Below are 54,903 nucleotides of genomic sequence, written 5' to 3' on the forward strand. Positions count from 1 at the left end.
AGGCTTATTTTTTTTGAAAAAAAATACCATAACATCAATACTAGCTTGATATTTCGGTATTTTTGTCAACAATCTGAAAAATACAGAATTTTAATTAAAAAATTCTGTATTTTTGTTCTTTAATATTTAATTATATTCTTAAGTTATAATAATAATTTTTCAATAACAGCCTTTTTCTTAACCTATTAATGCCGCTATTCAATAATAACCCACGTCAATTATTAAAATTTAAACTAAACTATTTCAAGATCTTCCCTATCTCTAACCATATATTTTTTAAATAATGTACTAGCTATATAGTATAATACTGCACCAAGGATAGCAGTAAATCCGCTTCCTGTTGTAAATAAAAATATATTACTTTTTATTGAACCATTATATGGGTTATATACAAATAACATTGTTACTACACATGAGATAAGTATACATAATAATCCAATAATATTATATCCATTACTGTATTTATACGCATCATGCCCTTTTAAATTATAAGCTGATTTTAACGATAGTTTTCTTTTTCTAATAATAAAATAGTCTACTAATATCATACCTATAATCGGACCTTGTACATATGCTGCAAGTGAGATGAAAGCACCAAAATACTTCTCTACGCCTCCCCATACAGTAAGAACACTTACATAAATCATAGCTATTATAACAAGCAACTTATAACTAACTTTAGGTAATCCACTCTTCACAATCATACAGTTTACATACGACCCAGTCCCTTGAGTTCCTATATTAGCAAATGCTACTAGTAGTAAACTTAAAAGACCTAATGTTGGAGTCGCTAATACTGATAACATTGTTGTAGGATCACTTTCATAAGCACCTGTTTTTACAAACATTGCTAAAGTCATAACTCCACCTGTTGCAACAAAGAATGGCGCTACAACACCATAAGAAAGAGTTGTTCCCCAATATCCGCTTCTTTCTGTTTTAGCTAATCTAGGCATAACTAACGCTTGCGTTGACCAAGAGAATGCAAAAGCAACATTTCCTTCAGCTGACATCATAAAACGTTCTAGCGCGCTAATTCCTTCTTGATTAACAGGTTTTACAGCTAGTATTTCTGAGAACGGAACAGAAGTTATACTGATGAAAAATACTATTACTCCTACCACCAATAATGCTCCTACTAGGAATCTATTAGTCCATTTTATTACTTCTGGTCCCCCTATAGCTATCAGTGTCCCTAAAACAACACATAACACACCTAATATAGGATTCCATAAATCTTCATTTAATACTATTCCAAAATTCTTCATTAGATTAATCATTGAAGAAGAAAATAAATTAGCAGCAACTGCATACCATCCAAAATTTGCCAAACTAATAACAATTGATAATATAGCAACTCCTTTATTTCCTAATACAGCCCTTAACCATATCCATAAATCTATACCATATCTTACTGCAAAGAAAATTGGTAAGCAACTCACTAATACCCAGATTAAGTTAAAAGCAAAAATATTAATTAACATTTGCTTAAATCCTAAAAATTGTGCTACATATGCTCCTTGTGTATAACACCATGTTGCAATAGCAAATCCACTTGTTGATAAAAATAAATCCATAAAAGAATATTTTCTTTCATTACTTAAAACTGGCACTACTCCAGTAATTGTTTCTCTTTCGATATAACTATTCTGCATTACTTAATTACCTCACTCATACATAATATTATTAACACCAAACTTATTATTATTATTATGCTTATTATAATATAACTATCTACCTTAGTGATTCTTTTAGGAAATTTATATTCCTTACTTTCCATTATATCTAGTCTTCTCTCTGTTTCTTCATATATTAATTCTTCTAGATTTTTACTCATTACTATTGACTCCTTTTTATTCTAATGCTTCTTTTGCATATAATTTCGTATACTTATACCATATGTATAAATATTTACCTACATTTTTTCCTAAGCTGTCTTGATGTAGAGCCCATAAAAACCAGTAAAACGATATAATTGCAGTATATCCTAAATAGGTTTTTAATTTATCAGGTGTATAACTCTCTCCTAGGTATTCTTTAATAACCTCAATAGCTTCTTCTACCTTATAATCTGAACAAGCAATAAACGTTCCTAAATCAACTGCTGGATGCGCCATACCTGAGTACTCCCAATCAATTAAATACATATTATTTTCTTTATCTATTAAAAAGTTAGGGTCATAACTATCACAATGACACAAACAATATTCTTGATCATCTGATAATTCATTCTTCAGTTTCTCCACCAAGTCTACTAAGTCACTCATATCTTCAAAATCATCTCTATTATTTTCTGCTAGTAGGTGGCGGAATCCATCGATCTGTTTCCAAATATCAAATTTATACTCTGTTTTTTCACCGCTATTATGTAATAACTTTAGATATTTTAAAGCTTGAGAAACATCTTCCTTATTATGATAATCTAAATTTCTAGCATTATCTATATAGTGAGAAATCTTCCAACCTTTCTCATCGATATAAATGTGAGTATTATCTATCCCTAATTTCTTAGCCACCTCCATTGAAGCAGCTTCACTTTTCCTATTAATATACTCTTCTGTACCTTTACCAGGATGTCTATAAACATATTGTTTCCCCGAAACAGTAAATTTAAACGACGTATTCGTTAACCCTGCTTTTATTGGACTTATTTGTTCGATTTCTTCTTCTTTGCATTCCAATATATTTGAAATGTTATTTAAAATTCTAGAATTAGTATTTTTTAGATAATCCTTATCAAACTCTCTTAATTCTTCTAAAGAATCAAACTCTCTTATAACATCCTTACTATATCTTCTTATACGTAAATCTAATTCTGATATAAACTTAATATATAAGTCCTCCCACAGCCCTTCTTTTACTGCTTGTTTTTTATACTCTTCTCTAAGAATTGAAGAAAACTTATTACTAAATTCTCTATCAAAATATACATGGCCTAACATTACCCAAGTGTCAGATCCGCCTATTTTCGCATCAATTATTCTATCTTTTTTATCAACAGTTATACAATATTCATCAGTTTCACCTTCTTCATATACAGATGAATAATACCCTTTATAAACATACTTTTCAAATGGGGTTTTTTCAAAGTAATTATCAGATGAACAAATGTATGTATTTGATAATTTATCTGCTACTAGAAGCATAGAAGATGTATTGTTATATCTATAATAGTCTTCATTTACAACAATTTCCACTCCATATTTCTCTTCTAGATAAAACATCTTTTCTTTCATATAACCAACTACTAATGTTATATCTTTTATACCTACAGAATGTAATTGTTTAATTTGTCTTTCTATTAAAACTTCTCCCTTTACATTAAGTAATCCTTTAGGTTTTTCATACGATAACGGAGCAAATCTAGTACTCATACCAGCTGCTAATATTACTGCATTATTAACTTTATATGGTTCTAGAGAATCTATTCCATTTTTGGTAATTTTATTATTTTTATCTATTAATCCTTTATCTTTTAATTCTGCAATTACTGAATTAACTTTCCCTAATGAAATATTTAAATCCTCAGCTATTTCTCTTTGTGTTTTATTTGAATTTTGTAATAATTTCATTAAAACTTCGAATTCTGATAATTTAATCATAAAGCACCTCTCTTTTTGTTCATTTCTTTCGCTTATAATTATTTTTTTGAACACGGCGGTAAAAAACTGAGATTTAATTTAATAATTAAATCTCAACCTTAATCATTTTAACATACTTATAAAAAAAAGTCTAATTTATATTAGCTGATTTCCAATACCTTTATCTTAATTTAGTTCACAATTGATAAATTAAACTTTTTACTTCACCATAACTTTCTTTATTCCAAAATTAATAAGTTTCGCAAGTATTATACTAACAACCAATACTATTACTGTAAATATAACATCATTTACTTTTGACGAAAGATAATATCTTCCAAAATACTGTATTACTAACCCATGAATCATATACAACTCAAAGGAGATTCCCCCTAGGGCAGTTAAATATTTATTTTCAAAATTTATATTTCTTATCAATAATATAAAGTAAAGTGTAAAAATGAGATTATCCATATTTGCTGCTAAAGCATACATGTAACTACTTGTAAAACCAAGTTTAATTAATACAATATCATAATTATGAAATACAAACATAAGAAGTGTAGTACTAATCATAATTGTGAATAAATTATTATCTATTACTTCATCTATTTTATCTTTATTTTTTGCCCATACTAGCCCTAAAATAAATGTTAAAATACTATTATACCACCAAAATGAATAATGTAATTTAATAGCTATAATAATATAAATAATAATAAACATACTATTAATAATAATAGCTACTCTTTTATTTTCCACAAATTTGAATGATAAATAAAAGAATAAATATATAAGAATTATGACATCTATAAACCAACCATTATATATAACTGTTTTTCCAACTGTGAACAGCTTAATAAAATAATCGAAATTAATTGATTCTTTATTCATACCTATTCTATATATCAAATAAATCATCCATATGCTTATAAATGGAACTAAAATTTTCAATAATCTTTTTCTAAAAAAATTATCTAAATATGTTTTACTTTTGCTATTTTGAACATATAATCCATATCCTGATAAAAAGAAGAAAATAGACACTATATAACTTCCCATATAAGCAAAGTTAGTGAAAACATCCCCTGTAGTAACCTCTTGTGATAAATGATGTAGTATTATACCTACAGCTAAAATCCCTTTTAAACCATTAGTTGAAGCTGGATTTAAATAATCTCTTGAATTTTTTGGTAACAAATAAGCAAATCCAGAAATTATCAATAAAACAAAAATATCCATTCTACACTTCCCACTTAAATACTGTTTTAAATGCTGTATTTAAATCGGTTGCAAAAACTCTATGAATATCATTAATATTTTTCACAGGAGCTTCTAAATAAATAATATTTTTAAATCTTCTTTCAAATTTTTTATTACTTAGCATTTCTACTGCTTTTTCAAAGTCAACTCTACCAGAACGAGATGAACCTAATAGTGTTAGACCTTTTTCCAATACATCACGAGTATTAATATTAACATTATATTCACTAACACCCATAAGTACTAAACTACCTTGTGGTTTTATATATTTAATAATATCATTAATAGCATAACCACTACCATCTCCACCACAACATTCTACACCATGATCAAAACTTAAATCAGCTGGAATATCATCAGTAATATATCGTTCTTTCGCAAAACTAAATAATTCTAATTTTTCCCAGTGACGACCTATAACGATAATTTCACAGTTAGGCAAAGTATAGTTGATTATATTAGCCATAACATATGCTAAACTACCATCACCTATTATAGCGATTCTATCCTTTTTACTATGAGAGTTTTTCATAAATCTATCCATAGCATGCATACCAACACTAATAAACTCTGTAATAGCTGCGACACTATCTTCTACACCATCATATGCTACTACTCTATCTTTTGGTAAAGCTACAAATTCTCTCATAAAACCATCATATCCACTAGATAAGAAATGTGTTCCACTCATATAATTTTCATAGAATTCTTCATCACTAGCTCTTGGTGGCTGGTTAGGAATCATCACTACTTTTTGTCCTACTTTATATGTACCAGTAGGGTCAGATATCACAATACCTACACATTCATGAATAAGTGCCATAGGTAATTTTTTAGCTAAAATTTTTGGATCTCTTTTCCCTTGATAGTATCTTTGATCCGCATGACAAAGAGCCATATAGTTAGGTCTAATAACTATTTTATCTTTATCATTTAAATTTTCTTCATTATATTTTACATTAATAAATTTCGGTTTTATCAATTGATATATTTGATTAATCATATTATTCTTCCTCTAACATACTCTTAGCAATTTTAAGATCCGTTACAGTAGTCACTTTAAGATTTGAGTATTCTCCACGAGCTAGCGCTACTTTTTTCCCTTTAATAACAAATATTTTACATGCATCTGTTAATATTTTTTTCTCTTCTGCATCTAGTGATGTATATAAGTCTAGGAAGTCTTTACAACGGAAACTTTGTGGAGTTTGTCCTTGATAATAGTGTGCTCTATTTGGAATATTAGTAATATACTCCCCATTTGTACTTTCAACTATTGTATCTACCGCTTCTACTACTGTATCTACTGCATCACTTTCTTTAGCTAATCTAATATTATCTTTAATTATTCTAAGTGTAATAAATGGACGAACAGAATCATGTGTAACTACGATATCTTCATCTGTTAGCTCTTTATATTCATTTATTCTTTTAATAATATTTTCAATTGTAGTATTTCTATCTACACCACCTGGTGTAATGATTATTCTATCACTAAAAGTAGGAACATATTGTTCAACTAAATCTTCTGCATGTGAAACCCAGTCTTCATGCACTCCTACTACTATTCTTTCTATTTCAGGCTCTAATAGAAACTTCTCGATAGTATGAATAATTATCGGTTTATTACCTAAATCTAGAAATTGTTTTGGCATGTTACTAATTCCCATTCTAGTTCCTGTTCCACCAGCTAATATCCCTGCGTAAATCATGTTTTTCTCCTTAATTATTTATTTTCTATTTTAGTTTATATTTCATCTATCCTATTATATCATATATTAAGATATTCAACAAAAAACTTTACAATTTTTAGATATTTTGAGTCGTTATCTTGAAAATATGATATAATGTTTAATAGAATTTCTAAGAAAGGATTTTTTCTTATATGAAGAGCATAAAAATGAACGCCTTAGCCTTCATGGGTATACGAATTCTTAATATAATTTTCCCCATCCTAACTGGAACTTATGTCGCGCGGGTGCTTGATAAGACTTACTACGGGTATTTTAACTCTGTAGATACAATCCTATCATTTTTCTTACCATTTGCTACTTTTGGAGTTTACACCTATGGCTTAAGAGCTATAAGTAATGTTCGAGATAATAAAAATAAAACTAATAAGGTATTCTCACAACTATTTTACCTTTGTATGTTTTGTACAATTGTAACTACTGCTATTTACTTTGCAACTTATAATTTATTCTTTGAGAATAATCCTACTCTAAAAAAAATATATTTAGTAATGGGTGTACAATTAGTCGCTCAAATATTTTCTATAGAATGGGTAAATGAAGCATTAGAAAACTATAGTTTTCTATTTTATAAGACTGCTGTCATTAGAGTATTAATGCTAATATCTATTTTTGCATTTGTAAGAGATGAACATGACATCATAATATATACACTTATAATGAGCCTATCCACTGCTTTAAATTATGTAATAAGTTATTTTTGGATAAAAAAAGATGTTAAGTTTGTTAGAATTAAAATCAGAGACTTAAAGCCTTTAATTTTACCACTACTAGCTATGCTATTATTTGCGAATGCAAATATGCTTTATACATTTTTAGACAGAATATTTCTTGTTAAAGCTGGAGAATCGATATACGTTACTTACTATACAATGTCACAAAGATTAGTTACTGTCTTAGCTGGTGTAATAACAGGGGCTATAGGTGTAAGTTTACCTCGTCTGGGTTATTACTTAGGTAATAATGATCGAGAATCATATACATACTTAGTAAATAAAGGTAGCCGAGTATTCAATTTCTTTATTATACCTCTAAGTTTCGGTCTAACACTTTTAGGACCACATGCTATCCTACTTTATGGTAGTGAAAAATATGTAGCTGCAGGTACTCTTACATCATTATTTGCATTCAGAACAATAATATCAGCATTAGATACCATTTTAGGTTCTCAAATTTTATTTGTAAATGGCTTCGAAAAAAGAATAACATTATATACCCTATGCACGGGGATACTAAATTTTATAATGAACTTTTTATTATTTCATAATAATATTTTTAAACCTGAATTTTATTTAATTACCACTATAATATCAGAAATAGTTTTACTTATTATATACATTACTTTTATTAATAAGAAAAAATTATTTAATCTTAAAAACATATTTAAATATACGCTGAAATATTCATTATTTAGCTCTACTTTTTTACTTGTGTATTTTATAGTAAACTATATTTATCCAGCTGAGTTAGTAATTAATCTACGATTTTTAATCAATACAGCTAGTATTATTTTATTATCGATATGCTCATACATAATACTACTAGTTATCAATAAAGACAGTGTATTTTTAGAACTATATAACAATTTGTTATCACTGAAAAATAAATTTACTACAAATAGGAGGTCTTAAAGCAGATGAAGAAACTTACTTTAGATGAAGTAAAAAAAATACAACTTGAAATACTTGCTTATATAGACTCATTTTGCAAAAAAAATAATATTTCATATTTCATTAATTATGGTACACTTCTTGGAGCTGTAAGGCATAAAGGATTTATACCTTGGGATGATGACATAGATATTTCAATGGATAGAGAACATTACAATATGTTCATAGAAAAATTTAACGAAGATTCTTCTAAATATAAAATTTTGTCCCTAGATACCGACAAAACTTATTTCAACAATTTTATAAAAGTCGTTGATACCACTACTAAAATAGTTGATAATAGAAATTATAAAACTTTTTCTTGTGGAGTCTTTGTTGATATTTTCCCTATGGATAAATTTAATGATAAAAAAATAATTAATACCTGTTATATTTTGGAAAGCTTGAAGCTACTATCTTTTAGTAAAAGAAAAAATATTATTTATAAAGATAGCATTGTAAAAGATATAATTCGCAGTAGTTTCTGGGGCTTGTTTCTTCCAGTATCTCCTAGATTATTTGCAAATATAATTGAAAGAAAAATAATTCAAGATACTGATAGAAACGGGAAGTATACTGCATTTATACCATCAAAATTAAAAGAGAAAGAAATCTTTAACGCTCAAATTTTTAATGAGTTTATTGATATGGAGTTTGAACACTTAACTCTCCCTGCCCCTAAAAACTATGATGTTATCTTAACACAATATTATGGAAATTATCTTGAGCTCCCTCCAAAAGAGAAGCAAATTAATATCCATGAATTTGAAGCATATAAAATAGAGGAGTAAGTTATGAATTTAATGTCTAAAGAAGAAATAAAAGAACATCAATTGGAGATATTAGATTTTATTGATGATATTTGTAAAAAAAATAATATACCATATTTTCTTAGTTATGGTAGTATGCTAGGTGCTGTTAGGCACAAAGGAATGATCCCTTGGGATGATGATATAGATATATCTTTATATAGAGAAGATTATAATAAATTAATCGATAGCATTAATAAATCCAATCATCCTAAATATAAAGTTTTAGATTACAATAATTCTGATTGGTATTTCCATAATTTTGCAGCTATTATAGATAATAGTACTATTATAAAAGATACGGTTAAGTATAAACCACATGATACTAGCATTTTTGTTGATGTATTTCCTATAGACACTTTTGATGATTTGAGCATCATTGAAAAAAGTTACAAACTAGTTGCACTCCGTCAATTATGTTATGTAAAAAAGGATCGTTCAACTTATGGAGATAGTAAAATAAAAGACTTTATTCGAGTTATTTGCTGGTATGCACTAAGACTATTTAATCCACGTTTCTTCTATAAAAAAATAGAAAAATTAGTTAGTAGTAACTCAAAAGAGAACGGAAAATATGAAGGCGCAATAGGTATAAGTAAGGACGGACTAAAAGAGGTCTTCCCTGCTGGTACACTCAAAGACCTTATATATGTTGAATTCGAAGGAAGAAAACTACCAATTCCTAAAAACTATGATAAATTCCTTTCACAATTTTACGGCGACTATATGACACCTCCTTCAGTAGAGGAACAACAATGGTATAGTCACAATATTCAAGCATATAAAAAATAATCTTTTTGTTTAAAAAGGAAACTATCTTCCTATCCTTAACAATAGAATTATATATTTGATAGCTACGAAAAAATACCTTAGAGTTAAATTTTCTCATATTTAACTCTAAGGTATTTCTATTTTTTATATTATAATTTATAAGTAGCAACTCCTAGCACTTTTTTTCCAACATTTTGAACTATTTGTAACACTTCTTCAAAATTCTTATATCTAGTTATCCCATACTCTTCAACAAACAGTACGTTATCAGCTTTTATTATTGTTGTTATTTCATCTATATTTCCTACTGTTATATTATCATTAGTAAGTAACTCACTATATTGTTTTGAGAACTTGTCTATAATTTTTTTATCTGAAGATAATAATACTACTGCACTATTCCCTGCTTTATACTCTATTAATTCCTTTAAGTTAGAAGCCGAGCTTAGTTTAGTAACAAAATTAATATCATATTTACTATAATCACCCGCTCTATTGATTGTTGGATTAAATATATATAGAACTATGTTACCTAAAACAGTTATAATGAATGCCGCAACTCCCAGAACAGCTAATCTAATCAATAAACTTACTTTACTAATTCCAGATTCCTGTCCATCTTTCGCTGCTAATTCAAGAGAATTTATCGTTTCTAATTTTTCTATTTTAACATTTGCGTAAGTATCTTTAAATTTATTAACCACACCATCTAATTTCTTCTCGATAATATCGTTAGCCATTTTACTAGGTGTAAGTATTTTAACAGTTACTCCTGCGTTATTAACTAAAGGACTTACAGTTATTTTCTTTTCCCAATAATCATAATTAGAATTTTTTAACGTATTAGCACTAGTGTCTAATTCTCTCTCTAATACTTTCATATCTTTTTCTGACAAATCATTAAATAAGTAAGCTCCATTTATATTGGCTGTAACTAGTTTACCATAAAAGTCACTATATCCTCCAATTTTATTCTTATCGAAACTTTGTTGCTCTTCTAATGGAGATGTAATTTTATAAGTGATGTATGTATAATAATTTGTTGTATCTTTTACTATTGTTTTATTATTTATTACTTTATATGTGTAAGGTATTGCCATTACACAAAATACCAACACTAACACTATAAAATTAATTACCTTTTTTTTATATATATTAGCATATAAATCTGCTATTGAATAATTTTCAAACATTATTGTTCTCCTTTTCTATTAACTATATGTTTTATATTTTTATTAAGTAATCCTGCTCCTAGAAATATAAGTAAGACTATTCCCCAAAATTGCATAGTAAACAGACTTAAAAAACTCTCTGAGAAGCTACTTCTTGGCATAAAGAATAGATAATTTAAGATTAAAAGAGTTATACCATAAGCTAATACTCCCATCCTATAAGCTATTCTCATCATATATATAAATAATATTCCTAACAAAATATTAAATAAAAATACTCCAAAAAAGCCATAATCTGTATATAATTCCATTATATAACTACTTCCTATCCCATGACCATTTAAATATTCTTTATCTAAAACAATATACGATATATTATGCGAATAACTGTTACTTTCCAATGCTAGTTCTACACTGTTAGTAGAATTAACAAATGGCTTCCCTCCAAATAAAATTCCTAGGCTTCCTTTGGTGTAATATTCTAGAATAGGCCCAAAAGTAAAGTTCACAGTGTCCCTTACCGGTATATTACTATTGTATAAATATCCTCGAGTTAATACTCCAAAACTGGTACCTTGTTTATATATGAAATCTAAGATTAAATTACCTATTCCTCCATTTTCAACCTCGGCATCATCTCTAATATAATTTAACAGACCCATAAATATCATTATTAATGGAGTACCTACGTATAAAATAATTTTTTCTTTAAACCCTATCCATTTTCCTTTTTCCGATTGATTTCTCATAAAATAATATAGAAATGCAAAAATCAAACTTAGTATGAATGGGTTTCTTGTACCTATAAATAGGTGTATTGTATTTGCTGCAATAACCATCAGCAAAACAATTGTAGACTGTAATTTTTTAGGTTTAGTCGCTAAATATATACATAACGAATATAACATAAACGTAGATATCGTATATGTAAAATATGGCAATTCACTTTTGAAGTTGGCATAATAATCATAATACGTTGTATGCAATCTGAAAATTAATCTTTCTATTAGTCTTAAAGTATAAAATGGATAAGATATTAGAAAAACTACTAAAGAAACTAATCTAATATTCTTTATATAAACTTGATTCGCTATTCTTTCTTTATTTTCACCTTTCTTAGAAACCAATATCCCCCCTAAAAATAAGCCTATTACTGATATAGCTATAATTAGAAATGAAAATTTATATGCTTCCGCCTGATAAGTATTTAAAACTCCATCTTTAAAATAATCTATTGTAGGTCTCGATACTAGAAACACAAAAATAGTTAAATAAAATATTAAGTGTATAATATAATACTTTATGTTAGTAAATGTATATAGGATACTACTAATTAATAGGCTTAACAATGTAAACAGCAATAACTTCAATTCATTAGTATATATATAGGATATACCAATAATAATAGTTATAAAATAACTAAGCATAGTTAGTACAAAATATAACTTTTTGCCTTCTATACTCACTCTACTTTCCTCCTCTATTCATGTATTCTCTTACTATTTTCTATATTAGAAAATAATAATTTTCTATACAATTTAACGTTAACAAATAATACTAACGCAGCAATTCTTCTATTTCTTCTAAAAATAGTATTTTTTGATATCTTGACTGCATTTCTTTTTAAAAAGCTCAAAACTTCTCTATAGTGATCTAATTTTCTATAATCTTCCTCTAGAAGCATCTTATCTAAAATAAAGAAATGAGCATATGAAAGTCTAAAGAATGCTTCATCTAGTAATCCTCTATATTCTTTAGATATTAAGTCATAATATTTTTTATAAATATCTATATATACCAAATCTATTTCCCTATATGGTTTTGTTGTAATACTATCCCCTCTATGAAAATAATAATAATAAGGTTTAGTACTGATAGCATATTTATCAGCATAATTTATTAAATCATAATGATAAAATGCATCTTCATATATTTTTCCTACCGGAAATTCTAGCTTATCTGCGATTGATTTTTTTAATAGTTTATTACAAATACTTCCAGGTATCTTTTCTCCTATCAAATATTCTTTTAGAAAACCTTCTTTATCACAAACAAAATCCATATTTATATCACTGCACTGTGGTGTTTCACTATTTGAGTAAACATTCATTACTCCACAGATAGAAACATCAGCATTTTTTTCCACTATTTGATTATATAGTGTATTTAACATTTCATGGTGAATATAGTCATCTGAATCAATAAAAATCACGTATTCTCCTGTTGATTCTCTTTCACCATTATTTCTTGCATCTGATAATCCCCCATTTTCTTTGTGGACTACCTTAATTCTATTATCTCTTTTTGCTAATTCATCACATAGTTCTCCACTATTATCTGTTGAACCATCGTTTACAAGAATTATCTCTAAATTCTTATATGTTTGATTTACAATTGATTCTACACAACGTTCTAAGTACTTTTCTACATTAAAAACTGGTACTATTACGCTAATTAACTCTTTGTTCATAACTTCCTCATTATTTAAATATTTTTTCAATATCTTCTATCTGTTTTTCAATAGTAAACGTAGATAGAAATTCTCTAGCTTCTTCCTTATTAAATACTTCAGATCCTTCTATATATTTAATTATTTCTTCTACTGCTTGTTCATCTGTATTTATTATTTTCCCAAAACGACCTTTCTGGGATAGCTCTTCAGCACCCCCGACATCTGTTGAAACAAATGGAATACCTAAGCTTAAAGCTTCCACATAAACTCCTGGAAACCCTTCTTGTTTAGACATAGATAATAATAGCTCCATATCTTTTAAATACTTATATGGATTTTTTTGATATCCTAAAAAGTGAACATATTGTTGTAAACCATATTGGTCTACTCTTCTTTTTAGTTCTTCTTCAAGTGTTCCAGTACCTATAAAATACAAATGATACTTTTTATCTTGTTTATGCAATAAGCGAATAACTTCTAATACTCTATCTGAACCTTTATTTTCTTCAATTCTTCCTACTGAACAAATACTATTAGAATTAACTTCAGTATCTACACTCTCTTTTGATTTCTCTATTATCTCTTCAAAATTATAGCCGTTATAAATTGTACATAACTTGCTTCTATATTCTGGAAATACTTCTTCAATAGATTCTCTAGTTTTCTTCGATATAGCAACAATATTATCAACATCTTTCAAATGTTTTTTATGAGAATTTCTTTTCTCTTCATCATTAAGAAATTCTTCTATACTTCCATGTATCCATGCTATTTTTTTTACATTGTTTCTCTTTGAAAAGTTAAAAGGTGGATTCATGATAGTAAATGATACTTCTATATCATACTCATCTTTTACCAATAATCTTCTTACTATACCAGGAAAATATATACGCAATCTCCATAAAATCGCACGCAATAATCTAGATTGCTTATAACTTTGTAATGACTTTAATATAGTCACATTATCTGATATAGGCTCGTATCCTTTATCAAAATGTTCTATCTCCAATATATCTATATCATACTTATCCTTTGGAAGATTTCTAATTACAGTAGAAAGTATCTTTTCTGCTCCTCCTCCCAACGAGTAAGACCACATAAAAAATAATACTTTTTTCTTAGCCATAATATTCCCCTTTATATTTAATATAACTATTTTCCATATCAGTTATTACCGCATCATGATGTGGTACTTGTTTTTCCTTTGGTGGTGGTGTCATATAATCACCAAAAGCTGTTTTTAAATAAATATCATACCCTACAGGAATTGGCATTTTTGTATTTTCAAAATCAATAAAAATATTATCATCAAATGCTTCAATTGGATATTTTTTCTTCATATATCCTGGTCCTGTACAAAGTTCCGTTATACCATCACTTTCCTCACGTGTATATTTAGTCATTTCACGCTCAGCTTTTTTCCAAATTTTATAGCGTAATGATTTTGGAGTAAGTCCTAGTAAGATTGTGCTTCCCCACTTCATAATAGCACCATGTTTTTCTGGAATAGTCTGTGCACAAAATAGTGAGTAAATCAATGCCCAACGCACTTGTTTTTTCCTACTAGATTCATCCTTTGGATAATAATCCAAAGGTATAACATCAAGTGCTAATCCATGAGGCATATCTAGGTCTTGTTGATATGGTTTAATACATGTTGTTTGAGTATCTCTTATCGTGATAAATAAGTTTCTATCTACAAACTTAGAATCACTTTTAGATAAAAAGTACTCTTTTTTAGCATACTTATTCCACAATTCAGGTAGTTTTTCATAATCTTTTCTTGGCATAAAAAAGTCTAAATCATCATCCCACGGGATAAATCCTTTATTTCTTAAACCACCTATAGCTCCACCGCCACAAAGGTAACAAAGTAAGTCATGTTCACGACAAAATTCTACAAAATATTCAGCCATTTCTAAACTTTTATTTTGAATTTCTTTTAAACTACTCACCTACAACCTCCGCTACTATTTCTTTGAAGTTTTCAACAATAACCTTAACATCTTCATCACTTAAACGAGTGTGCAGTGGTAAAGTTACTTCATTTACAAAATAATCATAAGCATTTGGATAGTCTTCGATATCAAAGCCTAAGTTACTATATGCAGTTAATAGTGGTAATGGTTTATAGTGTACATTACAACTAATTCCACGCTCTGCCATTTTTGTAATAATTTCACCACGTTGCTCATAGGTAGCACCTTTAATATGTGTAATATATAAATGTCCTGAAGATTTATAAGTATCTGTATAATGTACTAATGGCACTACTCTAGTTCCTTCAAAGGCCTTATCATATTGTTCTACTAATTCTACTCTACGCTCTAGTAATTCTGAATAACGATCTAGTTGAACTAAACCGATAGATGCCATAATATCAGTCATATTACATTTATAACCTGGTATAACTATGTCATATTCCCATGAACCAGCTTTTGTTTTAGCTAAAGCATCTTTAGTTTGACCATGAAGAGAATATATTTGAAACTCTTTATATAGTTCTTCATTATCAAAATTAGGATTTTCTTTCCATGTTACGCTTCCACCTTCAGCTGTAGTAAAGTTTTTAACTGCGTGGAATGAGAATGTTGTAAAGTCAGCTACTGCACCAACTTTAACACCTTTATAAACACTTCCTAATGCATGAGCTCCATCGGCCACTACTGCAATACGTCCTAATTTTTTTTGGTATTCACTATTTGCTTTAAATAATGATTTTTTCGCATTTACTACTTCAAAAATTTTGTCATAATTGCATGGAATACCTGCTAAATCAACCGGAATTACAGCCTTTGTTTTTTCTGTTATCGCATTTTCTAAAGCTTCATAATCCATTTCGTGACCATCTTTTTGAATATCAACGATTACAGCTTTCGCCCCAACATGATAAATAACACTACATGATGCAGTGTAAGTCATTGCAGGTACGATAACCTCGTCACCTTCACCAATACCTAGTACTCTTAGTACTAACTCTAGGGCAGCTGTCGCTGAATTTAAACACACTGTTTTAGGTGTTGTAGTAAATTCTGATAATCTTCTTTCTAATTCTTTTGTTTTTGGTCCTGTTGTTATCCAACCAGATTTTAAAGTATCGATTACTTCATTAATCTCATCTTCTGTTATATCTGGTGGTGAAAATGGTATATTATATTTTTTCATTTCTAACTCCTATTTTATAACCGCTAAAGCAGTTCTTATCATTATTTTAATATCATTTATAACACTAAATTCTTTAATATATTTTAAATTATATTTCATCTTATCTGGTAGAATCTCTTCTACGTAGATATCATCAATACTTCTACCGCTTCCCTTATACTTCTCAATAACTTCATCTTCATCTTTATATTCTATGCTAGCTGGAGATGTTATCCCTGCAGGAAGAAGTAATGTTGCATTCATTTCATCTGTATAACGATTTACATATTTAGCAACTTCTGGACGAACACCTACAAAACTCATGTCCCCAATTAAAACATTTATTAGTTGCGGGAGCTCATCTAAGCGTACTTTACGAAGTTTATGCCCAACTTTACTGATGCGCGGGTCATTTTGCTGAGTAACTGCAGCCCCCATCTTATCAGCATCTTTTACCATTGTTCTAAATTTAAAGATTCTAAAAGTTCTACCGTATGTCGTTATTCTCTCTTGCCTATAAAAAACAGGCCCTTCACTATCTAGTTTTATCCAAATAGCAATTCCTAAAATAATCGGGGATAATGGAATAAGCAAAAGTAATGCTAAAACCTTATCGAAAAACAATTTTAAGAATAAAGACACTTTCTTTTTTTGTATATTTTCTCTATATTTCTTTACTATTTCTGTTTCAAATCGTTTATCAACGTTCATTGTTCACCTTACAATGCCACCTAAAGATGAATATCTTAATAAATGGCTACTTCACTCTAAAATACATATAATTTTTATCCCTTTATTATACCATATTTTTTTATAGAACTAAAGAATATATAGAGATATTTTTATATAGAAAACCTTTACCTATCAACCTTTTTAAAAAGAGTTACAAAGAAAATAATTTCTCCGTAACTCTACCTTATTAATTTTTTATTTTTCTTTTCTAAAACGTAAAAGTAATCCTGCAATCGCAAAAGCTCCTACTAAACCTAATAGGCTTGATGAAGTAGTCATACCAGTATTTGGTAATTGTTTTTTCTTCTCAGCTTTTTTCACTTTAGTTACTTCTTTCTTAGTTGAAGTTGGAGTTGGTTTTACTTCAGGCGTTGGTGTTGGCGCTGGTTTTACTTCATTTTCTAATACATATTCATATACTACATGAGTTGAACCTTCTTTTAAAGTACCACTCTCTGCAGCAGATGTTGATGAAGTACCAACAAGAATATAATTTTTACCATCGACAGCGATTTTTTGAGGTCGTTCGTTACTATCTTCTCCAAGATTATAAGTGATTAGCTCTCCTTTTGAATTATAGATAGGTGTTAATGCAACCTTTGTATAAGTATCTTTAAGTTGTTTATTCGTACCTTTAATTACATAATCAACAACTACATCCCCTTGGTATAATGCAGAAACATCTTGGTCAGCCATGTCCTCTTTTTCAGATATATAATACGTTACCGCTGGATTAGCTCTTAAGTTAAATATTTCAGCATAATGGAAAAATGTTTTTTTATCAAGATTTGTATCTTCTGGAATATTAGTCCAATCCCCATTATTTGGAGTAATATAAGTGCTAGGATTAGTTACTGATTTTATAAGATGCCCATCTTTTGCATAACTATCATCTATCGATGAAGGATTACCAAGACCACCCAGCCCTTTACTTCCTTCTTCAGCAACTAGAGAGTGGTTTGGATACTCTTCTAAGTTTTGCGCACCTGTTTCATATCCTTGAACTCCACCTTCTTGGCTTGCTTTCCAAACCATTCTAGCGTCAATTGGTAAATATTTAATATTTTTCGCTATTTCAAAAGGAAGTGTGATTTCAACTCTAACAGCTTGACTCTTATCAAAGCTAGCGTATAGTGCATATGCAGCAATTTTTCCATTTTCAAGAGAGGCGTAATCATCCTTACTTCTATTAACTACATATGGTTTTTTCCCTGCAGCAAGCTCCTCAGAAGTTGGTGTGTCAAAAGTATTCTCTCCACCTTCCAATGTATCGTCATAAGAAACTTCTTTCATCGGCTCATTTACAGATACTGGATTACCTTGTGAATCTCTAGTCCCAATAAGCGTAAAGTTAACCGTTGCACCCTCAATTTTAGGAACACGAATTAGTACATCACTTACCGTTTGGCCATGATCACTTGAATGCATTCTTTGAAAAGCAACTGTATATGGATAAGTTACACTTTTCCCATCTTTACTTAGAGTTGCATTTTGCCCCTCTACATTAACGTGACCACCTTCGTTAATAATATTTTGTTTTTGAGCAGTAGAACTTACCGTATTCTCGCTATTAGTGTTACTTGTTGTTGCATTGGCTACAGAATTGTTAGCAGTTGTGACTTCATTACTAACTGCAGTAGTACTTTCGGCAGCGTTAGTAGCCTCTACATCAACTGCATTAGCTTTATCTCCACCAACAAGTGCAAGACTAGTAGGTATAGCTGCACACATTAATAAATATTTAATATTTTTCTCCATAAAATATTTTCTCCTAATTATTGATTATTAAAAATTTTTATTCATACATTTTCTTTTTAAAAATATGAACATTTTTAAAAATATCTACAACTAATTATAATACTTAAAATTTAGAAAATCAATATTTTATGTGTTGATATCAGTAAATAAAAAATAAAAAGAATAGTTCCTTAAAAACTATCCTTTTTAAAATTTTAAAACTCGCTATATACATATTCTTGAACATTAGAAAAGTCCGTCATAAAGCAATAAATTATTATCCCCATAATTACTATATAGAAAAATGCCGTCCAAAATATAAGTCTATGTTTATCATTAATTTTATTTTTTAAGTTTATAAAGAGCTCTTTCAAAATCAATCCATCCTCTCCAACCTAAATGCATTGCATCAAACATATAGTATTCTTCATACTCTTTACTTGAATAATCCATTACTTCTATATTATTTTTTTGAGCAATTTCTTTTATTTTATTATAAGCGACTTGACGCGTTTCACTATCTATCCCAGTATAATCACTCCACTTCCCATTAGCAGGAAGAATGGCAAATTTCATCTTAATATTTAAGTCTTTCACTATCGATAATAAAATATCTAAGTCATCATATTCTTTAGAATCATCATACTTTGTATTTTTTGAACTATTTTTTAATTGATCATATTTATTTCTTATGTATTTATCATAATATGTATTATCAATCTGGTAGTCATTATTATTAGTTTTTTCTATAGCTTCAGTCGTGACTTGCTCATCTAGTTGATCCCAATTATAGTTTGGTGTATTTTCACCACTCATTGGATAATTTTCCTTACCTTTATTTCTATAAAAACTATATTTATTTTTAAAAGAATGTATATAGTTATTTAATTTTAGGAATTCTCCTGTAATAACATTACCCTTACCTTCTACAAAGTATCGTTTATAGCTTTTATACTTATCATTTATCTCTTTATTAGTAGATGAAAGTTCAATTACCCTATTAATAAACTTCTCTTTAGTTTCCTTACTAATCTTTTCATTAGCCATAGTATTGTATACATGTTCGTCAGATATTCTAGATAAAAATGCATCTTTTAATATTCCATTTTTATTATCGAACCATTGGATTGACTGTATCATAACTATCTCGTTATTTCTGACATCATCACCTATAGACCCTAGCGTAGCAGCATGAATAATATTTTGAGAATTACCAACCCCTACTTGCATAATATTAAAATCTCCATAATTAAAAATCTTCTTAGGATGAAAATCTTCATTAATAGTTGTTGTTAACTCAGATGAGCCTAATAACAACACTGTATTAGGAGTCATGTTTTCTAATATCATATCCTTACTTTTATACTTCTCGTAAGATGTATTGTAACGCATACTATTGTCATTAACTTTATAGTAATCTTCGATTTTCTTTATATATGTTTTATCTAAAATAAAAAGTGTTATTAATACCAAAATTATTGATATTAAAAATGCCCTTAACTTTATCATTTTTTATTATTTCCTATTTTCTATATATGAAATTACCTTATTTGGTGTATCTATCTCTTCGTATGTTACTTCTGTTGGCGCTATACTTAGTCCAAAGATTTCTTCGATTCTTACCAACATTTCAACGAACGCCAATGAATCCATTAGACCTTCTTCTTTCATATTTATGTCTAAATCTTCTCTAACTACATCATCTTCACAGATTTCTTCTAACATATCTAATACTTGTTCTTTTACCATCTTCTTATTCTCCTTTAAATAAATTATTTATTTAATAAAGTCATTAATATTTTATATGGTTCTCCAGAAAAAATATATAAACCAAATATTACTAGGTTTATCGTTATAAACCAGCTACATACTTTATACCATGCTTTATTTTTATTTTTCTTATAAAATTTACTCTTCTTCTGATAATATTCAAACCCTGCCATAAGTATACCGTGGTAAGCTCCATAGACAATATAGCTAATTGTCAAACCATGCCAAAATCCCATTAAAAGCATATTTACCATATAAGCATACATTGCAGTATTCAATCGCTTTTTAAACCTTTTCTTCTTTGTCGCCTCCATAAACACTCTAGAGAAAACAAAATCTCGTAACCATGTTGAAAGTGTGATATGCCATCTATTCCAAAAATCTTTTATATCTATACTTAAAAATGGTTTATTAAAGTTCATCGGCGTTTTTATACCAAGAATATTACTACTACCTACTGCCATTAAACTATATCCAGCAAAATCAAAGAATAAATATAATGTATATAAATACATATATTTTATGGAATATTCTAAAGAACCAAAATTAGGAAGAGTTACTAAGTAGTGATAACTATAAGTCGATAATACAACCTTATATAATAATCCTAATACTACTCTGTATACCCCTACTCCTGCAAGTTCTAAATATTCATCTCTCGGCATTCGCTCTTTAATGTCTACCATAAATCTACGACTTCTATCTATTGGACCAGAGCTCACTGTTGGGAAAAATAATAGAAACTGTATGTAATCTATTATACTAATCCTCTCTTTAATTAGGCCATCCGATATTTCAATCATAATCTGTATTGTCTTAAAAGACATATATGATATTCCAATAAACGCAAGTAAATGCCACTGTGTTAACGCAAATACTTTGTTTATTATTAATGGAACTACAGATAAGAACACCAAAATCTTTAAGTATTTTGCATTTTGGGTTTTATGAGCTATTAAAACTAAGATATATTGATAAATAATAAACCCTATTAAATAGCTTAACATCAATGTTTTTTTACCATAAATTACTATAGCAAAAATTACAGACAGTGTTAGTATATAATACTCAGTTCTTTTCCCTAGATAGTTTATTATAAAACCAATTACTAAGGCTAGAATTAAGAAAAAGAAAAATTCATTACCTTCAAAGTAACTCATATTACACTAACTCCTTTAACTTTTTCTTATCAATTTTACCATTATTATTAAGTGGCATTTCTTCTAAAAATACAATTTTCTTAGGTACCATATATTCCGGAACTAGTTTTTTTAATTGTTTTTTTATTTCTTTTGTCACTTCAAAACGTTTCTCAATATTATCATTATAAACAATAAAAGTTGTTAATGATTTTACTTTACCATTCTCATAATTAGGCAGAGTTGCCGCTTGACGAATCTTTTTATTTTTTAATAGATTATTATCTATATCTTCCAACTCTATTCTATGACCATGTAGTTTGACCTGGAAATCTATTCTACCTTCACAAAATAGCATATTATCTTTAAAGTAACCTAAATCACCTGTTAAATAGCTTCTTACTTCTTTTCCATCTAGTACGTCTACACCAAATTTCTCTTTCGAAAGCTGCTCATTTTTAAAATATCCTTTGGCTACAGTATTTCCAATTATTACTATTTCACCTTTGCCTTCACTATCTACATTTTTCAACTCTACTTTTGAGCCCCATTTAACCTTACCTATCGGTAGATTCTCATAATATGTTTGGACTATATCTTTAGTAACTTCTAACCAAGTAACCATTACTGTCGATTCAGTAGGTCCATAAGTATTAATCACCTGTGCTCCTGGGAAATTCTTATGAATCTTTTCTACCGTTTGAGCAAATAGTTTTTCTCCGCAGAAAACAAATTGTTTTACTTTTGGCATTAGTTCTTGATTGAAACTTTTATCAATAAAGCACATCTCGATAAATGACGGTGTTGAGATCCATATCGTCGCATTTGATTTTTTTAATTCTTCAAACATAACTTTGAAATCTTCTTGGTGTTTTTTGTCTATTTGTACTAACGAAGCTCCTAAGTATAGACTTGGCCATAAAGACATTACCGAAAGATCAAATGAAAATGGAGGATGCCCAAGAAACACTAACTCATCATTTTCATTATAATAACCTGTATACCAGTGTAAAAAGTTATTCAAGTTATTGTATGTAATACAAACACCTTTTGGTTTACCTGTACTTCCCGATGTAAATATTATATAAAAAATATCTTCTCCTTTTACATAATATTCCTTAGAGATTCTTTCTTCAGTGCTATTTATTATTGCTTTCGCTAATTCAACATTTAACATTTCTTTAGATAGTTCTATATCTTCAGTAACTAATACTAATTCTGAATCAACTGTACGAACTATCTCATCCACTCTCTCTTGAGGAGTATTTATATCAACTGGACAAAAAGCTCTTCCTGATTTAACACAAGCTAGAAAGAAAACTAGCATAAATGGATGCTTATGCCCATATACTACTATTGGATTTTTATTGTTCCCTAATTTTTTTTCTAAATAAACAGCTAGCTTATCAGAGTACTCAATTAGAGTTTTATATGTTAGATTTTCATTTTTATATATATTATTAATGTACACTTCTTTTAAACTATCTTTATACTGATCTAGTTTTTCAAAAAAAATTAAGCTCACAAATCCTCTCCTTAAATTTTTTTATAACTAATATTATACCACTGATAGTTAAAAATTACATTGTATTTTTTATCATATTATTATTTTTTTGCTAACAGGTGAATTAATTAGTATAAATAAGCAGTTTATTACATATCTGACTACCAAATATTTTTCCATTATAAATATTAATTTTACATTTTTTAAACTAAATTTATGTATTAACTGTTAAACTTTGTTATAATAAGTACATTAATACTATAAAAAGTAGTTCTCAATAGGAGGCGGACATGAGTAACCGTATAGCACTCTGGGATAATCTAAAATTTATTTTAATCACTTTGGTGGTTGCAGGACATTTTGCCGATCAATTAACTGATTATTCTTCGATTTATTCAAGCATATTTCTTTTTATTTATGCATTTCATATGCCATTATTTATATTTATTTCTGGCTATTTCCATTCGGATAGAAATACAACGAAAAAGGTATTATTTTATGTCTCTCTTGGATTTTCATATAAGGTAATATCTTTTCTAGTGGACCGCATAAACGGATACTCTCAATATACTTTCAACTTGTTATTTGATGGCGGATTATCTTGGTTTATGTTTGTATTAGCAATATATACCTTTGCATTGTTTTTATTAAGAGATCAAAATAAGAAATTTTTCTTGATTGGTTCAATAATCTTAGCTTGTTTCGTCGGTTACGATAAGTCTATAGGCGATTTCCTATATTTATCTAGAGCTATTATTTTCTTCCCTTTTTATATGCTTGGTACAATGACGAAATCATTCGATATAATAGAATTCAAAAGAAAATATCCTCTACTTAAACTAGTTGCTCTACTAATTTTTATAGCATGGGGACTGATTTGCATTGCCAAAATTGATACATTATACGGATTAAGATATATATTTACAGGAAGAAACGCCTTCCCGGACAGCATAATTGCTTATGGAGCCCTAGTTAGACTAGCTTGCTACATTATCTCAACGGTATTGGGTGCATCCTTGATATTACTGGCAACTCAAAAAAAAATTAAATGGATTAGCGATCTAGGTAAAAATACTATTAATGTCTATTTCTGGCATTACCTATTATTTTATACTTTTAAACCATATATTAATTTTGATAGTATCTTTAGTTCATTTTCATTTGGTTTTATTGCATATTCAATAGCCACTATAGCTGTAACAGTTATTCTATCAAATAAGATCTTTAGCTTCCCTGTTAATATAATAAGAAAGCAGATCTTTACATAAAATAAACCACTCTCTAAATAGAGTGGTTTTTTATTTTAAAATCTCCCCTCTCCCCCTATAATAATTAATGATATTGTTTTCAGAGTATTTACATAGTTCTTTCATAGTATTACAATAGATTATAGGTTATCTGAAAGGAGAATTTATGTTAAAAGAATTTTTCAGTTATTATAAACCATATAAAAAATTATTTTCAATCGACTTTGGTTGTGCAATTTTATCAGGAGTACTAGAGCTGCTATTTCCTGTTGCGGTAAACAAAGTTATAGACACAGTCCTACCAACAGGTAATTTTAAGACAATAATATTAGTTTGTTCTCTATTATTTGCACTTTACCTTTTTAGTATGACTCTTAACTATATTGTCGTCTATCTTGGTCATACTTTAGGAATTAATATTGAAACTGACATGCGCCGAAAACTTTTCGCACATCTTCAGAAACATTCTTTTGAATACTACGATGAGAAGAAAACAGGAGAACTGATGAGTAGACTTACTACCGATCTATTCGATATTAGTGAGGTGGCCCACCACGGTCCAGAAGATGTTTTTATTACTGTTATGAGTATTTGCGGAGCTTTTGTTCTTATGTGGAATGTTCATGAACAACTAGCAATAGGAACAATTATCCTTATACCAATTTTAGCTATTGGTTTATCAATATTTAACAAAAAAATGAAGAATGTTAATAGAAAAATCTATTCGCAACTTGGTGAATTCAATGCTGGATTGGAAAATTCATTAAGTGGAATCCGTGTTGTAAAAGCATTTGCTAATGAGGAGTTTGAGAAAAAAATATTCGAAGTTATGATTCAAAACTATAGAAAAAATAAACTTGCATTTTATAAAACTATGGCTACTAGTAGCTCATTCAACTATGTATTAATGCGTCTTATTACTCTAACTTCACTTGTATTCGGAGCTTACTTCACTATTAAAGGCGAACTAACAACAGGAGAATTAGTAGGTTTTGTACTTTTAGCGAATACTTTTGTTAAACCTATTGAACGTATTAATACAATGGTAGAAATGTATCCAAAAGGTTTCGCAGGATTTAAAAGATTTAATGAAGAACTAGCTAGAAAACCAGCTATTGTAGATAGTCCAAATGCAAAAGTGGCACCACACTTTAATGGAAATATTCATTATGATAATGTATCTTTTGAATATAATGATGGTCGTCCAGTTCTTGAAAATATCAACCTTGAGATTAGAGCTGGGGAAATGGTCGCTTTTGTAGGCCCTAGTGGAGCTGGTAAAACTACTTTAATCAACCTCCTACCACGATTTTACGATACCACAAAAGGTTCAATATCTATCGATGGAGTCAATATAAAAGACTACACATTAAGCTCACTTAGAAGCCAAATAGGTACCGTTCAACAAGATGTATTCTTATTTAACGGAACTATTCGAGAAAATGTTCTTTATGGTAAATTAGATGCTAGTGATGAAGAAGTAGAACGCGCAATAGAGGCTGCAAAATTAAAAGAAGTTATTGAAGAGTTCCCTGAAGGGCTTGAAACTCCTATCGGCGAAAGAGGAGTTAAACTATCAGGTGGTCAAAAACAACGCTTATCTATTGCTAGAATATTCTTAAAAAATCCATCTATACTAATACTAGATGAAGCAACTAGTGCCTTAGATACCCAAACTGAGCAATTTATTCAAAATTCATTTGATGAACTGTCTAAAGGTAGAACTACATTAGTTATCGCTCACCGTCTAGCAACAATTAAAAATGTTGATCGTATTATTGTAGTTACCCCTGATGGAATAGTTGAACAAGGTACACACAAAGAACTATTAGAAAAAAATGGTCACTATGCAGAACTATACTATGCTCAATTTGGAAAATAATAAAAAAATCTAGAGTTACGATAAACTCTAGATTTTTTATTATTAACCGTTATTTCCAAAACATTTTTCGACAAGAGTAGAGATATTCGTGGCCATTGTACCCATTTCTTGCATTCTTCCATCTAATGCTTCTATAGATTTCCCTCTATTACTGTTTAATAACTCAGCAAAATCATTAGCTTGAAGTGCAATCCTACTCATAATAGTACCAATTGCTTTTTGACCTACTACTACATCAGATAAAGTTGCATAGTTATAAATAGCTTCTTCTAAATATGTTCGTAATTGTGCTTTTAGAGACGGTATATTTCCACTTGTACTAGCTATAGTTCTGATAGTATTACTATAATCCTCTTCAATATCACCAACAAACTTCACTGCATCTTTTATAGTTGAAGATATAGATATACTAGCCTCAACTGTTTGATAGTAAATTGGATCAGCTTTTTTATTAGCCTTAGGTTTATAATAAATATTTGTTGGAAATTCATCTTCAACCGCACTACCAGATGTCTTAACGCTACTTAATCCACTATATGTATTTGATATAGCAGATTTAGCAGTTGCTAAATAAGTAGTAAATGCAGTTATCATTTTATCACCTAAAGTTTTTGATGCATTATCTACTTGACTATCAAAGGCTTTTAGAGCTTCTAAATCATCAAAAAGATCAGATTGTTTAACAAAAGTATCAAAATCTGTAGGGACTGATCCTACCTGATAGTTCCCCATAACATCAGTATTTGAACGCCAATTTTGTTCGATTGTTGTATCGTTTTGTTGATGACTATTTGCCACAGCTAATACACTATCTCTCATACTAACAATACATTGTTCCATTTTATTAATATTATCTAATTCTACAGCCATTACATCACGAATAGGATTAGCAATACCATCTTCAAATTTAGAACGAATATTTTCACCTTTAAAAGTTTTTTCTATATCTCCTTTAAAGCTATTTATTGTCGCCTCTCCTTGTTTTGCTAATGTTGTTTTCGTAGACATCACTACTAACTGACCTCCAGGAGGCGCACTGTTAGAACTTTTGTTACTATCAGTAGTAAGACTTGCTAAGCTACCATTTAGTTCCGATGTTGAATTTATTAAAGTTTGTAATTTGTTTGTTACTCCATGATAATCCCAATGGCTACCATCTTTATGACACCACTCTTTACTTCCACTACCCCAAAACCAGTCAAACTGTCTAGAAAATTGATATGTATTATAGTCTACAATTTTTTGAAATACTGATTTTTTGTCATCTATTTTTGTATAAAAATTTTCTAGATCTTTTATACTCTGAATTAATTGTATTTGTTCTAAATAACTAACTATCGATTGTTCTAAAGTTTGAGTACGTTGAGCTTTTCTAGATTCAACATTACTATTAGTTGATTCAGAAACCGTTAGAAGATTACGAATTTGGGCGATATCTACTAACAAGTCATTTAGATTAGCGGCTAAACCAGACATATTTTCATAATTTATAACAATCTCAGTTGCCCCATCTGCATGAGGAACTAAAGAACTAATCATCAGCCTATCTTTACCGAATTGTGCATCTAGCTTACCATCATGATCGACATCAACAAATAGTCCATTCTCACTATTTATTACTTCAGCTTCACCCTCACTTTTAGTGACTTTAATTAGTTTCTCTGTATCAGGAGATTCCCAACCTTGCACTTGATTAGAGTTTGCATCTATTAAATTTCCATCTTTATCGAATCTGTAGCCACCCCACATATGAGTTATATTCATCTTAACACCACTAGTAGCTAAATTAAGTCCAGGTATTTTATCTATAAATTCTAAACCTGATCTGAAATTTGATAAACCAGGAAAAACTTCATCAAATCTTCTATTATCAGCTTCACTCAACGGCATATTATATCCATTAAATTTATATACCTTACCTACAGTTCCTTGACCTTTGAAATACCCTAACCCTATAATATCGTTAGAGTCTATGTAGTTATTAGTTTTACTATATAAAGCACTAACATTGGCCTTTTGTTCTGGAGTTAAAGTAGGATAAATATTAGGACCTTGATAAATATTTACCGAATTTATTCTATTATGGTCTTTAACATTAGCAATTGCATACTGTACATCCATAGAACCAAGTGAATGTCCATATAAATTTATCTTGGCATTTGGATATTTCTCCATCATTTCTTTCAAATACGCCGCAGAGGCTTCTAGTTGGCCAGGTGCTTTACCAGGTTCCCCAGTTGCTTGTCCTTTTATAATATTAAAAAACTCTGGTGCGTCATTAAAAACCCAATCCTTAACAAATTCTCCAGAATTAGTTACAAGATTAGATGGACTTGCTGATCCTTGATACATTATTGTTATTTCTTTTACTTGAGCACGTTCTTCTGCAGAAGCTGTTGGCGGTACTGCCTCTCTTCCTGTAGAAGTTTTAGTATAAGTATATATTTGTTCTCCATTGTTTGTACGATTGTTATTAGCATCTGATAATGTTCCTACATATTTTCCACTACCTGATGTTTCTAATGAATACCCAACTTTATGATTTTCATATTCCTGTTGAGCTATTTCTACATTTTCTTTATCTGTATATTGAGCCATTCTTTCCCCTCCAAACTATTCTGACACAATTAACCTATTAATTTATTAAACTCCGGAGAGCGACTAAGAGCACCAAACTCTAAGCCTTTCTCCTCAGAAAATAAATTAAGCACTGTTCCTAAGACTATATCTTCATCGTCGTTAATAATAAATCTTAAGCTAATTCCACCCATAGGATTTATCTTTAAAACACTCTCATCTATCTTATATGTTTTAATCTTCCCATTAGGTGTTAGTGCCGCTTCATCTAGCCTTTTAAATAATTGTTCAGAAAGATCTTTTACTTCCTTGCTCTCAACAATTTGTTTTAATGTTAATTTAATGTCTTCAGCTTGCATGTGTTTACCTCCTGTCTCCACGCTTGCCCTTATACTTTAAACTACCTATAATTCATTATTTTTCTATAATTTGTACAGAATAGTAATTTTGTCTTTCTAGAATGAATCCTTCCGGAACTTTTGTATAAGGTTCATTAGATATAAATGTATATCGTGTATGGTCTTGATCAGAAATACGCATACCAATATACACTTGCTCTACTACTTGTTTTGTCAGTTTTGTTATACTATCATAACTTGCAATTAATTCTTGGTGATATCCAATAAACACTGGTGTTATACCGTATCTACCACCTTCTTTAACGAATAACTTGAAGTCTTGTTCTAAAACTCCTGCACTTCTAAATACTGAAACAATATCTGGAATAACAATTATCCACTTAGAATAATTTCCTTCTGGATTATCTATACGTTTTTTCAGATCATATATAATATTATTTACCGTTTCAGAAATATCCGTGCTACTTACATAACGTCTTGCTCCATTTAACTGAGAATGTAATACTTTCTCCGTTGGATCTAATAGTATAACATTGTAATCATCCTGAATTCGATCAATATTATAATCAAATAAATCATAGTACTTCTCTACTGATAATGGATTATCCGATGCTAATAAGATTGACTTATCTAGTGTAAACTGAGCTAATTCGCCAGTCTCATTATATAATCCCAGCACGAAGTTATTATTTTTATTAATAAATGGTTCTCTTTCTTCCACTGTCTTAATAGTGATTTTTTCAGGTAACATTGGGATTGATTTTGGACAATCACCATTCCAATGCTCTGCCATATCTTTAGCTTCTTGTTTAACTTGTTCTATATAATCTACATAGCTATCGTATTTATACGGTTGTGCAACTTGGAAATGAATAATCTCATCAAACTTAACAACCGCTCGCCCTTTAATTTCCTCTAAAGGAATATTAGAACGTCCAACAATTGCCGATAAATCACTATTATCGAATAAGAATAATGATATCTTAGTTTTGAAGTTAGCTTGTAATTGTAATCTCATCGCATTTACCCTAGATAAAGTAACTACAAGATACATTCCAAGAGAAACCCCATCCCTTGCTACCGTACTTAACATATCGTTAAATGCATCTGCATATTTAGTTTCTGCCATACCATCATAACTATCTATAAAAAGATATATAGATGGAATTTTTTCTTCGGCGACTTGGTTGTATTGATTTAAGTTAACTACTCTAGCTTCTGATAATATTTTCTTACGTCGTTTAATTTCTTCATTTAATCTACGAACAGATTTCATTATTTTTTCGTTTTCATCTAAAATAAAGTAATCTGCCACATGCGGAAAATCACTAAGCGATACTAATCCACTAGTACCAAAGTCATATAAGTAACAGTGGACTTGCTCTGGAGTATTTTTCCTCATTAAATCGATAGCCATATTTTGTAAGAATGTTGATTTACCAAACCCTGGACTTGAAACTAGTAGTATATGACCGATATTTTTCATATCGAAGATTAATGGTGATTGTTCTTGTTTTTCTGGAATATCTTGATATCCTATTAGAACATTCTCATTTTCTTTCTCATTATTCCAATATTCTCTAAAGTCAGTGTTTTGTAAGTCACTAGCGAATATTTTCTCTTCTAATGGTGGCAACCATGGGCTAGCTACTTTATCTAAGCCAGTTTTTTCAAATATTTGTTTAGCTTCTTCAACAACTATATCCAATTCAGTTGGTACTGTTTTAACTTCTTTTGTATTTGATAATCCACTTAAATCTTTATTAATTGGATTATACTGACCATTTTCCATTATTTCATAGATTGTTAAATCTCTGTTGCTATCTTCTTCACCATCTTTAATATAGTCAGCTCCACTCCAAGCACTTTGGAATAATTCATATATTTCATTATTCCCAACTTGAAGATAAGCACGACCAGATTGTGTAATTTGCGCAGCATCCGGAGTTTTAATTATCTCACGAGAATCCGCTACATCTTGCACTTTCAACGCTATTTTAAACTTAGAGTTCGACCAAATTTGGTCATTTACTACCCCACTAGGTTTTTGTGTAGCTAGTATTAAGTGTATCCCTAATGAACGTCCGATACGCGCTGTTGAAACTAACTCTTGCATAAAGTCTGGTTGTTCTTGTTTCAACTCTGCGAACTCATCACTTATTATAAATAAGTGCGGAAGTGGTTCTGATACTTCACCTTGTTTAAATAGCTTAGTATATTGATTAATATGGTTAACATCATATTGTGCAAAGATTCTTTGACGTTTTTTAAGCTCTGCCTTAATAGATACTAAGGCACGATTTGCTTGGTTAGCATCTAAGTTGGTAATAGTTCCAACTAAGTGAGGTAAGTCGGCGAATAAGTTAGCCATACCTCCACCTTTATAGTCAATTAGTAAGAATGCTACTTCATAAGGGTGGTAATTTACCGCTAGCGATAAAATATAAGATTGGACTAATTCTGACTTCCCTGACCCTGTAGTCCCCGCTATTAATCCGTGAGGTCCGTGGGCTTTTTCATGAAGGTTTAGATATAATAAATCATCTCGGCCTCTTACACCTAGAGGTACTGCCATAGTTTGATACGTCTCATTTATTCTCCAACGATCTAACATATTTAAATCTTCTACCTTAGAAACACCATACATTTCTAAAAATGTTATAGAGTTCGGGATAGAGTTTCTTAATGTTTCCTCATGATTAATACCTGCTAAGTTTCTTGCGAAGCTTTCTTTTTCCGCTAAGCTTATAGGTGGTAGTGGTTCAAAGATTTTATCAACAAACTCTCCTTTTTGAAGTATTAATGTTGCTTTCTTTTCACTACGATAGTCCACTACAGTTTTTACATGTTCTGGTAGACTCTCAATTACCTCATCTACAAAGATAAAACTAATACCTATACCAGTTAAATCTTCGTAAATATGCTCCATAATATTATGTCCAAGTAGTAATGTTAAATCAGTAATAATAACTACATAATGCGGAATATAAACTTTTTCTTTGTTTCCTTCTGATTTTTGACTTGCATCTAATTTTCTATCTTTAATAATTTGATAAAGAGATGTAAGCAGTTGGTCACGAGTTCTTTGATCATATACAAACCCACGACTATTAAAAGCCTTTATTTTATTGTGAGGTAGCCATTTACTCCACTCCCACAGTTGTTTTTCTTCTTCTCTAAAAATAGTTATAAATTGAACATCGTGATAACTTTGGAAAGCAGCTATCTGCATTATTAACTGTTGAACCTGTTCAATAACTACTCTTCTAGTTCCAATATATCCCATAGGTACGTGAATATCGTTTTTTACCGCAACATCTTTAATAACTTTATAATAATCCAATAAGTTATTTATATCTTGGTCTACTTCAACCTTAACCTTTGTCGTTTCAGACTTATTATATTCAACGTTAAAACTAGGTTCCACTTCACCTTTTCCTAACTTATAAGTTAAGAAGTCGAAATAATAAGGTGTTTTTTCGTAGATTCTTCTATCGACATTTTTTGCCATGCTTAATATATTAGAAACATCTGGATAATGATAAGTTAAAGATTGTTTTTGTTCTTCAGCATATTTTGCTAATTCAATATATTTTCCTTGAAGATATTCTTTATAATCTTGAACCTTTTTAATTTGGCGCTCTTTGTAATTTTTCTTGTCTGATACATATCCATGTAATGATGTGATAATAGTAACTACAGACATACCAAACATCATAATCATCATCGCTCCACTAGATGAGTATATGTATATTAACACCGTAAATAAAATCATCGAAGCAGGCATTAATAATAGTCTTAGTAGTGATTGACGAGTTGGATCCTCTTCAGTTGGAGGTGTTCCTATAATTATTCTATCCGTAGGTTCTCGAAGAATAATCCTTGGTGAACGATGAAATTCTTTCGCTCTGTCTTCTTGTTCATCTTGTTCAAAAACTATTAAATTAGTACTGACGTTAAAGTTACTTGCTAATGCTAATGATTTATTTAAGATAACAATACTTAATCCTTCTTCAAATACTAAAACATCATATTCTTTTAGCGGTGCAGAATCTTTTTTCCTTTCACCATTCAAGTAAAATGAACCATTTGTTATAATCTTAGTTCCTTCATCATAGCTAATTAGCATATCTAAATTACTATTTTCAATACAAATATCTGCATCATCTTTTTGACCGATAAAAATGTTATTTTTATTAACTAAATAGTATTTCTCAGGTTTTAGTATAACTAATTTAAATACTACTTGATTTACTTTTACATTATACGAACCAAAAGAATATTCTTTACCATCAATTATTACTACATCTTTTTTTACTTTTACATCAACTTTTTCAGGTAGTTCTTCTAAATAAATATCACATGTATCTGTGCCCCCAACAACATATTTTCTACCAGGGTATAATGTGAAATTATTATCTTTATACATAATATATACATTCATATAGTTTCACCACCTTACTTATTTTTTATCACTTTTCTTATCTGCATTTTCATCAGTAGGAACATATTTTTTCTTAAGCTCTTCTAATTTAGTCTTATAATTGTTTAGCTGCTCCGTTCTCTTCTCTGAAGAAAGGTTAGGGTCACGTTGAACCTCATCTATTTTTTTAGTTAATCCATACATTAATAACTGTGGATCATCTAAGAAGCTAGCTACATCAATAGCTTCATCTATTTTAGCTTGTCCAATTAGAACCCAGTAGCGTAAATAATCTGAATTAGATTGATTGTTAATTTTTAATAATTGCTCTTTTTGTTTAGCACTTAGCGGCTCTGACTGAATAACTGAGTATGCCACTATATATTTATCATCTTGGCTTAATGACTTACTATCTACTTTTTCACTAGTTTTTATTACATTAGAATAGTCTTTATTAATAAATGAAAGTCTAATATCTAACAGCTTATTTTTATTACCAACTGTCACAAAAGACATATAACCTACTGTTCCACCTAATATTACTGCAAGAGCAGCAGTACTAATGAAACCAAATTTTAAGAAATTCATCCTTTTCTTTGTAATTCTAGAATAGTTCTCTAAGTTTTTAGCTTTTTCTTCTTTATACTCTTCTGAGAATTTTTCAACTACTTCATCTAAAGTATTTAAGTTAGAGATATACTCACCTAATAAATTACCTTTATAAAATTCTAAACCACCATTTACTAATTTTTCGTAATCTGCCTTATCATCTAATAACGCTACACTCATAGCTTTATATATTTGTAAAAACTTATCGTATGTTATTTTCTCATAAGGATAGACTTGATTCACTATTCCTCTATGCACTAGTAACGGTAATCCATCTCTTGTGAAAACTACAGAATTTGTATCAAAATTATATGTATAATTTGTATTTTCTACACCTGTATATACTTCTGATAAATTAATAAGATAACGTAGTTTTTCTTCTAAGATTAATGTCTTAACATAATCAAAATCTGTATAACTTTCTTTTATAATACTCGTTATACTGACAGTACTTTCTTCTACTTTTACATCAGTATCCACAAAATAAGGAACTTTTGACTTCAATAAAATATATGCAATTTCCTTATTACCTTTTATTTCTTCTTTTTCAAGTTCAACAGTATACTCCATGGTCCCCTCCATTTTTCTATAATTTCTCTACTACTAATAAACTTCCATTTCTTACATACTGTGAACTATATAAAAAACTAAAGCCCGTTAGTATAACATTAAAATTTTCTACTCTTATACTTGGATTTTTAATTTCAAGTGGTAGTCCATAAGACTCTACAATAATCTTCAATAATTCTTTTACAGTCATATTATTAGGTACTCTTATATCAACTACCTTATCTATATATTTTCTAAAATCTAAACTTATATCAATATATTCTGTATTCATTATTGACCTCTCTTCCTAAATACTCCCCTATAAACAGATACCATCATTATTATAAAACCAGCAATAAGCAATAATATCATATTCCAATTTACCGCTTCTTCTTTACTTTTCAGTGCTATTTTTGATTTCTCCCTATCAAGTTTGCTTTCATTAAGTAAAAACAAATGTTTTGTGTAATTATCCGCTACAGATTCTTTTTTCATCTCAGTATCGAAGATAAGAGCCTTATCTTTATTATAAGATACAGACTCTTCCTCCTTTATTTGTGAAATATTTTTTGTTACCGCATCATTAAATAATTTGGATAGCTCGGTCTCCTGTTCAAAATAATAATCTTCAGTTTTATTATTTTTTTTAGTTTCAGCATCAATTTTTAATGATCCATCTTCTGCTTTTGCAACTTGATTAAAAGATACAGCACTTGTTAACATAAAAATTATTACAAATACTTTTTTCATCTTTACCTCTATTATATTTTCAGTTTTCTATACTCTATTGCATTTAATATTACACTAATAACTGCAAATATAGTTGTTATAATCATTACAAGTAGCCAACCACCTTGATAATTTAAGAACTGAGTTAAACTTTCATCAATATAATTTAATGGTGAGATATATGATAGCAGTTTATTCCCCATTGTTCTCTCATCTATTAGTTGAACTGTAGTAACAATATATAGTAATAAAATACTTATACTTACAAATAATCCTAATGATTTTCCTTTTGATAACAACCAGTTATTTAATCCGATAAATAATACCGTTATTACTAGTAACAGAGCTACTAATACTAATGCTCTCTCTCCAGTTAAATCAAGGTTATAACCAACAGTCATACCAATAATCATAGATAATATGAAACTTATACCTAAAATCATACTTACTGGTATCGTTGAGTTTTTCCACTGCACCCTTGAAACAATTTTATTTTTTTGAATTTTTTCAAAGTCAATATTTTGCATCATATGAGCGATTAAGATACTTACTAAGTAAATGATTAACACTATTAAAATTCCTGTACGCGTATCTAGTTTAGTTGAACTTTTAGCTGTTTTGTTTGAAGCAACTATTTTATCAACATTACCTGCATCTACAGGATTTGCTAGATAGTCATAAACCGCTTGGTTTTTACTATTTCCATCTTTAGTATTACTTAGTACTTTTGAGAAAGCTTTTAAGAAGTCTTGGTTATCTTTATACTCTTTATCCATAGTACCTTTTAGCTCACTTACCTTATTAGTAAGGTTTGTACCATCTTGTTCTAGTTTTTTAGCAGCTGTACCTAAGCTCTCGAAACTATGATTTATAGACTCTGATGTAGCTTGGCTTGCTTTAGTCTTCGCTAATAACTCTCTACTTGCTGACATTAGTTTTGAATAATCATTGTTTATCTCCATAGTTACTGTCATTAAGTCTGAATTATCTTTAGTTTCAGTAGTTGGTAATTCCGGTTTATTTGATAAAGCAGTATTAATTTTTTCTGTTTCTTTTATAACTTCATCTATATTTTTAGATAAATCGTTTGCTGTTTTTCTTGAATCACTAACAACTTTTTTCAATTCTTTTAATTCAGCTTGTAATTCCTCTAATTTTTTTATATCACTATCACTAACGACTATTTCTTTCTTCAGTTCATCAATAATAGTACCAGAAACAGAAGATGTTAATATTTTATTAATATCTTTAAGTTCTGCTTTTTTCAATAAAGAATCTTCTTTAGGATTTAAATTAATAGCACTTTCTCTAGCTATATCTATTCCATAGATAGTTTTTACAACAGTAGCAAGCTGTGTATAATTTTCTAAGTCATTATATAAAGCAGTATTGCTATTTTCTATATTTTTATTTCCAGAACCAAATGTCACTGGAGATATAATAGCAGTTTCACCTATTGTTCCTTCAATCTCTTTATTTTCTGGGGATACAGAAGTTTTTTTCTTTTTAACTTTCTTTCCATTTTTATCTTTTTCTTCGACTACTTCTTCTTTAGTTTTTGCTTCTTTTATAGTTTCAGTAGTTGTAGCTGTTCCTTTAACAGCTGCAGGTGTAAATAATTCCACACCATTTGCATACCCAAGTTGGTATGAAACTTTTACTTCAGAAGGCTTACTTGTTAAATTTAATACAACCTTATCACCACTAATAGAAACATTTGCCCCTTTAGCCGAAGCACTAGTAAACTTATATTGTGAGTTTACTGAAAGTTCAATTTTTTTAATTTTTCCCTGTTTTGTAGAAAATGACATAGTTTGAACTTTCTTAACATTTTCCTCAGCCGCTTTTTTTAGTATATCTAGTTGATTTTGACTATATGTAGTATCTTTTCTTTTTAAAGTTATTTTATTAGCATTAGCATATTGCTCTGCAAATGAGTTAACTTTTTTCAGATAATCCTTATCTTCATCAGCAATCTTCAACTTATCTATAGCATCATTACTATAATAAGGTAAATCTTTTACCGCATCAGTTACCTTATCCAACATACTTTTTTTAAGTTCATCAACTACCGCTACAACCGTTTGTTGTTGTTGTTTTTCATTTGATTTAGTTTTATTCAATGAGTCTTCTACAGCTTTATCTATTTTTTCTTTATATTTATCTACTACAGCATCTGATTTTGCATTTATGGCATTAAACATAGTTAAAGTACTATTTAGACTATCCTCTAATGCTTTAATTTTATTTTCAGTATCTTCTAGTACTTTTGGATCCATTTGGTTGGCATTAATAAATGCTTGAGCTTTTTTTATATTCTCTAATTGTTCAGAAACGGAACTATTTTTTATAAAATCCTCATATTTTTTAAGAGTTTCTTCTCTTGTTTTTAACGCTTCATTTCTAGCCTCTTGTGATTTTGTTGCTTTACTTATCTGATCATCGTATGTCTTATCTGTATCCATTATAGACTTATATGCTTCATTTGTATTTTGAAGATCTTTATTAAAACTTTCATACGTTTTAACTAAATTATCACTAATCCCACTTAAACCTTTAAACTGTGTAGAGTGGTCTGTTAATGGAGTTATTAAGTTAGATTGATACTTATTAAGAACAGTTTTTTCACGCCCTACAGATGTAGCAACTTGAGTTTGAGCTGTTTGAAGATTTCCTATAATACTTGAAAAATAAATACCTATAATATTTTTATTGAATAAATTTTTAATCTCAGAAACAACCTGTTCTCCTTGTTTTGTAATAGCTTGAGAATCTGACTTAACCTTATATTGGAAAATAGCTTGTGTAGGAGAATCACTTTCTAATGAAAGAGTTTCTCTAGAAAAATTACTAGGAAGGACAATCATCACGTTATAATTACCTTTTTCTAGCCCGTTCTCAGCTATAGCACGAGATACAGTTTCTAACTTATAGCTTGTTTCTTGACCTAATGAATTTACCAGTATGTCACCTATTCTTAAATCATCACCATTATAAATAACTCCAGTATCTTCATTTACCAATGCTATTTTAACATCACTATTTGTTATTTTCTTTTCTTGATTACCTACGGTTATAGTTTTAGGCTTCATTACACCGTAAAACACTACAACCATTACTACCAGTGCTATTATACTTGATAGTATTGCAAATGTACGTTTACTCATTCTTTCTCCTTTTTTTATTTTATTGATTTATAAAATAATTTGTAACTAGCTAATCTTTCCCTTTTCTACTTTATTAACACACTAATTAAAATATATCGATTGTCTCTATTATGACTTTAAGAAAACAAGAGATTGAAGTCCTCCCCCAATCTCTTATTATTTTATTACTATTGTAGCCCAAAGTTACGTGATAAGTCTTGGTCGTGTTGTTGCATTGCTTGAGCAGTTTTATCTAATTGAACATTAATTTGTTGCATTAGTTCTGCGAAGTTTTGCACTTTAGGTTTTAATTCGTTGAATTGTGCATCGAAACCTTGGAATGCTTGACCTTCCCATTCACCTCTTAAAGTATCTTGTAATCTTTGTAAATTACTTAAAATTGCATTGATATCATTTGAAGCTTTTCCATATTCACGTGCTCTACCTTGTAGAACCTCTGGTGATACTCTGATTTGCCCTGTCATAATATAACAACTCCTTTTTTTTTGATTTTTTTTAGTATAACATATTATATAAAACATTACAACCTTTTTCAGCAAATTTTAATTATATATAAGGTTCATTTAAGGTTCGCCATTAGAACCCTTTTTTATCTCTCTTTTTAAGTTATTAGGGATTTATGGAGTCTCTAATAATCAACAAGAGCTAATATATAAGTATTTATACCTCATTTAACCACTGGTCCAGACCACTAAAACAGCTTGTTGTCCTTAATGAATAACAAGCTGAATATTTTATTGTTTAAGACATGTTTTTATTAGAAACCTTAAGCGTTTTAAGTGTAAACCTTGGTAAATAGGTAATCCTTACTCATTTTATCTCATTATTTTTTCTCTAAATAAATGAATTTTTATCCATTATTTTTAAAACCATTCCTTAGTTCACAAATTTAAAATTTAGTTTACAAAACAATCACTAACAAGATTTCTGTAGTATTCAACAGAATTCTCATTTTCTTTTAATTTATTATTCAGCGCCGAGATAGATTGCCCACTCATCCCTTCACCAGATATATGTTCCTCAACATAGATTAACTCCTGCTTTATCTTTTCAGATATTTCCATAATGACCTTTTGACTATTTACTATTTCGTCCAAATCTAGCCCTTTATATACCGCACCCTCAATTATCTGCTTTAATTGTGGTTCCAGACTTGAAAGATTGTTTTTTGTATTTTTTGATGTTTCAATAGTCTGTTCAATATTTTTTTTGAAAGGTAGAATATTTGATTGCGCACCAGCAATCCCTTCTTTGACTCCTTGAGGATACAATTGAATGAATTTCCCCCAATAATCTTTTTTCGTTGTACTCTTTCCATTATCTTCACATTTTTTTTCAACATACACATCAAGATTGTAATTATATACTATATCTGATACGCGACCTTCAAAGTCTCCAATAAGACTATACCAATTTTCTAATCCTCTTTCAAAGTCTCTAAATGATTCTCTATACAATTCAGATACTTTTTTCGCAAATTCTTCACTTCTTTTCTCCACTTGATTATCAAATGCTTGAAGAACATTTTTTACATCATCAAATATTTCATCTCTTTCTAGGTATTCTTCATAACTTGCTGGCATAACTCTTTCTGGTGCGCTCCCCACAAATTTACCACTTCGCAGATTTTGACCAATCCAACTATCTTGATTAACAAAATTATCCGCCAAACCTTGACATAATTCTGCTGTATTAGTAATCGCTTTTTCTAGCTCTTCAATATTGTTTTTTGCAGTATCTAGAACTGTAGTTAACGCTTGACTTATACCATCTTCTTTTCCTGTTCTTAACCCATCCCCCTCTAAAGTTTTTTCACTTTCTTCTAATAATTTTTTTGTATTCGCTTCAATAGCTTGCCAAGATTTCAATATTGTTGGTCTTCCACTAAAAAATGATGTTATATCATAAGTTTTTTCTTTATTACATTGTTCTAATAAGGGTTCTGCTGACATACGCAAACTAGCTAGCTGCGTATTATAAGATGTTTCATTTAATTCATTATCATTAACATAAGGCTTCTCATCAGAAGAAAATTCCTCCATTTTCAAACTATATGTTTCACTTAATTTTTCTAAAACATCTTTACTATTAATTATTTTCCCAATAGAATTTTTAAGGTTATCAAGAACTTGTGGTACCTGTGCATTATTAAATTCTTTTTTGATTTCGTCTGCAGCTTGATTTTTTCTTTGTTCAAAATCAAATCTAGTTTTATTATTTCTTTCGATACACAAATTATTAATTCTCTTTATATTGGCTATATCCGAAAGAACATTAGTTCTTAAATTATTACTTAGCGATCGCAGTATCTCTGGGTTAAGTTGTATTTTTTCGCTATTAAGTTCTACTAGTTTTCCGTTATCGCTAAATAAATCTTTAACACTTAAATCTAACTTACCTATTTCAATATCTGCTTTATAATCACCATCAATATCTATATTAAATTGATTATAACCTAGCATTTTTGTTATTTTAGAAATTTCATCACAAGCTTGACGTGAATCAATAATATCAGATAGCATGTGTTTACCACTATCTTTCAATATGTACTCGGCTCCTAGATACTTCCCATTAGCATAATTTGCTGCATCATTTAATATATCCTCTTCAGAACGAAATCTAATTACTTCACCAGTAAAATTTTTTTCTAATTGTTTAATTCTGATTTCTTCATTAGGTATATTAAACATAGAATTACCAAATTTATCCATCCATTTATAAGGGATTTCTCTAAGCTTGAATAGTACTGCTAATATATCTTTTTTAAATTTTGGTTCATTTTGTAATATACCTAGAGTTGAAGGAATAATTTCTTCTCTAGGTATATACAGCGGTGCTGCATTATATACAACCGTTTTGGGTACATTATATTCCAATGCTACTCTCTGTGCAATATTCCCTCCTAAACTATGCCCAGTCAGAACAATATTATCCCCATATTTTTCTTTTATTTCCTGATAAAATTTATACGCTGGTTTATAGTGCTCTGCACTTATCCCCATAGCTATCTCTCCAATATCACTCTTTACTATATCATTCATCTTATCAGTATCTTTATTTGTACCTGTATAAGATATTATGACTTCACCAGTATCTTTATCCTTAAATGCTGTGGCACTCGTTCCGGTACTTTCATCATATATGTCATCTAAATATTCTAAATTATAAGGTATCTTAAAATCCCCTATTTTTTGCGCTTGTTCTAATATATCTTCATCACCATAACCTTCAATTCTAGCTTTTTCGAAAGCATATGTGTAATTTGAAGCATAAAGTGTACTATTTTCCATATAAATAGCCCTCCTTTATTTATAAATTTTCTTATGAATATCAATTAACTTATTTTATTAATTACAAAAAAGTCAATCGACTCCTTATCTAAGATATATTTTTATTATAGTATATTTTAAAATACCTGTATATTAATTATATAGCACCAGAAACTCTATATCTTATAATATTACTAACTATTATTATTCACTTTAGATACCTGTTATCTCTAATATTATTCCTTTATATATAAATAAGTGTTTTATAGTTATCCTAATATAATACCTTTCAACATTTCATCCAAAACCAAATAGACTTAAGTCAAATATTTTATTATTTATCATTCTTAAAACCAGTCTTTAGTTTCTAAATTTAAAATTTAGTTACCAAAACAATCTCCTATAAATCGTCCGTAATAATTAAATGATTTCTCACTATCTTTTACTTTAGATTTTAAAGCAGATATAGCTTCTCCACTCATACCCTCACTATTTATATGTTTTAGTACATAATCTAACTCTTGAACAATTTTATTAGAAATCTGAGCAATAAGTTTTTGACTACTAACAATCTCATATAATTCTAAATCTTTATACACTGATTCTTTAACTATTTCCTTAACTTGTGGTTCTAAAGATGAAAGATTATTTTTAACAGCTTTAGAAGTCTCAATCGCCTGTTCAATCTTTCTTTTTGCGGGAATAATAGTCGATTCAGCTGTTATAATAAGATTTTTTATACTTTCAGGATATAACCTTATCAATTTCCCCCAGTACCTTTTTTTCCCTTTATTATCCTCATACTTTTTTTCTACTTCCACATCAAGTTTAGAATTTTGACTGACTTGTAAAATATATTTTTCGAACCACACTGCACTACCATACCAATTTTCTAATCCTCCTTCAAAATTACTGAAGGATTCGTTAAACAATTCTGATATTTTTTTCGCATATTCCCCACTTCTTTTATCTACTTGTCTTTCAAATGCATGAAGCACATCTTTTACGTCATCAAAAATACCATCTCTACTTAAATATTGTCCATAGTTTCTTGGAATCTTCCTTTCCGGCAAACTACCAACAAATCTTCCATTTTTTAAATTTTCTCCTATCCAATTATCTTGAGTTTCAAAACTATCAGCTAAACTTTGAAACATTTCTGCGGTATTAGATACAACTTTTTCCAACTCCCCTATATTTTTTTGAGCAACATCTAAAACTATAGTAAGTGATTGACTAATACCATCTTCCTTCCCAGTTCTCAACCCATCTCCTTCTAAGGTTTTTTCACTTTCATCTAATAATTTCTTCGTATGTTCTTCAATTTCACTCCAAGCTTTTATTATTGTTGGTCTTCCTTGGAAAAAATCTGTTATCTTACGTGTTTCTTCTTTGTTACATTGTTCTAATACCACTCTTACACTCCCAGCTAAATCGTATAAGTCTACGTTATATCTGTGAGCACCAAATAGCGCTTCATCTTTTACATAAGGTCTTTCATCTGAAGGAATTTCACCTAATTTTAATCTAGGGGTCTCTTCTACTCCTTCTAAAACACTTTTACTTCTTATTATTTGTCCCACAGAATCCCTTAAATTATCTAGAACTTGTGGCACTCCAGCATTATTAAATTCCCTTTTTAAACTATCCGCAGCGTGATCTTTTCGCTTTTCAAAATCAAATCTAGTTTTTTGATTTTTTTCAATACATAGATTATTAATTTTTTTAATAAATTCTAGATCTGATAATACACTTGTCCTTAAATTATTAGCTACATTTCGTAGAACTGATGGATTCAGCTGAATCTTTGCTCCCTTAACCCGAATATACTCACCATTTCCATTCAATAAATTTTTCGCACTAAGATCAAGTTTATTTAATCTAATATCTGTAATTCCATCTTTATTAACATCTAAAGTGACGACATTTTTATTCATATGCCTAGTAATCTTTTCTATTTCCGTCATAGCTGCCTCAGAATTAACGATATTAATCATAGGGTGACTACCCCTATCCTTAACAATATACTCCTTGCCAAGATGCTTCCCACCAAATTTACTGACTATATCATCTTCTGACCGAATTCTAATTGTTTCCCCAGTGTATTTCTTTTCAAGCTCATCTATCGTTAATAATTCTCCATAGCTCAAACCTATCTTTCGAGCATCATTTACATATAAAGGAGCCGAGTTATAGACAACAGTTTTGGGAACATTATATTCCAAGGCAACTCGTTGAGCTATACTTCCACCTAGACTATGCCCTGTTAATACTATATTGTTTCCATATTTAGCCCGCACACGTTCATAAAATTCAAACGCTGGTATACAATGATCCAATACAGGAAAATTAATTTCATTAATATCTGTCCCAACATCTTTCAAAAACTCACTCTGAAAGTTAGTCCCTGTAAATGCCAATATTATTTCCCCAGTATCTTTATTTCTAAATGCTGTACCACTAGTCCCTGTTTCAGAATTGTACATATCTTCTAAATATTCCAGATTAGAAGGTATAGTATAATTCCTTAATCTCTGCGCTTCAGCCACTACTTTGTCATTACCATATCCTTCTATCCTTGCCGATTCAAATCCATATGCTAAGTGAGAAGCATGTGCAGTACTACTTATTAATTCTGTATAATTGCTCATATATAGTCCTCCTAAATGCGTTTTTTTACAAATAATTTAGTTATTTTTTAATCGTTCTATCTCAAAACATAATAAATATTAAAAACTCCAAACTTCACTTTTCATCAAATATAAATATCAGCTTATATATACCTAATATTTATTTGATCTTATTACATCTAATTATAGTATACATCCTTTTAATTGTATAATATTTTATTCACTAAAATAATCTTAAATAATTATTTTTAATATAAGTAATTAAGTATTATTGTTTAATTTAGATTTTTTACATCCCTATTAGTTTCTGTAAACAACTATCTATAAACACACTCACAACAAACCTTTTCCAAACACTTTTGTATACAAAGATATTTAAGTATAGATATTATTAAATAAACATTAAGTTTTTCATATTATATTTAAGATATTTTTTGTGAAAAATGTTATAATAATATTAACGACACTTTTGAATTTAGAGGTAAAATATGAAAAAATATATAATAGCAATAGATCAAGGAACTACTAGTTCACGTGCTATAATCTTCAATAAAAAGGCTGAGATTATCGCTAGTAGTCAAAAAGAATTTCCACAGATTTTCCCAAAATCTGGTTGGGTAGAACACGATGCAAATGCAATATGGAATTCTATTCAATCAGTTATAGCTGAAGTATTTATCGAAAGTGGTATAAAACCTAATCAAATAGCTAGTATTGGTATTACAAACCAACGTGAAACTACTGTTATTTGGGATAAAAACACAGGTCTACCTATCTACAATGCTATAGTTTGGCAAAGTCGCCAAAGTGCGGATATCGCTAATAAACTAGTATCTGATGGATACAAGGATATGATTCATAAAAAAACTGGTTTAGTAGTTGATGCATACTTCTCTGCAACAAAAGTTCGCTGGATATTAGATAATGTTCCAGGGGCACAGGAAAAAGCAGAAAAAGGAGAACTTCTATTTGGTACCATAGATACTTGGTTAGTTTGGAAATTAACTGGTGGTAAAGTACACGTAACAGACTACACTAACGCAGCTCGTACTATGTTATTTAATATTAAAGATTTAACGTGGGATAAAGAAATATTAGACATTTTGAATATTCCTGAAGCAATCTTACCAGAAGTAAAATCTAATTCAGAAATATATGGTAAAACTATTGACTACCATTTTTATGGAGGAGAAGTCACAATTAGCGGTTTAGCTGGAGACCAACAAGCAGCCCTTTTTGGACAACTTGCTTTTGATAAAGGAATGATTAAAAATACATATGGAACTGGTTCTTTTATTATAATGAATACTGGTGAAAATATGGAACTATCAAAAAATAACCTTCTAACAACTATAGGTTATGGGATAAACGGAAAAGTATACTACGCACTAGAAGGATCTATCTTTATCGCAGGAAGCGCCATCCAATGGCTTAGAGATGGTTTACGATTAATTAAAAAATCATCTGAAACTGAGCAATTAGCGTTTGATTCTAAAAATAACAATGAAGTATATCTTGTTCCTGCATTTACTGGACTAGGAGCTCCTTATTGGAATCCTGATGCACGTGGAACAATTTTTGGATTAACACGAGGAACAACAAAAGAAGACTTGGTAAAAGCAACTTTACAATCAATAGCTTACCAAATTAGAGATATTATCGATACTATGAAAATCGATGCTAATACTGAAATACCATTATTAAAAGTTGATGGCGGCGCAGCTAACAATGACTATTTATTAGACTTCCAAGCTAATATACTAGGAGTTAAAATAGCACGTGCAGAAAATCTTGAAACTACTGCTTTAGGAGCAGCATTCTTAGCCGGTTTATCTGTTGGATATTGGAAAAATCTAGATGAAGTTAAAAATCTTAACTCAGCAGGAAAATTATTCGTTCCTACAATGACAAAAGAAGAACGAGAAAAACTTTATAAAGGTTGGAAACGTGCTGTTCGTGCAACAGAATTCTTCGCAAAAGATGAATAATTACAATTAAATTGGATATAAAAAATGACTCGCAGAAATTTGCGAGTCGTTTTTTATATATCTGGAATCTACTGCCCTAATAGTTCTGAATAACAAAGATAGTTTCTAATAAATAATACTCCTGCTAATAGTAATGCACTCCCTAAACCTGAGTAGAAATAAGCTACAAAAATATTAGAAAAAATACCTAACATCCTAAAACCAATCCCCATACTCATCATAAAGGCCATAATAATATATGCTTTTAAGTCAAAGAAATGCCAAAATGGTCTGTAGTCTTCATAACTAACTATTCTTTTAGTATGTTTAATACTCATTTTAAAAAACATCATTCCAAATAATAAGAAAATTATCACAGAAGATACATATGTATACCAATGTGATTGAATTAAGAAATATGATAAAAGTCCTAATCTTACAATATTAAAGCCCGCTATAAACCAAACGATTCCCGCTATTAACAGCAGCGTTCTCTTTTTCACGCTAAACATAGAACCATCTCCTTTCTTACTTTTCCTTTAAACATCTCTCCGCATTATCGCAAACTTTTGTAAAAATACTTTGCCACATGCGCAGCTCTTCTTCACTTAAACCTTGGAATAAATCTTTAACAAATTCTTTTTGAACATTTAGTCCTTCTTGAATTACTCTTTGCGCAGGTTCTAATAATTCTATTTCTATTCGTTTTTTATTATCTGGACTCTGAATTTTCCTAATCAATCCATTATCTTCAAGTGTTTTTAATGTAGTTGATACGTGCGATTTTGTTGCTTTGCGTATTTTCACTATATCGGCAGCTGTGTTAAACTGCGGATGATTATGTAAAAACATCAATATATCATATTCCATCTGAGTTAATTCAAATTTTTCACATATTGCCCTAGTTAGCCTAGAGTAATAACATATTATCGTTTTGTGTTTATCCATAAAATTCATATTTTCTTCTCTCTTTAATCGTTCTATTTAGAACTATTTTACCCTTAAATTAAATTTTTGTCAAAGAAAAAAGATACACAGTTTCGTGCATCTTTCTAGTTCTTTATTCCACATTTTATAAACGCCTTTAACAAAGTATATCTCTATAAATATTTAAGTCGGTATCTTTAAATACATTAAATACTACTTTTATATCTTTGTCAGGATTTTCACTAAGCACTTTACGAACCTCAGCGACAGCAATCTGCGCAGCTAAATCATTAGGAAATCTAAACTCCCCAGTGCTTATACAACAAAAAGCAATACTCTTTAAATTATTTTTTAAAGCTAATTCCAAGCAATTTCTATAACACGATGCTAATAATTCTTTGTCACTATCTTCAACTGAATGATAAATTATTGGACCAACAGTGTGTATTACATATTTAGCCGGAAGATTATACCCAGAAGTTATTTTAGCTTGTCCAGTTTTTTCAAACTCACCTTGCTTTTGCATGATTTCAAAACATTCTTGCCTTAACTGCAAACCCGCCTGAGTGTGTATTGCATTATCGATACATCTGTGATGAGGTATAAAACATCCAAGAAGTGCTTTATTCGCAGCATTTACTATAGCATCAACTTTCAATGTAGTAATATCACCTTGCCATAGATAAATATTTTTTTCAACTTCATCTAATTCTTCTAACTCAACAATTTTCTTTTTTCTTAGTTTTTGTTTTAAATATTCATCTTGAACATCAAAAAATTGTTCTGGTAAGTTTTCTACTTCCCAAATGTTCATTAACGTTCTTAATAAATCTTCTTTTTCTTGTTTACTTTCTGGTATTTTTACATTAGGATTTAATGTCCTTATTAAATAATCTAGCTGTTCCATGATTCAAATACCTCCTTCATATCATTAGTTATTGTAATTACCCCTGCTGACTCAAAGTTTTCTTGATTTACTCTTATTAAACTCGCTTTAGGTAGTCTGTTGTTTAATCTTTCAAAAGGAAATCTAATAATAGTTGGCGTATTAAAACCTACCCCTAGTTCCAATAATACTATATTTTTATCTCGATTTTCATTTATAAAACTATAATATCTATCACATTGCTTATCCCATTCTTCTGTTTCTACAAATCTATGGTCAACTCTTAAATGCGTAGTCATTTCACTATTACAAACAGGACATTTCGGAATAAGTTCAGTAGGAATTTTTAAATCTTTTTGTTGTTCAAGCATTTTAAGTACTTGGTCTTTATTATTATAAACTTTGTTGTGACAAGGTACGGAACATTGAAATTCTCCATAATTTCCTTGGACTTCAAAGAACTTGCTTTTATCAAAACCAACCTTCTCAAATTGACTATCGACATTTGTTGTTATGACGAAATAATTTTTATCTTTTACAATATTATATAAGTCCTTATATAGTTCCAAACCGTCATCTGAATATCTATTTAAAAATATATGTTTGCTCCAATAAGCCCATTTCTCTTCAGAGGTTTTAAATGGATAGAAAGCTGCAGAATACATATCAGGCATTTTATATTTTGCTATGAAATCCTTAAAGTTTTTCTCAAAACGCTCACCACTATATGTTAATCCTGCTGCTGCAGATAAACCTGAACCAGCTCCTATTACTATTGCATCAGCTTCTTCTATTAATTTTTTTGCTTGTAATATTTTATCCATGTGAATCAGCTCACTTTCTTTCTAATTTCAACTATATATTAACATCACACTTTACTCTTAACAAGTACGCACTTTAATGTAGGTTAGTTACTTTAAAGTTACTAATAGTGTATGAATTTAAAAATTCTTTCAATAACTTTAATACACTTTTTATATTGCTAAATATTTTTTATTATAGTAGAATAGTTTAAACAAATAAAAGTAAGGAGATTGAATAATGACAGAAAACTTACTATTCACCCCTATTACATTACCAAATGGAACTACTATAAAAAATCGTTTCTTCAAATCAGCTATGAGTGAAGGAATGGGGACAAAAAATTTTCAACCTAAAAAAAATATTGCTACATTATATAAACGTTGGGCCGAAGGCGGAACTGGATTAATTATTACAGGAAATATTATGATTGATCCTAAAGGAACTGCAGAACCAGGAAATATAGTTTTTGATAAAAATTCTAATATGGAAATTCTTAAAGATTGGGCTAAACAAGGTCAACAACATGGAGCTAAGGTTATGGTGCAATTAAATCACCCTGGTAAACAAGCCCCAAAAACTATAGCTAAAGAAACAGTTGCACCTAGTGCTGTACCATTAGGAAATGGCCTTAATAAATTATTTAGCACACCACGTGCTCTGACGACTAATGAAGTTGAAGAACTTGTTCAAAAATTTATAACTTCTGCGAAAGTCGCAAAAGAAGCAGGTTTCTCTGGTGTTCAAATCCATGCAGCACACGGTTATCTAATCAGCCAATTTTTATCACCTCATGATAATAGAAGAACTGACAAGTATGGTGGTTCACTAGAAAATAGAATGAGATTTTTAAAAGAAATTTACCTTGGAATGAGAGAAGAATTAGGAAAAGATTTTCCTATCGGAATAAAAATTAACTCTACTGATTTTAAAGAAGATGGACTTACAGAAGAGGATTCTTTAGAAACTATTGTCGAGCTTGCTAACCTAGGTCTGGACTTTGTTGAAATATCAGGCGGAACATATGAAAAACCTGCGATGATGGGTGCTACAAGTACATCTAGCAATAAAGTATTTTTCGCAGAATATAGCAAAAAACTAAAACAAAAAATTGATATTCCTGTTATTGTTACAGGTGGTATTCGTTCTATTAATGCGATGAACACATTATTAAATGATAATACTACTGATTTTATAGGTATCGCTCGTCCACTGACAATTGATCCAAATATACCTAATAAAATTAAACAAGGTACATATACTATTGTAGAAACTACACGTGTATCAACAGGAGTTAAAAAGTTAGATAAAATATTTGGTTCACTTCTTGGTATAGTTTATTACCAAGTTCTTATGCAAAATATCGCAAAAGGAAAAGAACCAAAAGCCACAAAAAATGCTTGGCCATCATTGATACAAGCAGTATATAGTCAAGGTTTAGCAGTATTATTCCCACAACGCGCTAAATAGAAGAATATATTATTAAGTAAAAATTTTAAATATATCAACCTATTTTATCTTGACCTTAATTGTATATATCATATAAAATCAATATATATGATTATTTTAGGAGAATAATATGCCAAATAAAAAACTACCTTCAAATCTCCCAGCTTGCCCTGTTGAGGTCACATTATTATTACTAAGTAACAAATGGACAATATTGATCTTAAGAGACCTATTAACCGGTACAAAACGCTTTGGAGAGCTAAAAAAATCACTTAGTGGGGTCAGCCAAAAAGTATTAACTGCCAACCTTCGCTCACTAGAAGAGAAGGGAATTATAGAAAGAGAAGTTTATCCAGAAGTTCCACCTCGTGTAGAGTATACACTAACAGACTTAGGAAAAACTTTAGAACCTATTATTGACAGCATGTATGCTTGGGGAGAGTTTTACAAATCAACATTTTAAAAAGAAGCATCTTTACTCATAATGAGTTAAGATACTTCTTTTTTTATTATTTATACTCTGGGAACCATTTAAAATCACGAACAGCTTTAGCCATGTCTTTTTCTTCCGCACGCGCTAGTCCTTGCTCTTGTGCTTTTTTCGCAACTGCTTCTGCTACTTTCATAGAAACATCCGCAACATATTTAAACGGAGGTAATACTGGTGCCCCAGGTTTAGTAATATCAGTGATTCCACTTAACGAATGTGCTGCTGCACCAATCATTTCATCAGTTAGTAAACTAGCTTCTGAAGCTAAAACCCCTAACCCCAAACCTGGATATATAAGCGCGTTGTTAGCTTGTCCAATAACATATTCTACCCCTTTATATAGAACATTATCAGATGGGATACCTGTAGCTACAAAAGCTTTCCCCTCAGACCAAACAATCAAATCTTCTGCAGTTGCTTCTGCTAATTTAGTAGGATTTGATAACGGGAATATACATGGACGCTCTGTATTTTGACACATTGCTTCCACTACTTCTTTAGTAAAAGTATTTGGTTGAGTTGATGTCCCTACTAAAATTGTAGGTTTTACCGTTTTAACAACTTCTAATAAGTCAGTTAATTTTTCTGCGTTTGGGAAATCAGCACGATTTTTCGCAAATGGTTTTTGTTCAGGAGTTAAGTCATCCATATCATCGAAAAGTAAACCTTGTTTATCAACCATAAAGAAACGTTTATAAGCCTCTTCTTCTGATAACCCTTCACTAACCATTTCTCGTAAGACGCGCGATGCTATTCCTGCTCCTGCTGTTCCACCGCCATAACAAAGATATACTTGATCAACTAATTTTTCACCTGTAATATCCATAGCTCCAAATATACCACCTAATGTTACTATACCTGTTCCTTGAATATCGTCATTAAATGTTGGGATATTTTTACGATATTTTTCTAGTATATTAGCTGCATTCATACGACCAAAATCTTCCCAATGTAAGTAAAGTTTTGGGAAAAGGCGTTCAGCAGTTTGAACGAACTTATCAATAAAGTCATAGTATTTATCACCACGTACACGTTCATGACGGTTACCTAAATAATTAGGGTTATTACGTAGCTCTTCACGGTTAGTTCCTGCATCAATAACTAATGGCAGTACTGTAGCAGGGTCAATCCCCGCTGCTCCAGTATATACCATGAGTTTCCCAACAGATATATCCACTCCATTAGTTCCCCAATCCCCTATACCAAGAATACCCTCTGCATCAGTAACTACTATTAAACGAATATCGCGATTCCCTGATGCATTTTTCAGTGTATCTTCAATATTTTCAGGATGATTAATATCTAAGTAAGCTGCATATTGAGGATCAACAAAAATGTCACTGTACCCTTCTATAGTCTCTGCAATAGTTGGATCATAGACAATTGGATTAAACTCTTCTAAATGTTTAGAAAATAGATAGTAGAATAATGTTCTATTCGTATTAAAAATCTCCATTAAAAATAACCTTTTTTCAAAGTTATTTTGTTTAGTTTGCATTTGAGCATAAGTTTGTGTCGCCTGTTCTTCAATAGTTTGAACACGCGGCGGTAATAAGCCAATTAACCCTAGCTCCTTACGTTCTTCCACAGTGAAAGCTGTCCCCTTATTAAGGAATGGGTTATTTAAAACATCATGTTTTTTCATAGAAAATTCCTCCATTTTCTTTATTATTTTAAAATTTATATTCTTATATTATTTCTCTCGGCCTAACTGCTGATAAGGAGATAGACATCACTATAATAACTCCCATTGTCGCGACAAAACCAAGCAATTACAAAAAAACTGTCCCTAAAATTTTCTCTTCCAATATAGTTACTAGCAACTTCCAAATAAGCTACACTATAGCGAAACCAATCACAAAATCTGTCACCATTACCCTCCTCCCACCTGAACCATGTTACATAAATTGCAGAGTAAATAAATATCTATTAATAATGACACAAAACGTATAAAAGTACTTAAAATCACTAAAAATGATAAGGGTATTTTTACTTTATCCAATAAAATTTCCCTTTAATTTAGTAGTCTGTATATACATATATTTTACACTTTTCCTAAATATTGTACAATAGTAATATTAGAACTTAGCATGCAACAAAGAATGGCGAAACTCAAATTAAACTAGAATATTTTAAACAATTTATAACTATTAATCAACAAAAGACTTCAACAAAAACTGCTGAATAACTAATATTTCACAGCATTATAATCTCGGTGATATAAGAAAGAATATTATCATCACTGATGAAAACAGTCGTATGGACTACTATATTTCTTACCCTATAGAAAATAAAGAACTCTTTTCATTTTTATTAAATTAAGCAATTTGCAACATTTTAAAAAGAAGCATCTTTACTCATAATGAGTTAAGATACTTCTTTTTTATTATTTATTAACCACGGCGTCTAAATAATACACCCGCTAGTAATAATACTAGTAGTCCAGAACCTACATATAGTAAGGTATTGTTTGATTCTTTATTAGAAGATTTTTCTTCTTTTTTCTCTGATTTGTTGTCATTATTTGTTTTTTCTTCTGATTTAGCTTGGTCTTTTGATTGATCTTTTGCTTTATCATCTGAGCTTGAAGATTTTTCAGGAGCTTTATCAGTAACTTTCTCTTCAGATTCTTTTAATGTGTTTAGTACATTATTTACATCTTCTTGAGTAGATTGACCATTAGCAACTACTTCTTGGGCTCTGCTTACAGAATTTAGATATGATTGTCTATTTTCTTCGCTTGCCTTAGCAAAACTTGAACTTCCTACTGTTTTACTACTATTGTTAAGTTGATTTGTTAATTCTTTTTTATCAACTTGAGGAGCTGTAGTACTAGTATTTGGTTTATTGTCTTTGCTTACATTGCTAGCTTGACTGTTTGAGTTTCCACCTTGGTTTGGTGTAACTTTATCTTCTTTTGGAGTCTCTGTCACCTTGTCTTCCTTCGGTTTCTCTGTAACTTTATCCTCTTTCGGTGTTTCTGTTACTTTGTCTTCTTTTGGAGTTTCAGTAACTTTATCTTCTTTTGGCGTTTCAGTAACTTTATCCTCTTTTGGCGTTTCAGTAACTTTATCCTCTTTTGGCGTTTCAGTGACTTTGTCCTCTTTTGGTATTTCTGTTACTTTGTCTTCTTTTGGTGTTTCTGTTACTTTATCTTCTTTTGGAGTTTCAGTAACTTTATCCTCTTTCGGCGTTTCAGTGACTTTGTCCTCTTTTGGTGTTTCAGTTACTTTGTCCTTTTTCGGTGTCTCTGTTACCTTGTCTTCTTTTGGTGTTTCAGTAACTTTGTCTTCCTTCGGCGCCTCTTTAACCGGTGTACTTGGTGCTGGTGTTTCTTTCACTGGCGTTGTTGGTGTACTTGGCGCTGGCGTCGCTGGCGTTTGTTTTGCCGGCGTTGTTGGCGTCGTACTTGGCGCCGGCGTCACTGGCGTTTGTTTTGCCGGTGTTGTTGGCGTCGTACTTGGTGCC

General features: G+C 29.9%; 41 protein-coding genes and 1 pseudogene. 8 read left to right on the plus strand and 34 right to left on the minus strand.

Annotated elements, in window-relative coordinates; translation table 11 throughout:
- Positions 1-233: 233 nt before the first annotated feature.
- From T369_RS0105695 to T369_RS0105720, 6 genes are all read right to left on the minus strand, one after another.
- A complete protein-coding gene (locus T369_RS0105695; RefSeq protein WP_031552877.1) occupies positions 234-1,655 on the minus strand; it encodes a cytosine permease in 1,422 nt (473 codons plus the stop codon).
- Positions 1,655-1,837, minus strand: coding sequence for a hypothetical protein (locus T369_RS0105700; RefSeq protein ID WP_031552879.1), 183 nt, complete (start codon positions 1,835-1,837; stop codon positions 1,655-1,657). The genes T369_RS0105695 and T369_RS0105700 overlap by 1 nt, the downstream gene beginning before the upstream one ends.
- Before the next feature lie 16 nt (positions 1,838-1,853).
- A complete protein-coding gene (locus tag T369_RS0105705) occupies positions 1,854-3,602 on the minus strand; it encodes a phosphotransferase (protein WP_031552881.1) in 1,749 nt (582 codons plus the stop codon).
- Positions 3,603-3,800: 198 nt separating this feature from the next.
- Positions 3,801-4,823 (minus strand): acyltransferase family protein, encoded by a 1,023-nt coding sequence (locus T369_RS0105710; protein WP_031552883.1) that lies wholly within the window; start codon positions 4,821-4,823, stop codon positions 3,801-3,803.
- 1 nt (position 4,824) lies between these two features.
- Complete coding sequence (locus T369_RS0105715) at positions 4,825-5,847, minus strand: ribitol-5-phosphate dehydrogenase (RefSeq protein ID WP_031552885.1); 1,023 nt, start codon at positions 5,845-5,847, stop codon at positions 4,825-4,827.
- A gap of 1 nt (position 5,848) precedes the next feature.
- Positions 5,849-6,556, minus strand: coding sequence for an IspD/TarI family cytidylyltransferase (locus T369_RS0105720; RefSeq protein ID WP_031552887.1), 708 nt, complete (start codon positions 6,554-6,556; stop codon positions 5,849-5,851).
- Positions 6,557-6,729: 173 nt separating this feature from the next.
- On the opposite strand from T369_RS0105720, the gene T369_RS0105725 reads away from it, so the two are divergent.
- From T369_RS0105725 to T369_RS0105735, 3 genes are read left to right on the plus strand one after another with little or no spacing between them, the layout of a single operon-like run.
- The gene (locus tag T369_RS0105725; RefSeq protein ID WP_031552892.1) at positions 6,730-8,226 is read left to right on the plus strand and encodes an oligosaccharide flippase family protein; all 1,497 of its coding nucleotides are present in this window, start codon (positions 6,730-6,732) and stop codon (positions 8,224-8,226) included.
- A 5-nt stretch (positions 8,227-8,231) separates the two neighbouring features.
- A complete protein-coding gene (locus T369_RS0105730; protein ID WP_031552894.1) occupies positions 8,232-9,035 on the plus strand; it encodes a LicD family protein in 804 nt (267 codons plus the stop codon).
- Positions 9,036-9,038: 3 nt separating this feature from the next.
- A complete protein-coding gene (locus T369_RS0105735; protein ID WP_031552897.1) occupies positions 9,039-9,845 on the plus strand; it encodes a LicD family protein in 807 nt (268 codons plus the stop codon).
- Positions 9,846-9,973: 128 nt separating this feature from the next.
- Here the strand turns inward: T369_RS0105735 and tarQ are convergent, their stop codons facing one another.
- The 12 genes from tarQ to dltA form a co-directional block, all read right to left on the minus strand.
- The gene (gene tarQ, locus T369_RS0105740; protein ID WP_031552899.1) at positions 9,974-11,017 is read right to left on the minus strand and encodes a teichoic acid biosynthesis protein TarQ; all 1,044 of its coding nucleotides are present in this window, start codon (positions 11,015-11,017) and stop codon (positions 9,974-9,976) included.
- Entirely contained in the window at positions 11,017-12,423 is a 1,407-nt protein-coding gene (locus T369_RS0105745; RefSeq protein WP_051108765.1) for an O-antigen polysaccharide polymerase Wzy family protein, read from the minus strand. The genes tarQ and T369_RS0105745 overlap by 1 nt, the downstream gene beginning before the upstream one ends.
- Before the next feature lie 53 nt (positions 12,424-12,476).
- On the minus strand, positions 12,477-13,466 hold the full coding sequence (locus T369_RS0105750) for a glycosyltransferase family 2 protein (protein WP_031552904.1): 990 nt from the start codon (positions 13,464-13,466) through the stop codon (positions 12,477-12,479).
- Between the two features lie 10 nt (positions 13,467-13,476).
- Positions 13,477-14,574 (minus strand): glycosyltransferase, encoded by a 1,098-nt coding sequence (locus T369_RS0105755; RefSeq protein ID WP_031552908.1) that lies wholly within the window; start codon positions 14,572-14,574, stop codon positions 13,477-13,479.
- Positions 14,567-15,403 (minus strand): LicD family protein, encoded by an 837-nt coding sequence (locus T369_RS0105760; RefSeq protein ID WP_031552910.1) that lies wholly within the window; start codon positions 15,401-15,403, stop codon positions 14,567-14,569. Before T369_RS0105760 ends, T369_RS0105755 begins: the two co-directional genes overlap by 8 nt.
- Positions 15,396-16,613, minus strand: coding sequence for a DegT/DnrJ/EryC1/StrS family aminotransferase (locus T369_RS0105765; protein WP_031552914.1), 1,218 nt, complete (start codon positions 16,611-16,613; stop codon positions 15,396-15,398). Before T369_RS0105765 ends, T369_RS0105760 begins: the two co-directional genes overlap by 8 nt.
- Positions 16,614-16,622: 9 nt before the next feature.
- On the minus strand, positions 16,623-17,303 hold the full coding sequence (locus tag T369_RS0105770) for a sugar transferase (RefSeq protein WP_031552917.1): 681 nt from the start codon (positions 17,301-17,303) through the stop codon (positions 16,623-16,625).
- Positions 17,304-17,519: 216 nt separating this feature from the next.
- On the minus strand, positions 17,520-19,082 hold the full coding sequence (locus tag T369_RS0105775) for an LPXTG cell wall anchor domain-containing protein (RefSeq protein ID WP_031552928.1): 1,563 nt from the start codon (positions 19,080-19,082) through the stop codon (positions 17,520-17,522).
- Positions 19,083-19,403: 321 nt separating this feature from the next.
- On the minus strand, positions 19,404-20,570 hold the full coding sequence (gene dltD / locus T369_RS0105780; protein ID WP_031552931.1) for a D-alanyl-lipoteichoic acid biosynthesis protein DltD: 1,167 nt from the start codon (positions 20,568-20,570) through the stop codon (positions 19,404-19,406).
- 6 nt (positions 20,571-20,576) lie between these two features.
- A complete protein-coding gene (dltC, locus tag T369_RS0105785; RefSeq protein WP_006363929.1) occupies positions 20,577-20,810 on the minus strand; it encodes a D-alanine--poly(phosphoribitol) ligase subunit DltC in 234 nt (77 codons plus the stop codon).
- Positions 20,811-20,833: 23 nt separating this feature from the next.
- The gene (dltB, locus tag T369_RS0105790; RefSeq protein ID WP_031552934.1) at positions 20,834-21,991 is read right to left on the minus strand and encodes a D-alanyl-lipoteichoic acid biosynthesis protein DltB; all 1,158 of its coding nucleotides are present in this window, start codon (positions 21,989-21,991) and stop codon (positions 20,834-20,836) included.
- Between the two features lies 1 nt (position 21,992).
- Positions 21,993-23,495 (minus strand): D-alanine--poly(phosphoribitol) ligase subunit DltA, encoded by a 1,503-nt coding sequence (gene dltA / locus T369_RS0105795; RefSeq protein ID WP_031552936.1) that lies wholly within the window; start codon positions 23,493-23,495, stop codon positions 21,993-21,995.
- Between the two features lie 269 nt (positions 23,496-23,764).
- On the opposite strand from dltA, the gene T369_RS0105800 reads away from it, so the two are divergent.
- Together T369_RS0105800 and T369_RS0105805 are read left to right on the plus strand one after the other, a co-directional pair.
- Entirely contained in the window at positions 23,765-24,742 is a 978-nt protein-coding gene (locus T369_RS0105800) for an acyltransferase family protein (protein ID WP_031552940.1), read from the plus strand.
- 145 nt (positions 24,743-24,887) lie between these two features.
- Positions 24,888-26,603, plus strand: a complete 1,716-nt coding sequence (locus T369_RS0105805; RefSeq protein WP_031552943.1) for an ABC transporter ATP-binding protein — start codon at positions 24,888-24,890, stop codon at positions 26,601-26,603.
- A gap of 42 nt (positions 26,604-26,645) precedes the next feature.
- Here the strand turns inward: T369_RS0105805 and T369_RS0105810 are convergent, their stop codons facing one another.
- The 10 genes from T369_RS0105810 to T369_RS08980 all read right to left on the minus strand — a co-directional run bounded on the left by T369_RS0105810 (position 26,646) and on the right by T369_RS08980 (position 44,936).
- Complete coding sequence (locus T369_RS0105810) at positions 26,646-29,201, minus strand: esterase/lipase family protein (RefSeq protein WP_031552946.1); 2,556 nt, start codon at positions 29,199-29,201, stop codon at positions 26,646-26,648.
- A 29-nt stretch (positions 29,202-29,230) separates the two neighbouring features.
- Positions 29,231-29,539 carry a DUF1310 family protein gene (locus T369_RS0105815; protein WP_051618976.1) on the minus strand — a complete coding sequence of 103 codons (309 nt, stop codon included), beginning with the start codon at positions 29,537-29,539 and terminating at the stop codon, positions 29,231-29,233.
- A 55-nt stretch (positions 29,540-29,594) separates the two neighbouring features.
- Positions 29,595-33,983, minus strand: a complete 4,389-nt coding sequence (gene essC / locus T369_RS0105820) for a type VII secretion protein EssC (RefSeq protein ID WP_031552952.1) — start codon at positions 33,981-33,983, stop codon at positions 29,595-29,597.
- 18 nt (positions 33,984-34,001) lie between these two features.
- Positions 34,002-35,141: a type VII secretion protein EssB gene (gene essB / locus T369_RS0105825; RefSeq protein WP_051618977.1), complete on the minus strand. Its 1,140-nt coding sequence runs from the start codon at positions 35,139-35,141 to the stop codon at positions 34,002-34,004.
- Between the two features lie 16 nt (positions 35,142-35,157).
- The gene (locus T369_RS0105830) at positions 35,158-35,412 is read right to left on the minus strand and encodes a hypothetical protein (RefSeq protein ID WP_031552958.1); all 255 of its coding nucleotides are present in this window, start codon (positions 35,410-35,412) and stop codon (positions 35,158-35,160) included.
- Positions 35,412-35,870: a type VII secretion protein EssA gene (essA, locus tag T369_RS0105835; protein ID WP_031552961.1), complete on the minus strand. Its 459-nt coding sequence runs from the start codon at positions 35,868-35,870 to the stop codon at positions 35,412-35,414. The genes T369_RS0105830 and essA overlap by 1 nt, the downstream gene beginning before the upstream one ends.
- Before the next feature lie 11 nt (positions 35,871-35,881).
- Positions 35,882-39,016, minus strand: coding sequence for a type VII secretion protein EsaA (gene esaA / locus T369_RS0105840; protein ID WP_031552963.1), 3,135 nt, complete (start codon positions 39,014-39,016; stop codon positions 35,882-35,884).
- Between the two features lie 167 nt (positions 39,017-39,183).
- Complete coding sequence (locus tag T369_RS0105845) at positions 39,184-39,480, minus strand: WXG100 family type VII secretion target (RefSeq protein ID WP_006363917.1); 297 nt, start codon at positions 39,478-39,480, stop codon at positions 39,184-39,186.
- A 432-nt stretch (positions 39,481-39,912) separates the two neighbouring features.
- The gene (locus T369_RS08975; RefSeq protein ID WP_051618978.1) at positions 39,913-42,306 is read right to left on the minus strand and encodes an SA1320 family protein; all 2,394 of its coding nucleotides are present in this window, start codon (positions 42,304-42,306) and stop codon (positions 39,913-39,915) included.
- Between the two features lie 359 nt (positions 42,307-42,665).
- Positions 42,666-44,936 carry an SA1320 family protein gene (locus T369_RS08980; RefSeq protein WP_051618979.1) on the minus strand — a complete coding sequence of 757 codons (2,271 nt, stop codon included), beginning with the start codon at positions 44,934-44,936 and terminating at the stop codon, positions 42,666-42,668.
- Positions 44,937-45,403: 467 nt separating this feature from the next.
- Between T369_RS08980 and glpK the strand changes: the two genes are divergently transcribed.
- A complete protein-coding gene (gene glpK / locus T369_RS0105860) occupies positions 45,404-46,903 on the plus strand; it encodes a glycerol kinase GlpK (RefSeq protein ID WP_031552969.1) in 1,500 nt (499 codons plus the stop codon).
- 68 nt (positions 46,904-46,971) lie between these two features.
- Here the strand turns inward: glpK and T369_RS0105865 are convergent, their stop codons facing one another.
- The 4 genes from T369_RS0105865 to T369_RS0105880 form a co-directional block, all read right to left on the minus strand.
- Complete coding sequence (locus T369_RS0105865; RefSeq protein WP_031552972.1) at positions 46,972-47,394, minus strand: hypothetical protein; 423 nt, start codon at positions 47,392-47,394, stop codon at positions 46,972-46,974.
- Between the two features lie 16 nt (positions 47,395-47,410).
- Entirely contained in the window at positions 47,411-47,839 is a 429-nt protein-coding gene (locus T369_RS0105870) for a MarR family winged helix-turn-helix transcriptional regulator (protein ID WP_031552975.1), read from the minus strand.
- 127 nt (positions 47,840-47,966) lie between these two features.
- Positions 47,967-48,716 (minus strand): protein-ADP-ribose hydrolase, encoded by a 750-nt coding sequence (locus T369_RS0105875; protein WP_031552978.1) that lies wholly within the window; start codon positions 48,714-48,716, stop codon positions 47,967-47,969.
- Positions 48,704-49,519 carry an SIR2 family NAD-dependent protein deacylase gene (locus tag T369_RS0105880; RefSeq protein WP_031552980.1) on the minus strand — a complete coding sequence of 272 codons (816 nt, stop codon included), beginning with the start codon at positions 49,517-49,519 and terminating at the stop codon, positions 48,704-48,706. Before T369_RS0105880 ends, T369_RS0105875 begins: the two co-directional genes overlap by 13 nt.
- Before the next feature lie 217 nt (positions 49,520-49,736).
- On the opposite strand from T369_RS0105880, the gene T369_RS0105885 reads away from it, so the two are divergent.
- Both T369_RS0105885 and T369_RS0105890 read left to right on the plus strand, forming a co-directional pair.
- Positions 49,737-50,966, plus strand: a complete 1,230-nt coding sequence (locus tag T369_RS0105885; RefSeq protein WP_031552983.1) for an NADH:flavin oxidoreductase/NADH oxidase family protein — start codon at positions 49,737-49,739, stop codon at positions 50,964-50,966.
- 109 nt (positions 50,967-51,075) lie between these two features.
- Complete coding sequence (locus tag T369_RS0105890) at positions 51,076-51,408, plus strand: winged helix-turn-helix transcriptional regulator (RefSeq protein ID WP_031552985.1); 333 nt, start codon at positions 51,076-51,078, stop codon at positions 51,406-51,408.
- A 46-nt stretch (positions 51,409-51,454) separates the two neighbouring features.
- Here the strand turns inward: T369_RS0105890 and T369_RS0105895 are convergent, their stop codons facing one another.
- A complete protein-coding gene (locus tag T369_RS0105895) occupies positions 51,455-53,095 on the minus strand; it encodes a malolactic enzyme (RefSeq protein WP_210727760.1) in 1,641 nt (546 codons plus the stop codon).
- Positions 53,096-53,828: 733 nt separating this feature from the next.
- Positions 53,829-54,903: pseudogene (locus T369_RS09325) on the minus strand (FIVAR domain-containing protein); the annotation flags it as partial.

Source organism: Gemella sanguinis ATCC 700632 (genome assembly GCF_000701685.1).
GTDB classification, from domain to species: domain Bacteria; phylum Bacillota; class Bacilli; order Staphylococcales; family Gemellaceae; genus Gemella; species Gemella sanguinis.

Coding starts and splice junctions, on each gene's coding strand:
- T369_RS0105715 (WP_031552885.1), bottom strand. CDS start 5,847: ATGATTAATCAAATATATCAATTGATAAAACCGAAATTTATTAATGTA.
- T369_RS0105870 (WP_031552975.1), bottom strand. CDS start 47,839: ATGAATTTTATGGATAAACACAAAACGATAATATGTTATTACTCTAGG.
- T369_RS0105735 (WP_031552897.1), top strand. CDS start 9,039: ATGAATTTAATGTCTAAAGAAGAAATAAAAGAACATCAATTGGAGATA.
- T369_RS0105725 (WP_031552892.1), top strand. CDS start 6,730: ATGAAGAGCATAAAAATGAACGCCTTAGCCTTCATGGGTATACGAATT.
- T369_RS0105885 (WP_031552983.1), top strand. CDS start 49,737: ATGACAGAAAACTTACTATTCACCCCTATTACATTACCAAATGGAACT.
- T369_RS0105770 (WP_031552917.1), bottom strand. CDS start 17,303: ATGAACGTTGATAAACGATTTGAAACAGAAATAGTAAAGAAATATAGA.
- T369_RS0105745 (WP_051108765.1), bottom strand. CDS start 12,423: ATGCTTAGTTATTTTATAACTATTATTATTGGTATATCCTATATATAT.
- T369_RS0105830 (WP_031552958.1), bottom strand. CDS start 35,412: ATGAATACAGAATATATTGATATAAGTTTAGATTTTAGAAAATATATA.
- T369_RS0105810 (WP_031552946.1), bottom strand. CDS start 29,201: ATGGCTCAATATACAGATAAAGAAAATGTAGAAATAGCTCAACAGGAA.
- tarQ (WP_031552899.1), bottom strand. CDS start 11,017: ATGTTTGAAAATTATTCAATAGCAGATTTATATGCTAATATATATAAA.
- T369_RS08980 (WP_051618979.1), bottom strand. CDS start 44,936: ATGAGCAATTATACAGAATTAATAAGTAGTACTGCACATGCTTCTCAC.
- T369_RS0105695 (WP_031552877.1), bottom strand. CDS start 1,655: ATGCAGAATAGTTATATCGAAAGAGAAACAATTACTGGAGTAGTGCCA.
- glpK (WP_031552969.1), top strand. CDS start 45,404: ATGAAAAAATATATAATAGCAATAGATCAAGGAACTACTAGTTCACGT.
- esaA (WP_031552963.1), bottom strand. CDS start 39,016: ATGAGTAAACGTACATTTGCAATACTATCAAGTATAATAGCACTGGTA.
- essB (WP_051618977.1), bottom strand. CDS start 35,141: ATGGAGTATACTGTTGAACTTGAAAAAGAAGAAATAAAAGGTAATAAG.
- T369_RS0105705 (WP_031552881.1), bottom strand. CDS start 3,602: ATGATTAAATTATCAGAATTCGAAGTTTTAATGAAATTATTACAAAAT.
- essC (WP_031552952.1), bottom strand. CDS start 33,983: ATGAATGTATATATTATGTATAAAGATAATAATTTCACATTATACCCT.
- T369_RS0105765 (WP_031552914.1), bottom strand. CDS start 16,613: ATGAAAAAATATAATATACCATTTTCACCACCAGATATAACAGAAGAT.
- T369_RS0105815 (WP_051618976.1), bottom strand. CDS start 29,539: ATGCAAGCTGAAGACATTAAATTAACATTAAAACAAATTGTTGAGAGC.
- T369_RS0105875 (WP_031552978.1), bottom strand. CDS start 48,716: ATGGAACAGCTAGATTATTTAATAAGGACATTAAATCCTAATGTAAAA.
- T369_RS0105890 (WP_031552985.1), top strand. CDS start 51,076: ATGCCAAATAAAAAACTACCTTCAAATCTCCCAGCTTGCCCTGTTGAG.
- T369_RS0105865 (WP_031552972.1), bottom strand. CDS start 47,394: ATGTTTAGCGTGAAAAAGAGAACGCTGCTGTTAATAGCGGGAATCGTT.
- dltC (WP_006363929.1), bottom strand. CDS start 20,810: ATGGTAAAAGAACAAGTATTAGATATGTTAGAAGAAATCTGTGAAGAT.
- T369_RS0105845 (WP_006363917.1), bottom strand. CDS start 39,480: ATGACAGGGCAAATCAGAGTATCACCAGAGGTTCTACAAGGTAGAGCA.
- dltD (WP_031552931.1), bottom strand. CDS start 20,570: ATGATAAAGTTAAGGGCATTTTTAATATCAATAATTTTGGTATTAATA.
- T369_RS0105750 (WP_031552904.1), bottom strand. CDS start 13,466: ATGAACAAAGAGTTAATTAGCGTAATAGTACCAGTTTTTAATGTAGAA.
- T369_RS0105710 (WP_031552883.1), bottom strand. CDS start 4,823: ATGGATATTTTTGTTTTATTGATAATTTCTGGATTTGCTTATTTGTTA.
- T369_RS08975 (WP_051618978.1), bottom strand. CDS start 42,306: ATGGAAAATAGTACACTTTATGCTTCAAATTACACATATGCTTTCGAA.
- T369_RS0105800 (WP_031552940.1), top strand. CDS start 23,765: ATGAGTAACCGTATAGCACTCTGGGATAATCTAAAATTTATTTTAATC.
- T369_RS0105720 (WP_031552887.1), bottom strand. CDS start 6,556: ATGATTTACGCAGGGATATTAGCTGGTGGAACAGGAACTAGAATGGGA.
- T369_RS0105805 (WP_031552943.1), top strand. CDS start 24,888: ATGTTAAAAGAATTTTTCAGTTATTATAAACCATATAAAAAATTATTT.
- T369_RS0105895 (WP_210727760.1), bottom strand. CDS start 53,095: ATGGAGGAATTTTCTATGAAAAAACATGATGTTTTAAATAACCCATTC.
- T369_RS0105775 (WP_031552928.1), bottom strand. CDS start 19,082: ATGGAGAAAAATATTAAATATTTATTAATGTGTGCAGCTATACCTACT.
- T369_RS0105880 (WP_031552980.1), bottom strand. CDS start 49,519: ATGGATAAAATATTACAAGCAAAAAAATTAATAGAAGAAGCTGATGCA.
- T369_RS0105700 (WP_031552879.1), bottom strand. CDS start 1,837: ATGAGTAAAAATCTAGAAGAATTAATATATGAAGAAACAGAGAGAAGA.
- essA (WP_031552961.1), bottom strand. CDS start 35,870: ATGAAAAAAGTATTTGTAATAATTTTTATGTTAACAAGTGCTGTATCT.
- T369_RS0105730 (WP_031552894.1), top strand. CDS start 8,232: ATGAAGAAACTTACTTTAGATGAAGTAAAAAAAATACAACTTGAAATA.
- dltB (WP_031552934.1), bottom strand. CDS start 21,991: ATGAGTTACTTTGAAGGTAATGAATTTTTCTTTTTCTTAATTCTAGCC.
- T369_RS0105755 (WP_031552908.1), bottom strand. CDS start 14,574: ATGGCTAAGAAAAAAGTATTATTTTTTATGTGGTCTTACTCGTTGGGA.